The organism is Paenibacillus sp. JT31N11, assembly GCF_056269285.1.
Window position 1 is genome coordinate 1 of the sequence record NZ_JBWDNQ010000027.1, and the last position, 57,671, is coordinate 57,671.

At 53.0% G+C, this 57,671-nt stretch carries 49 protein-coding genes (1 of these 49 running past the window's edge); 12 read left to right on the plus strand and 37 right to left on the minus strand.

Annotated features, from left to right (window positions below; genetic code table 11):
* Positions 1–459 precede the first annotated feature (459 nt).
* The 14 genes from AC0YNV_RS38140 to leuC all read right to left on the minus strand — a co-directional run bounded on the left by AC0YNV_RS38140 (position 460) and on the right by leuC (position 21,144).
* Positions 460–1,446, minus strand: coding sequence for an ABC transporter permease (locus AC0YNV_RS38140; protein ID WP_210040390.1), 987 nt, complete (start codon positions 1,444–1,446; stop codon positions 460–462).
* Entirely contained in the window at positions 1,439–2,377 is a 939-nt protein-coding gene (locus AC0YNV_RS38145; protein ID WP_475772726.1) for an ABC transporter ATP-binding protein, read from the minus strand. The genes AC0YNV_RS38140 and AC0YNV_RS38145 overlap by 8 nt, the downstream gene beginning before the upstream one ends.
* Positions 2,378–2,477: 100 nt before the next feature.
* Positions 2,478–3,302 (minus strand): GDSL-type esterase/lipase family protein, encoded by an 825-nt coding sequence (locus AC0YNV_RS38150; protein ID WP_475772693.1) that lies wholly within the window; start codon positions 3,300–3,302, stop codon positions 2,478–2,480.
* Positions 3,303–3,531: 229 nt separating this feature from the next.
* Positions 3,532–4,713, minus strand: coding sequence for a formate-dependent phosphoribosylglycinamide formyltransferase (gene purT / locus AC0YNV_RS38155; protein ID WP_475772694.1), 1,182 nt, complete (start codon positions 4,711–4,713; stop codon positions 3,532–3,534).
* A 127-nt stretch (positions 4,714–4,840) separates the two neighbouring features.
* Complete coding sequence (locus AC0YNV_RS38160) at positions 4,841–6,670, minus strand: ABC transporter ATP-binding protein (RefSeq protein WP_475772695.1); 1,830 nt, start codon at positions 6,668–6,670, stop codon at positions 4,841–4,843.
* Positions 6,667–8,448, minus strand: coding sequence for an ABC transporter ATP-binding protein (locus tag AC0YNV_RS38165; protein ID WP_475772696.1), 1,782 nt, complete (start codon positions 8,446–8,448; stop codon positions 6,667–6,669). The genes AC0YNV_RS38160 and AC0YNV_RS38165 overlap by 4 nt, the downstream gene beginning before the upstream one ends.
* A gap of 306 nt (positions 8,449–8,754) precedes the next feature.
* Positions 8,755–12,693: a dynamin family protein gene (locus AC0YNV_RS38170; protein ID WP_475772697.1), complete on the minus strand. Its 3,939-nt coding sequence runs from the start codon at positions 12,691–12,693 to the stop codon at positions 8,755–8,757.
* Between the two features lie 56 nt (positions 12,694–12,749).
* A complete protein-coding gene (locus AC0YNV_RS38175) occupies positions 12,750–13,016 on the minus strand; it encodes an NAD/NADP transhydrogenase alpha subunit (protein ID WP_210040377.1) in 267 nt (88 codons plus the stop codon).
* 25 nt (positions 13,017–13,041) lie between these two features.
* Positions 13,042–13,695, minus strand: coding sequence for an endonuclease III (nth, locus tag AC0YNV_RS38180; RefSeq protein ID WP_210040982.1), 654 nt, complete (start codon positions 13,693–13,695; stop codon positions 13,042–13,044).
* 318 nt (positions 13,696–14,013) lie between these two features.
* On the minus strand, positions 14,014–16,713 hold the full coding sequence (locus AC0YNV_RS38185) for an S-layer homology domain-containing protein (protein WP_475772698.1): 2,700 nt from the start codon (positions 16,711–16,713) through the stop codon (positions 14,014–14,016).
* Positions 16,714–16,735: 22 nt separating this feature from the next.
* Positions 16,736–17,284 carry a GerMN domain-containing protein gene (locus tag AC0YNV_RS38190; protein WP_475772699.1) on the minus strand — a complete coding sequence of 183 codons (549 nt, stop codon included), beginning with the start codon at positions 17,282–17,284 and terminating at the stop codon, positions 16,736–16,738.
* Positions 17,285–17,294: 10 nt separating this feature from the next.
* On the minus strand, positions 17,295–18,821 hold the full coding sequence (locus AC0YNV_RS38195; RefSeq protein ID WP_475772700.1) for an N-acetylmuramoyl-L-alanine amidase: 1,527 nt from the start codon (positions 18,819–18,821) through the stop codon (positions 17,295–17,297).
* A 257-nt stretch (positions 18,822–19,078) separates the two neighbouring features.
* The gene (gene leuD, locus AC0YNV_RS38200) at positions 19,079–19,672 is read right to left on the minus strand and encodes a 3-isopropylmalate dehydratase small subunit (RefSeq protein ID WP_210040370.1); all 594 of its coding nucleotides are present in this window, start codon (positions 19,670–19,672) and stop codon (positions 19,079–19,081) included.
* A gap of 50 nt (positions 19,673–19,722) precedes the next feature.
* On the minus strand, positions 19,723–21,144 hold the full coding sequence (gene leuC, locus AC0YNV_RS38205) for a 3-isopropylmalate dehydratase large subunit (protein ID WP_475772701.1): 1,422 nt from the start codon (positions 21,142–21,144) through the stop codon (positions 19,723–19,725).
* Between the two features lie 162 nt (positions 21,145–21,306).
* On the opposite strand from leuC, the gene AC0YNV_RS38210 reads away from it, so the two are divergent.
* A complete protein-coding gene (locus AC0YNV_RS38210; protein ID WP_475772702.1) occupies positions 21,307–22,209 on the plus strand; it encodes a LysR family transcriptional regulator in 903 nt (300 codons plus the stop codon).
* Positions 22,210–22,215: 6 nt separating this feature from the next.
* Here the strand turns inward: AC0YNV_RS38210 and AC0YNV_RS38215 are convergent, their stop codons facing one another.
* Positions 22,216–23,016: a carbon-nitrogen family hydrolase gene (locus AC0YNV_RS38215; protein ID WP_475772703.1), complete on the minus strand. Its 801-nt coding sequence runs from the start codon at positions 23,014–23,016 to the stop codon at positions 22,216–22,218.
* A 128-nt stretch (positions 23,017–23,144) separates the two neighbouring features.
* Here AC0YNV_RS38215 and AC0YNV_RS38220 point away from each other — a divergent pair, with 128 nt between their 5' ends.
* From AC0YNV_RS38220 to AC0YNV_RS38260, 9 genes are all read left to right on the plus strand, one after another.
* On the plus strand, positions 23,145–23,588 hold the full coding sequence (locus AC0YNV_RS38220; RefSeq protein WP_379113887.1) for a hypothetical protein: 444 nt from the start codon (positions 23,145–23,147) through the stop codon (positions 23,586–23,588).
* A 123-nt stretch (positions 23,589–23,711) separates the two neighbouring features.
* Positions 23,712–24,902 carry an aminotransferase class I/II-fold pyridoxal phosphate-dependent enzyme gene (locus AC0YNV_RS38225; RefSeq protein WP_475772704.1) on the plus strand — a complete coding sequence of 397 codons (1,191 nt, stop codon included), beginning with the start codon at positions 23,712–23,714 and terminating at the stop codon, positions 24,900–24,902.
* A gap of 406 nt (positions 24,903–25,308) precedes the next feature.
* Positions 25,309–26,424, plus strand: coding sequence for a glutamate 5-kinase (proB, locus tag AC0YNV_RS38230; RefSeq protein ID WP_475772705.1), 1,116 nt, complete (start codon positions 25,309–25,311; stop codon positions 26,422–26,424).
* Positions 26,425–26,535: 111 nt separating this feature from the next.
* Entirely contained in the window at positions 26,536–27,783 is a 1,248-nt protein-coding gene (locus tag AC0YNV_RS38235) for a glutamate-5-semialdehyde dehydrogenase (RefSeq protein WP_475772706.1), read from the plus strand.
* A 19-nt stretch (positions 27,784–27,802) separates the two neighbouring features.
* Positions 27,803–28,687 carry a pyrroline-5-carboxylate reductase gene (gene proC / locus AC0YNV_RS38240; protein WP_475772707.1) on the plus strand — a complete coding sequence of 295 codons (885 nt, stop codon included), beginning with the start codon at positions 27,803–27,805 and terminating at the stop codon, positions 28,685–28,687.
* Positions 28,680–29,912, plus strand: coding sequence for a 2,3-diketo-5-methylthiopentyl-1-phosphate enolase (locus tag AC0YNV_RS38245; RefSeq protein WP_475772708.1), 1,233 nt, complete (start codon positions 28,680–28,682; stop codon positions 29,910–29,912). Before proC ends, AC0YNV_RS38245 begins: the two co-directional genes overlap by 8 nt.
* Entirely contained in the window at positions 29,909–30,607 is a 699-nt protein-coding gene (locus tag AC0YNV_RS38250; RefSeq protein ID WP_475772709.1) for a 2-hydroxy-3-keto-5-methylthiopentenyl-1-phosphate phosphatase, read from the plus strand. Before AC0YNV_RS38245 ends, AC0YNV_RS38250 begins: the two co-directional genes overlap by 4 nt.
* A gap of 1 nt (position 30,608) precedes the next feature.
* Positions 30,609–31,256, plus strand: a complete 648-nt coding sequence (gene mtnB, locus AC0YNV_RS38255; RefSeq protein ID WP_475772710.1) for a methylthioribulose 1-phosphate dehydratase — start codon at positions 30,609–30,611, stop codon at positions 31,254–31,256.
* A 108-nt stretch (positions 31,257–31,364) separates the two neighbouring features.
* Complete coding sequence (locus AC0YNV_RS38260; RefSeq protein WP_475772711.1) at positions 31,365–32,495, plus strand: MerR family transcriptional regulator; 1,131 nt, start codon at positions 31,365–31,367, stop codon at positions 32,493–32,495.
* A gap of 27 nt (positions 32,496–32,522) precedes the next feature.
* On the opposite strand, the gene AC0YNV_RS38265 is transcribed toward AC0YNV_RS38260, so the two are convergent.
* On the minus strand, positions 32,523–33,758 hold the full coding sequence (locus AC0YNV_RS38265; protein WP_475772712.1) for a DUF2515 family protein: 1,236 nt from the start codon (positions 33,756–33,758) through the stop codon (positions 32,523–32,525).
* A 244-nt stretch (positions 33,759–34,002) separates the two neighbouring features.
* Here AC0YNV_RS38265 and AC0YNV_RS38270 point away from each other — a divergent pair, with 244 nt between their 5' ends.
* Positions 34,003–34,689: an SOS response-associated peptidase gene (locus AC0YNV_RS38270; RefSeq protein ID WP_475772713.1), complete on the plus strand. Its 687-nt coding sequence runs from the start codon at positions 34,003–34,005 to the stop codon at positions 34,687–34,689.
* Positions 34,690–34,896: 207 nt separating this feature from the next.
* On the opposite strand, the gene AC0YNV_RS38275 is transcribed toward AC0YNV_RS38270, so the two are convergent.
* The 5 genes from AC0YNV_RS38275 to AC0YNV_RS38295 form a co-directional block, all read right to left on the minus strand.
* A complete protein-coding gene (locus AC0YNV_RS38275) occupies positions 34,897–35,184 on the minus strand; it encodes a stage VI sporulation protein F (RefSeq protein WP_475772714.1) in 288 nt (95 codons plus the stop codon).
* Between the two features lie 74 nt (positions 35,185–35,258).
* Positions 35,259–37,307, minus strand: coding sequence for an ATP-dependent DNA helicase RecG (gene recG / locus AC0YNV_RS38280; RefSeq protein WP_475772727.1), 2,049 nt, complete (start codon positions 37,305–37,307; stop codon positions 35,259–35,261).
* Between the two features lie 10 nt (positions 37,308–37,317).
* Positions 37,318–38,172, minus strand: a complete 855-nt coding sequence (locus AC0YNV_RS38285; RefSeq protein WP_210047082.1) for a DegV family protein — start codon at positions 38,170–38,172, stop codon at positions 37,318–37,320.
* A gap of 15 nt (positions 38,173–38,187) precedes the next feature.
* Entirely contained in the window at positions 38,188–39,960 is a 1,773-nt protein-coding gene (locus tag AC0YNV_RS38290) for a DAK2 domain-containing protein (protein WP_475772728.1), read from the minus strand.
* A 55-nt stretch (positions 39,961–40,015) separates the two neighbouring features.
* The gene (locus tag AC0YNV_RS38295) at positions 40,016–40,375 is read right to left on the minus strand and encodes an Asp23/Gls24 family envelope stress response protein (protein ID WP_475772715.1); all 360 of its coding nucleotides are present in this window, start codon (positions 40,373–40,375) and stop codon (positions 40,016–40,018) included.
* A gap of 291 nt (positions 40,376–40,666) precedes the next feature.
* Between AC0YNV_RS38295 and rpmB the strand changes: the two genes are divergently transcribed.
* Positions 40,667–40,855 (plus strand): 50S ribosomal protein L28, encoded by a 189-nt coding sequence (gene rpmB / locus AC0YNV_RS38300; RefSeq protein ID WP_210047080.1) that lies wholly within the window; start codon positions 40,667–40,669, stop codon positions 40,853–40,855.
* Positions 40,856–41,189: 334 nt separating this feature from the next.
* Here rpmB and spoVM read toward each other — a convergent pair whose 3' ends face one another.
* From spoVM to AC0YNV_RS38380, 16 genes are all read right to left on the minus strand, one after another.
* The gene (gene spoVM / locus AC0YNV_RS38305) at positions 41,190–41,270 is read right to left on the minus strand and encodes a stage V sporulation protein SpoVM (RefSeq protein WP_010345573.1); all 81 of its coding nucleotides are present in this window, start codon (positions 41,268–41,270) and stop codon (positions 41,190–41,192) included.
* 269 nt (positions 41,271–41,539) lie between these two features.
* Positions 41,540–41,806 (minus strand): hypothetical protein, encoded by a 267-nt coding sequence (locus AC0YNV_RS38310; protein WP_475772716.1) that lies wholly within the window; start codon positions 41,804–41,806, stop codon positions 41,540–41,542.
* A 14-nt stretch (positions 41,807–41,820) separates the two neighbouring features.
* Positions 41,821–42,465 (minus strand): ribulose-phosphate 3-epimerase, encoded by a 645-nt coding sequence (rpe, locus tag AC0YNV_RS38315; RefSeq protein ID WP_475772717.1) that lies wholly within the window; start codon positions 42,463–42,465, stop codon positions 41,821–41,823.
* 2 nt (positions 42,466–42,467) lie between these two features.
* Positions 42,468–43,427 (minus strand): ribosome small subunit-dependent GTPase A, encoded by a 960-nt coding sequence (gene rsgA / locus AC0YNV_RS38320; protein ID WP_210047077.1) that lies wholly within the window; start codon positions 43,425–43,427, stop codon positions 42,468–42,470.
* Positions 43,387–45,513 carry a Stk1 family PASTA domain-containing Ser/Thr kinase gene (gene pknB / locus AC0YNV_RS38325; RefSeq protein ID WP_475772718.1) on the minus strand — a complete coding sequence of 709 codons (2,127 nt, stop codon included), beginning with the start codon at positions 45,511–45,513 and terminating at the stop codon, positions 43,387–43,389. Before pknB ends, rsgA begins: the two co-directional genes overlap by 41 nt.
* Before the next feature lie 5 nt (positions 45,514–45,518).
* Positions 45,519–46,274: a Stp1/IreP family PP2C-type Ser/Thr phosphatase gene (locus AC0YNV_RS38330; RefSeq protein ID WP_475772719.1), complete on the minus strand. Its 756-nt coding sequence runs from the start codon at positions 46,272–46,274 to the stop codon at positions 45,519–45,521.
* A gap of 4 nt (positions 46,275–46,278) precedes the next feature.
* Positions 46,279–47,325 carry a dual-specificity RNA methyltransferase RlmN gene (gene rlmN, locus AC0YNV_RS38335; protein ID WP_210047093.1) on the minus strand — a complete coding sequence of 349 codons (1,047 nt, stop codon included), beginning with the start codon at positions 47,323–47,325 and terminating at the stop codon, positions 46,279–46,281.
* Positions 47,326–47,578: 253 nt separating this feature from the next.
* The gene (rsmB, locus tag AC0YNV_RS38340) at positions 47,579–49,030 is read right to left on the minus strand and encodes a 16S rRNA (cytosine(967)-C(5))-methyltransferase RsmB (RefSeq protein ID WP_475772729.1); all 1,452 of its coding nucleotides are present in this window, start codon (positions 49,028–49,030) and stop codon (positions 47,579–47,581) included.
* A gap of 80 nt (positions 49,031–49,110) precedes the next feature.
* On the minus strand, positions 49,111–50,058 hold the full coding sequence (gene fmt, locus AC0YNV_RS38345; RefSeq protein WP_475772720.1) for a methionyl-tRNA formyltransferase: 948 nt from the start codon (positions 50,056–50,058) through the stop codon (positions 49,111–49,113).
* A gap of 4 nt (positions 50,059–50,062) precedes the next feature.
* Complete coding sequence (gene def, locus AC0YNV_RS38350) at positions 50,063–50,551, minus strand: peptide deformylase (RefSeq protein WP_210047073.1); 489 nt, start codon at positions 50,549–50,551, stop codon at positions 50,063–50,065.
* A gap of 186 nt (positions 50,552–50,737) precedes the next feature.
* Complete coding sequence (gene priA / locus AC0YNV_RS38355) at positions 50,738–53,326, minus strand: primosomal protein N' (protein WP_475772721.1); 2,589 nt, start codon at positions 53,324–53,326, stop codon at positions 50,738–50,740.
* Positions 53,323–54,534 (minus strand): bifunctional phosphopantothenoylcysteine decarboxylase/phosphopantothenate--cysteine ligase CoaBC, encoded by a 1,212-nt coding sequence (gene coaBC / locus AC0YNV_RS38360; RefSeq protein WP_475772722.1) that lies wholly within the window; start codon positions 54,532–54,534, stop codon positions 53,323–53,325. The genes priA and coaBC overlap by 4 nt, the downstream gene beginning before the upstream one ends.
* A gap of 313 nt (positions 54,535–54,847) precedes the next feature.
* On the minus strand, positions 54,848–55,054 hold the full coding sequence (gene rpoZ, locus AC0YNV_RS38365) for a DNA-directed RNA polymerase subunit omega (RefSeq protein ID WP_210047070.1): 207 nt from the start codon (positions 55,052–55,054) through the stop codon (positions 54,848–54,850).
* A 19-nt stretch (positions 55,055–55,073) separates the two neighbouring features.
* The gene (gene gmk / locus AC0YNV_RS38370; protein WP_475772723.1) at positions 55,074–55,691 is read right to left on the minus strand and encodes a guanylate kinase; all 618 of its coding nucleotides are present in this window, start codon (positions 55,689–55,691) and stop codon (positions 55,074–55,076) included.
* A gap of 14 nt (positions 55,692–55,705) precedes the next feature.
* Complete coding sequence (gene remA / locus AC0YNV_RS38375; protein WP_020615370.1) at positions 55,706–55,966, minus strand: extracellular matrix/biofilm regulator RemA; 261 nt, start codon at positions 55,964–55,966, stop codon at positions 55,706–55,708.
* A gap of 370 nt (positions 55,967–56,336) precedes the next feature.
* Positions 56,337–57,671, minus strand: partial view of a bifunctional homocysteine S-methyltransferase/methylenetetrahydrofolate reductase gene (locus AC0YNV_RS38380; RefSeq protein WP_475772724.1) — the 3' portion only. The gene runs 546 nt beyond the window's last position; only the last 1,335 of its 1,881 coding nucleotides appear in the window; its start codon lies beyond the right edge, outside the window; the stop codon is at positions 56,337–56,339.

A 57,671-nucleotide genomic window follows, 5' to 3' on the forward strand; every position in this document is an offset into this window, starting at 1 on the left:
TCCCTTAAGCAAAAACTCGCTTCGTAAGCGTTACTTAAGTTTTGTGTGATACAACTTGATGTACTTCAGCGCGAGCACAAAACTCGCTTCGTAAGCATAATCCAAGTTTTTACGCGGCTCTGCCTAATGGAACCAGAACATGGTTCCCTTAAGCAAAAACTCGCTTCGTAAGCGTTACTTAAGTTTTGTGTGATACAACTTGATGTACTTCAGCGCGAGCACAAAACTCGCTTCGTAAGCATAATCCAAGTTTTTGCGCGGCTCTGCCTGATGGAAGCAGAACCTGGTTCCACCAGACGAAAGCTCGCTTCATAAGCATTTCTTGAAGTAATTGTGTGGTACCACTGGTGAATCCCAGTCTCGGCTCAAAACTTGCCTTGTAAGCATAAGCTAATATTTGACGAATATGCAAGACCCTTTATGTTCTTTCGCAAATAAGCACCGCTTACCCAAGCTATTTTAATTCAAGATGTCCTGTTTCGTAAAGACGGTGAATGACACAATTAGTCCTCCGACAGCCCACGCCGCCAAGGTGAGAAGCGAAAATGTAAGGGTCATCCCTTCAATCGGAGGCGGCGAGCCCGCCAGATAGTCGGTCAGCTGCAGATTGACGGCAAAGACATACTTGGCGCTCTCCCAGGAGGAGGACATGCTGGCCAGGATTGTTCCGGCGATAACAGCCGCCATCATCGTGACAATGCTTGCCGCTGTGCTGCGGACCAGGACTGAAACCATTAAGGCCAGTATCGCCACAGTCATCGATGAGAACCAGATCAGACCCGATTGCATCAGCAGGTACTGCCACTGCGGGAGCGCATGAACCAGGCTGTTGTCCACGTTTGCGCCATTCAGCACAAAGCCCGTAAATATCGGCATATTCCAGCCCTGATAGCCAAAGAAGAGTCCTGAAATGAGATAACATAGAATACCGCTCGTGATGACGATCAGAGAGACATAAAGCGTCAGCGCCACCAGCTTGCTGAACAATATTTTCCATCTTCGTACCGGTCTTGTCAGCAGCATTTTGATCGTTCCGCTTGAACGTTCACCCGACACCAGGTCGGAAGCAATGGCCAGCACCAGCAGCGGATAGAACAACGAGACGGAATTCTCCATAAATCCCCGTGTGAACGTTACCCCGTCAGGCGAATTCGGATTTACATCGTGATTCAAATAATACTGCAGCTGCTGCACGGCGATTTTTCGATACCGTTTCCACTCTTCCGGAATCCGTTCGCTGGAAAGCGTATTCTGATAATCATTGATTTGCTGGACGAGCTGGTTGCGCCAATCCTTGAAATTCTTTTTGTTGGTTTCGGCAATTTTCACCTGGGCATAAGTAAATACCGGAATAAGGACGAGCAGGACGAGAATGACCACGTAGAAGCGGTTTTTTTTCCAAATTTTCAGCGTCTCATTCTGTATCAGCGGCAGCAATCTATCCAATGCTCTCCCCCTCCGTCATTTTCAAAAATAGCTCCTCGAGCGTAGGTGCGACGCGCTGCACAGCCCGGACTCCGATGCCGGCCCGAACTGCTTGCTCAACGACGAACGGGATTCGTTCAAGCGGCATCGTTGTAATGACGGCCTGCTCCATTCCGGCCAATATCCCCTCATCGATCTGATGCTCGTGATCTCCGACAAAGACAATATCCGGCTCGCCTGCAAGCAGCCTTCTCCCCGCGTCAGACTGATCGAACTGCCAGACTACATAGCTGCCGGCCTGATTGACAAGCTCGTCAACCGTTCCGACGGCGAGTACGCGTCCATGGCTGATAATGGCGACGCGGTCGCACATCAATTGAATTTCACTGAGCAGATGACTGGAAATAAACAGGCTCATTCCCTGACCTGCAAGCATGCGGACAAATTCCCGCAGCTCCTTGATTCCTTTGGGATCCAGCCCGTTCGTCGGTTCATCCAGAATCAGCAGTTTGGGCCTCCCGAGCAGCGCTTGAGCAATGCCCAGCCTTTGGCGCATACCAAGCGAGTATGTTTTGACTTTATCGTGAATACGCTGGTCCAGCCCTACGACGCCGACAACCTCCTGAATGCGTTTTTCATCAATTCCGCGCTGCATCCTGGCAAAATGCTCGAGATTCTCCCACCCGCTCATATAAGTATAGACCTCGGGATTTTCAACGATACAGCCAATATGCTTAAGCGCATTCTCAGGGTCCTGGTGAACATTATGTCCACAAATGCTGATTTCACCTGAAGTCGGTTTGATCAAATCTACCAGCATCCGGATCGTCGTTGTTTTGCCGGAGCCGTTCGGCCCGAGAAAACCGAAAATTTCACCGGCACGGACATCAAAAGAAACGTCATGAATAATCATTTTACGTCCAATTCTCTTCTTCACATGTTTGACGGACATGATAATCTCGTGATTTTCCACTGGAACAGGCGGTTGGGGCGCTTGCAGCTTCTGATGGGGCGGTTGGGCAGCGGACATCGAACACATCGTATAAAGCCTCCTATTCCAAGGACTGGGCAATACGCGCGGCGATTTGCGCGTAGCCGTCATGATTCGGGTGAAAATGATCGGAAGAAATATAGGTTTGAATGGTATTCTCAAACAAATCGAAGGTTGGGATAAGCGTCATATTGGGATATTGATGAAGCAGCTCATAAGCCTGAGTGTTCCATTTCTGCACCTCGAGGCTGCCTTCACGCAAATCCTTCAGATCATAAAACGGGTTATAAATACCCGTATATACCACCTGTGCCGTCGGATTTATTTCATGCAGCTCCGCAACAACGGACTTCAGCCGCGCGATCCCTATAGGCAGCTCCTTCTGCAGCTTGTCGAGACTGAAATTTCCGGTTGCCTCGCTTGCCTCTTCACCGGTTGCAATCTGGAACAAATCGTTTCCTCCGATGGTAAATAAAATCAAATTTGCTTGTGATATGGAATATCGGTAGCCCTTATCCGTTTTCAGCTGTTCCACAAGCTGATCGGCTCGCAGACCATTGATGGCCAGATTATTATTCAGCTTAACAGGAATCCTGAATTTCTCCTGCAGGAGCCGGACAACCTGCTTCACGTATCCTTCGCCTGTCGCATCTCCGGTCCCCTTGGTCAACGAATCGCCAAAAGCCGTGATGCGAATTTCTTTACTTGCCGCGAGGCTCGCTGTTTTCTCCGGTTGAACGGCAGAGCTCTCGCCTTCGTATGCCTTGCCGGCCGGCCACAGCATATCTTTGACCGAGTAGCCGAATCCGAACAGGAGGAGAAGAGTGGAAGCAAGCGCGGTTATGCTTACGGCTCTCCAAAGCCCCGTCGACCGATTGCTCTTCATGTTATGTATTTCCCCCTATTACTCGAAAATGTAAAATGATGCCCGGAAAGGTACATCAGGCCTGTATACGTTTAAAATAAAGCTTTGCCCACGAATTTGCAAATTATGACGGATTTTGGAAAACAGGTAAAAACCCGAGCGGGCGTAAGTCCGAGCCGGATCAGATCATTTTCAGGACCTGACGATTCGTTTCACGCTGGCGCTCGGGCGAGATCATGATCACCACAAGTCAGCTGTATTCGATTGTTAGCGATTCCGCCGCCTGCCTTGCAAGCTCGCGCGCTTGCTCGGTATTATCCGCGGAACATAGCGCAACGGCCATACGTCGGCCCGGCTTGGTGACAGGCTTGCCGAACACACGGACTTGCGTATTCGGCAGCGACAGCGCTTCGCCAATGCCGTTGATCCGGAAGGAATCCGAATCCCGGTCCGCCTTCAGCGTATAGGAAGCGCCAGGCGTAAGCAGCCGGATCGTAGGTATCGGAAAGCCGAGAATCGCCCGGGCGTGCAGAGCAAATTCCGATAAATCCTGCGTCACCATCGTCACCATTCCGGTATCATGCGGTCTGGGTGAGACTTCGCTGAACAAGACGCCTTCGGAGGTCAAAAACAGCTCTACACCGTAGATGCCGTACCCGCCCAGCTCCTCCGTTACCGCTTTCGCTATCGCTTCGGCTTCGGCAATCTGCTTGTCCGCCATGGCGTGCGGCTGCCAGGATTCAATATAATCGCCGTCCTTCTGAACATGTCCAATAGGCGCGCAGAATGCCGTACCCGACACGGAACGGACCGTAAGCAGCGTGATCTCGGACTCGAAATGAATGAATCCTTCCACGATCACGCGCTGTTTCTTCGCACGTCCCCCGTCCATGGCAATCTGCCAGCAGCCTTCGATATCCGCTTCCGAGCGGCAGACGCTTTGGCCTTTGCCGGATGAGCTCATAATAGGCTTGACTACGCAGGGGGTACCCAGCTCAGCCACTGCCTGCTGCAGTTCTTCAAGCGTATCGGCAAAACGGTATGGAGCCGTGGGCAGGCCAAGCGTCTCGGCAGCAAGCCGTCTGATTCCTTCGCGGTCCATGGTCAGCAGAGCGGCGCGGGCTGTCGGAATCACATGAAATCCTTCCTGCTCCAGCTCCACAAGTGCGCTTGTGGCAATCGCTTCGATTTCGGGCACAATGAGATCGGGTTTTTCTTGCAGAATAAGCTCTCTAAGCGCCGATGCATCCAGCATGTCGATCACATGGGAGCGATGGGCGACCTGCATAGCGGGAGCGTTGGCATACCGGTCTACAGCAATAGTTTCGATGCCAAGACGCTGCGCTTCCATGACAACTTCCTTGCCCAGTTCACCTGAGCCAAGGAGCATGATTTTTCGGGCATGAGGAGTAAGCGGTGATCCGTAAGACATAAAAAAAGAACCTCCTGGAAGAAACCGATGAGAGCTAAGCTGCTGTCCTTACGTCATAATGGGACGCACAGCTCACATCGCTATCGTTTTCTTCCATTGTGGAGGTTCCTCGTCAAAAAATCAAGAATTATGCCGATAAAAAACGATATTGCGCTTCAATCAGGCCGTTATACGTGCCTCCATGCCGGATCAGCTCTTCATGACTGCCTTGTTCAACGATGACGCCATGATCCAGAACGACAATGCTGTCAGCATTGCGAATGGTCGACAGACGGTGGGCAACGATGAAGGAGGTGCGCCCCGTAAGAAGCGTCTTGAGCGCCTCCTGAATTTTGAGCTCTGTCTCCGTATCGATGCTCGCCGTAGCTTCGTCGAGAATGAGCACGCGGGGATCGGCAAGCAGCGCCCGGGCGAAGGACAGCAGTTGACGCTGCCCCATAGAGAGCGCATTCCCCCGCTCCTGCACCTGCGTGTCATAGCCATCAGGCAGATTCATAATAAAGTCGTGCGCGTCTACCGCCGTGGCTGCCTTCACCACTTCATCGTCCGTTGCATTCAGACGGCCATAACGGATGTTATCCCGGATGCTGCCCGAGAAAATAAACGTATCCTGAAGCACGATTCCGACCTGGGACCGCAGGCTTTCGATGCTTACATTGCGGATATCAATGCCATCGACGAGAACAGCGCCTTCAACGGGATCATAGAACCGGCACAGCAGGTTCATAATCGTACTTTTGCCTGAGCCTGTATGACCGACCAGCGCGATGGTCTGGCCTGCTTTTACGTCCAGCGTAATGCCCTTCAGAGCCGGTCTGCCCTTCTCGTATTCAAAGACGATGGAGTCGAATTTGACGTCGCCGCGGATAGCCGGGAGTTTATCGGCTTCATGCAGCTCCACGACCGTCGGTTTCTCGTCAATGAACTCGAATATGCGCTCGGACGAAGCCATGGCGACCAGCAGCTGCGCGTACATTTGGCCCAGACGGTTGATAGGGTCCCAGAAGTTCCCCACATAGTTGGCAAATCCGACCAGCACGCCTACTGTTATGACGTTGGCCTGGATGAGATGCGAGCCGTACCAGAACAGTATCAGCGTCCCGATTGCAGAGGTGATTTCGATAATCGGACCGAATGCCTGATTGAGCGCCGACGCCCGGTTCCAGGCTTTGATATTCGTATTATTGATATGATTGAAGAATGAGAAATTCGCTTTTTCCTGCGTATAGGCTTGGGTAATCTTCATCCCCTGGATCGCTTCATTCAAATGGGCGTTAATCCGCGACTGCTTCATCCGGACATCCTGCCAGGCAAAACGAATCCGTCTGCGCAGCGCTCCCGATACGATGAACATCAGCGGCACCGTGATCATAACGGCCGCGCCCAGCTTGAAATTCCACAGCAGGAGGATGATAACAATACCAATAAGCTGCACGCAGTCCATCAGCAGGTTGACGACGCCGTTCGTGAATAAATCCTGAAGGGCATTGACGTCATTGGTTACCCGGACAAGCACCGAGCCGGCAGGCCGTTTGTCGAAGAAGCGGAAAGAGAGCTTCTGGATATGGCGGAACAAATCCTGGCGCAGGTCATAAATAACCCTTTGTCCAATCAAACTCGTGTACTTGATCCGGTACGTGTTGGCTGCCCACTGAATAATATAGAGAAGCAGCATCAGCCCTGCGTACATATATAGCTTGGTCAGGCTGGTTTCGCCGCTCTTGGGCGCAATGGCTTCATCAATGGCTACAATGATGATGGCCGGAACGGCAAGTCTCGTCGCGGTTCCCAGAATCATCGTCACGATGACCAAAGGAAGCAGCTGCTTGCTGTACGGCTTCATATACTGGAACAGCCTGCTCAGCTGCGACCAGTTAAAGGGCTTTTCAATCAGTTCGTCATCCTTGTAAATAAACCGTTCGCGATTATCGCCGCGAGCCGTCTTCTGCTCACTCACTGGGCGACCCTTCTTTCTGCTGCTGCCGGCTCTGCTGCAGATACTTGCGGCCGGTCGGCATATTGAATGTTGTACGTATCCAGATAAGGGCCTGGAACCCGTATTAAATCCTGATGCTTGCCGCGCTGTACAATGTGTCCTTTGTCCATGACAAGAATCTCGTCCGCATGGCGCAAAGAAGAAATCCGGTGGGCGATTATGAAAGTCGTCCGACCTGCCATAACCTCTTTGAAGCCCGCTTGAATCTCATGCTCTGTCTCCATATCAACCGCACTGGTGGAATCGTCGAGAACAAGAACCTTGGGATTCTTGATCAGCGCTCTGGCGATGGCAATACGCTGCTTTTGCCCGCCGGACAGTCCCATCCCCCGCTCCCCGACAATGGTATCATAGCCCTCGGGCAGCTCCATAATGAAATCATGGGCCTTGGACAGCTTAGCCGCCTGGATAATTTGCTCCTCCGTCACTTGATTGATGCCGTAGGCGATATTGTCCCGGATCGAACAGGAGAACAGGAAGGTCTCCTGAAATACGATCGCAATATGTGAACGCAAGCTTTCGAGCGTAAGATCATTAATATTAAAGCCGTCTATCGTGATCGTGCCCTTCTTGATATTATAGGCGCGCATCAGCAGCTGAATGATGGTGGATTTGCCTGAGCCCGTTCCGCCCAGCAAGCCGATAACGGTTCCCGGAGGCGCCTCGATGTTCAGATTCGTAACAGCCGGGGCTTTATCCGGATAGTTAAACGTTACTCCGCTGAAGCGGACATGCCCTTCTACGATGTTGTCCTCCAGAACAACAGGCTCTTCGCTGGTTTTAACATGGACATATTGGTTTAATAACTCGATAAGACGCTCTCCGGAAGCCTTGGACTGCGTGTAGTTGTTGATCAGAAAACCGATATTCCACATCGGTCCGATAATGTACCATACCATACTGAAGAAGGCGACCAGCGAACCAAGGGTCAAAGACCCGTTAATCACCAGGGTACCGCCCGCAACGAGTAGGATGACGACACAACAGCTGGCCAGGAGCTCCATGACCGGGAAGAATTTGGACCATAACAGCGATGCGCCGATCTGATTTTCTTTATACAAATCGCTGCGTTTGGAGAACTTGTCGATTTCATGCGGCTCGCGGGCGAACGATTTCACCGTTCTCATGCCGGTGATATTCTCTTGAACCGTCGTCGTCAAATTGCTCATCGCCAGCCGCATTTCCCGGAAAGCCGGGTGGATCTGTTTCTCAAACCGGACTGCCGCGAATGCCAGAAACGGCATGGTCACCAAGGTGATCAATGTAAGCTGCCAGTGGATGTAAAACATCATAGTCGCCCCGAATACGATCATCAGAATCATGTTCAAAATTTGCGCAAACCCGAAAGCGATAAAGTTCCGCACCGCCTCCAGATCAGCTGTCAGACGAGACATCAGGTCTCCCGTCTTGGCCGTATCATAATATTGATACGATAATTTCTGCAGCTTCTCGTAACATGCGTTCCTCAGCCGGAATGCCACCCGGTTGCCGAGCTGGCCGGCAAAATAACCGTGTAAAAACTGCAGGCATCCTTTCAAACTAACAATGCCCACTACGGTTAGCGATAGCGCAGGCACCCACTTGAAATCACGAGGCTTGATGACATCGTCAATCAAGATTCGCAGCATGTTGGGGTACACAAGCCCTAGCGCTGTTGCACAGATCAGAAACGTGATCGATGCAATCATTTTCTTGCGTTCGACCCAATAATACTCTTTGAGTTGCCTAAAGACGTCCAATGGGTTTTCCTCTCCTTGTTCCTTGCTTTTTTTTATTGAATATGAATGAATATTAACAGCATCATTCCGACACGGCAAACAGAGCTTCGACGCATATAGATGGCAGAATCCGCTTTCTCTTCCATATTGACGATTTGTTAGGGGGTATTCTTCGATATCGTCGCAAATCATGACCAACATGCACACATTGCTCCGTTTTTGCATAATTAGTCTTTGTTTTTGCAAATTAATTTTTCACAGCAAAGAACCTTGCTTCATCCACAGGGATGATTGGCAAGGTTCTTCTTCTTATTTTCAGCTGGGTCTTTATAAAATCATCAATTGATTCTGGAGCTGTTTGAGCTTCTCCAGATCGGTATTTCCTCTGATCGAGGAAAGCTTGCCTGAAACAAACGACTCCATATCCGCCAAAAGAACCCTGATGATAGCCTGCGCCGCCATTTGCCAGAAGCCGTCATATCGCACTCCCCACTGAAGCTCTGCCTGGGCAATCCAGCTTTGCAGCGGCTGCGTCAATTCAGCCTCCAGGGCGCTGCGCAGCGCCCCCTTGCCCTCCCCTTCGAAGAAGTGGCGCGGCGATTTGAAGCGGCTCCACAGCCATTTGGAATCGATGGCATTCGCCTGCCAGGGAGGCTGCTCCTCCGGTGTAGGGATCTCCAGCGGTTTAAACGCAGAAGCGTGAAAGCCCTGGAGAGTCTCTGCCACCTCTCCGGTCAGATCAGCAAACTGCTTGGCAGCCAACCGGTTAAGCGTATTGTCCAGGCGAAGCGAAGTGGCCTGGAGCTCCTGGGCCAGCTCGATTTGCAGCAGCCGCTGGAGCTCCAGCCAGGCGGTCCATAGCGCTTTGCGCAGATCCCGGCCGTCATCCTGCAGAACAGCCGGATTAAAGGCAAAATTAAAGTGTTCGCCGAAGCGCAGCTGCACACGCTGCAGAACATAAAACAGCAGCTCTTTAAGCTCCTGCTCCAGCTGGGGATTGCCTCTGGATAAAGGCTGCTCCATCTCGCGGATCCTGCCGCGCGCAATATCGGCGCTTGCGAGCAGCTCTTCCCCCGCTTTCGCGCGTGAGGCCGCATCGCCCGAGGCCGCATCAATCCAGTCGGCCAGCGTGCGTCTGGCCCGCTCCAGCTCCAGTTCTGCCGAGGCAACAGCCAGGCGGCCCAGATCATCGCGGGTGAAGGAGAGAAACGCCTCTTCGAAGGCTGCGATGCCCGAACCGTTGATTAACGTCAGGTCGCTGCGCAGCTTGCCGTCCAATGCCTGCAGGCTGGATAACGGGAAAATCCGCGGAAAGCGGATGCCCTGCTGCTGCAAATTGCGCTGCACATGGGCGAGCACGCTCTCCAGCTCCTCGCTGTCGGCCGCGAGATCCGCGGCATTGACGATGAAGAACATTTTATCCAGCTCGAACTGGTCCTTCACACGGCCCAGCTGCAGCAGAAACTGGCGGTCCGCCTGCGAGAAGGCGTGATTATAATAGGTTACAAACAGAATGGCGTCGGCATTCTTAATATAATTGAAGGCGACGCCCGTATGCCTTGCGTTGACGGAATCGGCGCCCGGCGTATCTACAAGAACAATTCCCTGCGCTGTCAGCGGATTATGGTGGTAGAGCTCAATCTCACGGACAAAACAGGACTTCGCCTCTTCGGCCACATAGCGGCGATAGGCTGCGCTGTCCACATGCAGCTCGCTGCCAAGCAGAGACTCATGCTCCTGCCAGCCTTGGTAAGCGGCTTTGAGGAAGCTGTAATGCGGCCTGCCGCCGGCATGCACCCCGTCAGGAGACAGCTTGGCGATGCTTTGCATCAGTTGATCAGACGTCAGGCGCTCAGCCGCTTCTCCAAGCAGGGATAAGGAATAGCGAAGATCGTCGAGCATTTCTTCCCGCGTTTTCAATAATACGCTCGCAGTGCCGTGGACCTTCTCCCCTGCCGGAGCGACAATACGGTTGACAGCTGCCGTTGTCGGATTCGGCGACACCGGCAGGACGGAATCGCCCAAGAGCGCATTCGCCAGCGAGGATTTGCCCGCACTGAATGCTCCGAACAAGGCAATGGTGAAGCGGCTTCCCTGAAGACGGCCCGCTTTGTCGCGCATTGCCTGCACGGCGGATGAGAAATCCGGGTTGGGCGCAAGCAAATCCGCGGCGCGGTACAGCCGCTCGGCAGCCTGGCGCTGCGGGCCAAGCGCGCCGCTGTCCGGTTTGGATGGCGGCGCCACGCTCGGCCCCCCCTGTCGGCGGTCACTGTCGGCGGCGTGCGGCCGCGAATTGCTGCCGGAGTCCGACTTGTTATTCGGCGCCTCGTCCGGTTGCGACGTGCGGTCTTCAAGGTGCCCGACTCCGGCGATGCCATCCGGCGGTTCAGTCCTGTTGCCGGAGGCGAGAAGCGGAGCTGAATTGGGCTCTTCGGCAGCGTCGTTGTCCGCGACGGCGATGCCATCCGGACGCGGCTTGGATGTATTGCCGGCTGCGAGTGTTTGGTCCGCAGCCGTATTAGCGCCATGAGCATCGGCGTTTACCGTGCTGATGCTGCCGTTATTCGCGGGGGTATTCCCGCGAAGCATGCGCGCTGCGGAATCGCCCGGAGTCCCCGGCGATTCCGCGGCCTGCGGCACTGGCAGCGCCGGGCGCTCCGGCGCTGGCGGCAGCAGCGCCGCCAGGCGCGCCAGGTGCACGCTCGCGCGCTCCGCCAGCGCGGCATGCTGCGCCAGCGCCCCGGCCTGGGCGGCAAGCACGCCCAGCCGTTCGCGCACAGGAGCGGCTGCAGCTTCGCCGGCCGCCGCTGCCCGCTGCCCAAGCGTGTCGATCCACTCCATCGCCCGCTTGCGGTAAATCCCCTTCACATCCGCGGCAAGCTCGCGGCAGTAGTTCATCGTGTACTCGCTGCCGAAGACGGCGCCGGCTTTCACGTGATTCAAGAGCCACTGCGCTTCCATAGGTCCGGCAATCGCCGCGACCAGCTGCTGCTCCATCGCTTCCCCGCGCCATCCGATTTCATCGGCAGCCTTGCGGAGCAAGTCCAGCAAATGCCATTCAATCCCGGCTTTCACCAGGGATTCAAAATCCGCTTGAAAGGCCGCAAGGCGCCGCTCCTGCTCCGCGGCCGTTTTACCGCCGGAAAAGAGCAGCCCCATCTTAAAGCCGGGCTTACGGCTCTCCAGAAACGACTGCGCCAGATCACGCGTCGGAGCCGGCGTCACATTCGCATTGTCGAGCAGGCGCTGCATCTCGAGGCGCAGGCGGACGGGAAGACCGTCTGACTGCGCCTCCAGCTCTGCCAGCTGAGCTTTTAACCCGGACAGCTCCTCAGCAGCCTGCTGCGACCCTTCTTCTCCGCCGGCTGCCGCCAATAAAAGCTCCCGCTCGGGCTCTGCAAGCTCATCCAGCACTTTACCGTGGGAACGGATCAAGTGCCGCGCTGAAGCATCTACGCTGCAGAGAGCCAGAGGGCCGCGCAGCCCGGCGAGCTCCGTCAGCAGCCCCTCAAGCTTCGCCCACTCCGAATAGGGATGGCCGGGCTCCCGGAGCGACAAATAAACGATCCCGCTCGGCTCCAGATGCCAGTTGGCGAACGCTTCATCCACGCTTTGACGATAAGCTTCAAAACTTAGCTCGCTGTCGCGGTGCTTGTCGATTTGATTGACGATCAGATAGAGCGGCTTGCCCCAGTCCTTCAACTGCTTGGCGAAGGAAAAATTGATTTCCGACTGTACGTGGTTATAGTCCATAACGTAAAAAACGACGTCTGCCAAATGCAGCGCCGATTCGGTCGCCATCCGGTGAGCGTCATCAGTCGAGTCGATGCCGGGCGTATCCAGAAGTACAGTGTGACCGCCAAGCCGTGGAATCGGATAAGACAAGGAAATCGATTGAACCCCTTCCCCATCCTTACAGTAATCATCCAGCAGCTCCAGGGCAATGTCCAGCGTCTCTTCTCTGCCGCCCCGCATACGGGTGATGGTTGCTTTGGGCTCCCCGCTTTGGATTGTAACCACATTGGCGCTTGTCGGGATCGGACTTGAAGGCAGCAGCTCCGTTCCACAGAGCTTGTTGACCAGCGTCGATTTGCCTGCGGAGAAATGCCCGCAGAATGCGGCTGCAAGCTGCCCGGCATGTAATTTGCCGCGCAGCTCCAGCAGCCGATCCGCATTCCGCTTGTCGCCGGCCTCGGCCATGAGGGACCCTATTTGTTTCAGAGCGGCGTCAAGCGGATGAACAGCAGTTGCACTAAGTTGATTCATTTCTCTCTCTCCCATTATCCATAACCCTACCAATTCGCTATGTCAGTGGTTTATGATTAAGCTGTTTGCTCGGACGGCAAACAAATTTCAAATACTTCGCCATGCTGCAGGATCGTTACGCTGCGTTCCTTTTCTTTCATCACGACAACCTCGGGCTTTACGCGCATGCGTTCAATATATTGATCCGGAACATCCCCTGCTCCGCTGACTGTAACGCCTTCGATGATGACTTCTTCGTTTTCTTCGGGAGGTGCTTCCATGATTTGCTCGTAAATATCGGAAAACAAAGCAAAGTCCTTCGTGTACACAGAAATGCATTTCATTCTTAATCATCCTCTTCTCTAAAATTTAATTAGCTTTTGCCTTCCGGCTTGTGTTCATCTTCATGCGCTGCTGGCCTTCCTTGCACAGATCAAGCAGCGGGCATACAGGGCACTGCGGATTTTGAGCTTTACAATGATACCTTCCGAAAAAAATAAGCCGGTGATGTGTATCGGTCCACTGCTCTCGCGGAACAAGCTTCATCAGCTTCTTCTCCACCTCGAGCACGCTATCGTCCGCTTTGGCGATACCAAGCCGCTTGGACACCCGTTCAACATGCGTATCAACCGCAATCGCCGGAACGCCAAAAGCATTGGATACGACGACATTGGCCGTCTTGCGTCCGACACCGGGCAACCTGGTCAAATCCTCATGCCGCCGGGGCACTTCTCCACCGTATTCGTCCAGCAGCATGCGGCAAAGCTTCTGGATATGGGAGGCTTTGTTGCGATACAGCCCGATCCGGCGGATATCCTGCTCCAGCTCTTCAAGCGGAACTGCCAAATAATCGGCTGGTGTCTCATATTTCTTGAATAGGTCGGCTGTCACTTTATTAACCGTTTCATCCGTACACTGTGCCGAAAGAAGAACGGCTATGGTCAGTTCAAACGGATTTCGGTGGTTCAGCTCACAGTGAGCATCCGGAAACATCTCGCCAATGACCCGCAAGATATAAGCCATCTTATCCTTTGCTTTCAACTGTCTCTCTCCCCTATTTGGGCTATCGAATCAAAGTGTAGCGAAAAATGTCACAATAAGCAACCGTAAACAGGGGCTTCCTGCGACTTTTTCAAGAGATTTTCATAAAATTATTTAATTTAGCCGCAATTCCATAAGAATAACCTGTCCCTTCCAAAAATTAGCTCAATCCTCCCAAATGAAATTTTATAAAAAGATTTAAATGTTTTACGTCATGATCACCCTCTTCTGGAGGTGAAAATGGCCATAAGGTTTAAAAAAGCGCTGTGGGATGATCCCGCAGCGCTTGTTAAACCTGATTTAACTCTTTTTCACAACTTCCAGCAGCTCGCCTTGAACGATGTAAAGGGTAATGCTGTCTCCTTCTTTTAAATCCGACCACTGAATAGCCGCATCGCCTTGGGACAACTTGGTCCTCGACGTAACCTTGAAGGTGTAATTATTATCCGTAAGTCCTGTTCGCTTAACCGAAAGCAGGCTTGCCGAGCTGTCAAACTTCCAGAAGCTTCTCGCTGTACCGCTGTTTACAGTTATCAGAGTCTGCTCGGCGGCATCCTTGCGGACCTCGACCCGGTCACCTGCCTGCAGCACAGCTGCGGAGCTGCCGGACACTCCATTTTTGATAACCGTATAGGCTGCACCTAGCGGAACCTCAGTAGAAACACCGTTATAGTCGACGATGGTCACTTTATCGGCGGCAACCGCCGACACCCTGCCTGATTCAACAGCGACCTTCTTGAACGACGACGGCGTGGAACCTGTAAAGGTGATATTGCCTACTTGACCGGCTGTCAGGCCGGAAAGCGTAATAAGCTCTCCGCTCTCATTGTAGAAGCTCCAGCCGCTGACTGCCCATTCATTGGCAGTCTGATCGGCATTTTTAACCTTCAGCTTCTGGCTGTTCACGTCAACCGAGACCACTTCCACCTGTTTGGCGGAATGAATCTGAAGAGTGACGGCCTTATCCTGAGTGGTGTTCAATAGCAGGGTGACCACATCACCCGCCTTCACATCTGCGAGTGTAGCGTTCTTGCCAAACGCCTCCACTCCCAGTGCATCAAACCCGATTGTGAACGGAGAACCGCCGGTCAGCGTCAAATTCAACTGCCTGGAGGTTTGATTAATCGAAACAACCGTACCGGTGTACTTATAAACGAACTGAATGGATATCGCTTTGTCATCCGTATAGCCAATTGTAACCTTGCGGTCCTTGATCAGCATCGTTGCAGCACTTGTCAGCGGAATTGCTGTTCCGTTCATATCGATCTTCGTGCTGTCCGTCAAATAGATCGGAATTAATTTCGTGCCATTTTTGACGACCAGTGCTTTGAGCTCAGGCTCATAGCTAACGATTACCGCGCCATTGATTGTCTCAACCTTGCGGTTCAGCACTTTAATGGCGCTGACTTGATCCTTCTCGTTCAACGTCAGCTCGAGACGGTCACCTTTGACCAGATCAACGAGGTTGGTGGACGTTAGACCCTCGATCGTCACATTAATGGAATCCGCTACGAATTTGGCTTCCAGCTGAGTTCCGCCATCCCGAATATAATTGATGGTTTTATTGTCACTGCTTGCGGAATAGAACTCGCCCTGCACCGACTTCGCTGATGTTTGCTGAACGGTAATTTTCGTCACAATGCTGTTCTGAACCTCATAGGTCAGGGAGTCTCCGGCTCGAACCCCGGCAAGGCCGCCCTGCAAAATACTTCCCTGCCACAAGATGACCGCTTGCGGCGAGACGCTCAGCTGCTCCTCGGCATTTGATGCCGAATTGATGACGCTGATCGTCGAGGCTGCGGCATCTACAGCTTTTACGAGACCGCTGCCCGTTTTATTGATTGGCGCGGATTGCACAGCGATCGAAAGTACATGCGGCACTTCACGATAGGTATCGCGGGTGATCGAAAGCGTGCTGTCCTTGACCAGCGAAGCTACTGGAATCACAGAGCCGGCGGCATCCTTGACCGTTACAGAACTGTCGTAGGCCACTGCAACCGGAGTATCGTTGACCCATATCCACAGCTTGTTCTCAGCAGGAACTGCGCGGTCGAAGGTACCTGTAATTGTCTCCACCAGCTGCTTGTCATCGAGCTGTTCCACATATAATGCTTGATCCCCGTAGGTGATAACTGTCACATTCGTATTTGGCACAAGCTGATCCAGGCCTACAGCCTTCTCGGAGTCAAAGCGGTATACATTCGTATCCGGCGACAAGAGCAGCGTTTGATCGCCTTGCGGCTTGTACAATTGGATGGAAGTGTCCGACTTGGCGGATAAAATGCCTGTCTCCTGACCCGGAAAAGCAACGGGGAACTGGCTTTCCGCCCGGCTCAGCAGGGTTGCCATAGCTGCCCTTGTTATCGCGCCTTTCGGCTCGAATTTGTCGGCCGTCACACCATTGACCAGTTTCAGGGAAACGGCCGCATTCACATAGCCAGCAAACCCTTCGCTCACGCTGTTCCTGTCAGAGAAGGCCACAGGCGTGGAAGCCAGTTCAGCGGCTGCGGACTGTTTGCCGATCGCATTGACGACAAGCTTGGTGATCCATTCCCGTGTTGCTTTTTTGGCCCCCCACGTGACGGCCTCATTCTCTTCCGCCAGTTTGAATTCTTCATCCCGGTCAAGCAGGCCCTTCTGAAAAGCAAGTGCGACATAAGGCTTGAAATAATCGTTTACCTTGAATGCGCTGGAGAAGACGACAGCCTGATCTTCCTTGACTTCATTCTCAATGCCGATAAAACGGATAGCCATCGTGACCGCTTCCTGCTGGCTGACATTGTCATTTGGCTTGAAGACGCCATTGTCGCCCTTGACAATACCCTGAAGAGCCAGCTTGGTAATATGCTTCTGCGCCCAATGTGCGGCAGGAACGTCACTGAATTTCGTAATTGCAGAGGAATCCGCAAAAACAGCTCCACCAGTTATGGTGAAGCTTGAGAGTACGGAGAATATAACAAGCGATGAGACCCCTTTTAACCATTTGTTTGCTTTGAACATACCGGCGAACTCCCCCTAATGACTATTGTTGCTTAACGATTGGATGATCGAGCTCCACATGACCCATTAAACTTTCTTCTTTCTCGCCGTCGACAAGAATATCAAGAGAAGTCACATCTTCGAATTGAAACATGGTCTTCTGGACAGCATCAACCGCCATCTGTTCGCCCGGACCTCCTAAGCGCGCTTCATCGTTGATATGAATATCCAGCGTTACCGCACCGTTCTCCACCTTGGCGCTGAGCAGGTCGATATGCTTCCATAGCGACAAGCCTCCGTCTTTGCCATCCTGTTGAAGTGCTTTATAAGCATTTTCAATTTTTTCCCTGGTGTCCGCGTACTGAATATCTGCCTGCTGCTCCTGCAGCTCCGTCATTTGCTCATCGGTATAATAAACCTTGATCGTCTCGCTCTTCTTCTCTACTACCGGGACCGGCTCCGGAGGCGTCTGCACCTGATCGGAACTTCCCCCTTGCGTGTTATCCGGCCTGCTCCCGCATGCACTCATGGTCAGTATGGCTGCGGCAGCGATCAGGACAAGCAGTATGCGTGAAGCAGCTGGTTGTTTCATCGGCTTCCCCCTAGGTAATATTCAAGTATTCTTTAATTCCGGCTACAACCTGAGCTGCTATAGCATCCTGTCTTGCCGGATCGAAGAGTGCTGCGGCATCGCCTTTGTTGGAGAGATATCCCGCTTCCAGAAGAATAGCCGGCATCGTCGTTTTCTTGATAACTACAAAGCTGGCTTGATGGACCTTCCGGTCGGGGAGAGCGGTCCCTGCCACGAGATGCTTATGTATCACATTCGCAAGCGCGAGACTGCTGGCACGGTTATAATACGTTTCCGAACCTGATGCTGACGAGCTTGTAGCCGAGTTCGCATGGAAGGAAATGAATATATCCGCATTCATATCATTGGCGATTTTGGCTCTGTCATCCAGCTCGACGAAGGTATCGTCCGACCGGGTCAGGTAAGCTTTAATTTTCGGTTCATTATCCAGCAGCGCCTTCACTTTAAGCGTGATGGACAAATTGTATTCTTTTTCGTGCTTGCCGTTAACGGCAGGCGCACCTGGATCTTTGCCTCCGTGGCCGGCATCCAGAACGATTTTGTATACGCCAGGATCTGCCGGATCAACATTACCTGGAATGCCTGGATCAACATTGATAGGATCGGTCGGGGCTACAACATCAGTAGGCTCCAGAACGTCAATGCGGATCACCTTGTCCTCCCGGGCAATATTAATAGGCGTCGGCGCTGTCAAATCCAGCACGACTCTTACCGTTGAAGGCTTGTCCTTAAACAAGGAATAACGCACACTTACGAGCGACGGATGATTATCCATCGAAAATTGTCCGGAATAGCCATTTGATAGATTTGCCATAAACGTAGACGAGAAGGCCGTGTATGGAAAATCTATAGCGATTTTCTGCTGAATTTCTCCGCTTCCCGCAATCGTTTCTTGTACCAGATCGCCTATTTCGCCGTCATACCTTACATAGATGCTTCCTATACCGTCATATTCAATGGTATTGATCGTTCCGGTAGTTTCCGCGGACGGCGAACCATCGCTTCCGGTTTCCGTTCCGTCCTGTCCGGGGATTGTCCCGTCTCCAGTACCAGCGTTGCCATCCTCTTCACCTGGAAGCACTACTGGCGGTTTCTCGACTTCTTGTCTGGAATTGTCAAACATCTGGACCGTTCTTGTGGCGGTGTCCCAGGATACCTCGAGCCCAAACTGCTCTCCGACAAATCGAAGCGGTACAAGGGTAGTATTCTTCGATATGTATGCAGGCACGTCCAGAGAAACTTTCTGCCCATTCACCAATGCAGTTTTACTGCTGATCGTCAGGACCATAATCGTTTCCCCATTGGATATATTGACGTTCGGGGAAGACCATGCCACATCAAAACCCAGTTCTTCCGTTACTGTTCGCAGCGGCACCATCGTCGTTTGTTTGACTATTTGCGGCGCTGCAGGCGATTGTAGTAGTTTGCCGTTCAAATAAAGCTTGGGAACAGGCACAGCGGCGGCAGCTCCCACCAGACCAGGGAACATAGAGACGAACAACGTTAATAACATTATAGCGGTTACAAACTTCTTCATCTTTCACCTCGATGACTTGATTTTCGCCTCCGAGCAGAGCGAACAGGCCGATGCTTACAGACATTTATTAGACGCAGCTTGTCAGAAAAAGTTGCGTATTAAGGAAAATTGTAACTCTATCGCCAATGAAAAAAGAAACGGCTTGACGCGCACCAAAATAAACTGAATCTGTAGTTTATGATATTTGAAATGCAAAAGGCCTCCGGCAAGACCGGAGGCCTGTATCAAAACCTATTGTTTTGTAAATTAATCAAAAATTAATAAGCAACCCGGCTCGCTTCATAGGCTGAAATCGCCTCTTCATGCTGAAGAGTAAGGCCTATATCATCCAGCCCTTGCAGCAGGAATTGCCGGCGGTGCTCATCCAGATCGAAGGAAATTTCAAGCCCTGCGCCGTCAGTGAGTTTCTTGCTCACCAGATCCACTGTCAGCTTGTAGCCTTCTTCAGCCGCAGTGCGTTGGAACAGACCATCCACCTGCTCTTCGCTCAAGCGAATCGGCAGAATACCATTCTTGAAGCAGTTATTGTAGAAAATATCTGCAAAAGAAGGTGCGATAATAACTTTAAAGCCATAATCAAGAATGGCCCAGGGCGCATGCTCACGCGAAGATCCGCAGCCGAAGTTGGCACGGGAGATCAACACCGAAGCGCCTTGATAACGCGGCTGGTTCAGACTGAAATCAGGAATAACGTCACCCTTCTCATCCCAGCGCCACTCAAAAAAGAGGAATTGGCCAAAGCCGCTCCGTTCAATACGTTTAAGAAATTGTTTTGGAATAATGGCGTCCGTATCCACATTGACGCGGTCCACAGGGGCAACTAGCCCCGTCAGCTCTTTAAACTCTTCCATCTATGGTAACCCCTTTCGAATCTTGTTTCATGAAGTCAGGTCCGTCAAAACTAGCTCAGTACTTCGGATTTGATTTTCCAGTCGCGAACATCGGTGAATTTGCCCATAATGGCGGCAGCTGCTGCCATAGCCGGGGATACGAGATGCGTGCGTCCTCCGCGTCCTTGACGGCCTTCGAAGTTCCTGTTGGATGTCGATGCGCAGCGCTGTCCAGGCTGCAGAACATCGGGATTCATAGCCAGACACATGGAGCAGCCCGCATCGCGCCATTCGAATCCGGCGTCCGTGAAGATTTGATCCAGACCCTCCTGCTCGGCTTGAATTTTGACACGGCCCGATCCTGGAACCACAATGGCCGTAACACGGTCGCTGACTTTGTAGCCCTTGGCAATTTCAGCCGCAGCGCGCAGATCCTCAATCCGTCCATTCGTACAGGAGCCGATGAAAACATAATCTATCGGGATTTCATTCATAGGAGTTCCTGGTGTCAGACCCATATACTCCAAAGCCTTCTCTGCCGCTTTGCGCTCATTCTCCGTAGGAAGCTCAGCCGGTACTGGCACTTTCGACGTAATGTCTGTTCCCATACCAGGGCTTGTGCCCCAGGTCACTTGAGGAATCAGGGAATCTACATCAAATTCCAGCACGTTATCATAAGAGGCGCCGTCGTCCGTTGCCAGATCCGTCCAAATCCGGACAGCGCGGTCAAAGGCTTCTCCCTGCGGCGAATACTCACGGCCGCGCAGGTAATTGAACGTTGTTTCGTCAGGAGCGATCAAGCCAGCGCGCGCGCCTGCTTCAATCGACATATTGCAAACGGTCATACGCTCTTCCATAGACAGGGAACGAATAGCCTCGCCTGTAAATTCCATGACATAACCGGTACCGAAATCGGTTCCGTATTTGGCGATGACGCCAAGAATCATATCCTTCGCGGTCACACCAGGCTTGCGGCTGCCGACAAAGCGGATTTCCATCGTTTTGGGCTTCGATTGCTGCAGACATTGTGTGGCCAGAACATGCTCCACTTCGGAGGTGCCGATACCGAATGCCAATGCGCCAAAAGCGCCATGAGTCGAAGTGTGGCTATCGCCGCAGACAATGGTTTTACCCGGATGAGTCAGTCCCAGCTCGGGGCCCATAACGTGAACGACCCCTTGATCAAGACTGTCCAGATCAAACAGCTTTACGCCAAAATCCTCGCAGTTTTGAGTCAGTGTGTCAATTTGCTGCTTGGAGATCGGGTCCGTGATATTGAAGCGGTCCTTCGTCGGTACATTGTGGTCCATCGTTGCAAAAGTCAAATCCGGGCGGCGTACCTTGCGGCTCGTCAAACGGAGTCCTTCAAAGGCCTGCGGGGATGTAACCTCATGCACCAGCTGCAAATCGATATACAAAACACTTGGTTTGCCCTCTTCGGCATGAATGACATGATTGTCCCAAATCTTCTCTACCATTGTTCTTTTTGCCATTGTTTTCACCTCATAAGTTCAATAATTCGTTCTCTTTTTTATCGATGATAGTATCATAGCATTTCTTTCTTCATTGATCCAAGATATAATATCTATAACATCAATAGTTTTGGCCTATGGCATCCGTGTAACGAAAATATCGCTGAAGGAGCGTCACGCATCTTGGAATTCCGCCAACTGCAATATGTCATTCAAATCGCCAAAGAAAAAAACTTTTCCCGCGCCGCGGAAAAGCTTCATATCGCCCAGCCTTCCCTCAGTCAGCAGCTGTCGAAGCTGGAGAAGGAAATCGGTGTTCTGCTGTTTCGCCGGACCACTAATTCTGTCGAGATGACGCATGCCGGCTCCGTATTTGTGGACAAGGCGCAGAATATTCTCGACAGCATCGAACAGCTGAAGCAGGAGCTGGACGATATCGCCCATATGCGCAAAGGCAAGCTGGTTGTCGGCAGCCTGCCCATTACCGGCTCTCATGTTCTGCCGCTCGTGCTTCCGGTATTCGGCAGACGGTATCCGGAAATCGAGGTCGCGCTTGTCGAGGACAGCTCGTTCCGGCTGGAGCAGCTAACTGCAAGCGGACAAACGGACTTGAGTCTGCTGTCGCTGCCGCTTCACGAACCCTCTCTGGCCTGGGAGCCCTTGATCAAGGAGGAAATCTGTCTGGCCGTGCCTCCCGAGCATCCGCTTGCCCTTAAGAACGAGGCTGTAAACATCCATGACCTCGCTCAAGAGCCCTTCGTACTGCTCAAGAAAGGACAAGGCTTCAGGCAAATCGCTATCGAGCTTTGCGAGAAAGCCGGGTTTCAGCCCCGAATTGTATTCGAGAGCGGAAATATTGAAACCGTGCAATCGCTCGTCGCCGCCGGAATGGGCATCGCTTTTGTTCCCAAGATGGTGGCAAGGGCCAAATGGTACGAATTCGCGCCTGCCTATTTGCCTTTTGCCGAGCCTGCGCCTTCGCGTACGCTTGTCATTGCAAGCCGCAAAGGACGGTATCTTTCGAAAGCGGCGGAGGCGTTCATCGAGACGATGAAATCAACAATCGAAAGCCATTTTCATTCTTGAACTTCCTTAGTAAAGCGATGGACGGCGATCCTCAAAAACGGGAATTCTTCCGCGTATTTGATCGACCAGCTCCAGATCGATTTCTGCCCGCAGAATGGTTTCTTCCTCCCCGGCTTCAGCGATGATTTCTCCCCATGGATCAATGATCAGCGAGTGGCCGAAAAAGGAGCTTGTGCCGCTGGTGCCGCAGCGGTTGCAGGCGATCACGAACATCTGGTTCTCAATTGCGCGCGCCATAAGAAGCGTACGCCAGTGGTGCATTCGGGGATTCGGCCACTGTGCGGGAACAAACAACAGCTTCGCCCCATCCAGCGCCAGCTTCCGGGCCAGCTCCGGAAACCGGATGTCATAGCAGATCATCATACCGGCATCCGTTCCGGACACGCGCAAGCTGCCCACTTTATCCCCCGGCTGCAGATGCTTCTCTTCATTCATCAGACGGAACAAATGAATTTTCGAATACTGCGCCTCCACTACGCCCTGAGCATTAAACACATAAGTGGTATTATAAACGCCCTCGTCCCTGCTCTCGGCAATGGAGCCTCCCACTATTTGTATACCATGCCCGCGGCTGAATGCAGACAGCAGCGCCTTCGTCCGCTCACCCCCGCGGTCCGCAATTTCACTGATTTCTTCAAGCGCATACCCGGTATTCCACATTTCAGGCAGCATGATCAAATGCGGCTTGTCATTGCCTGCGGCCGCCTTCTCAAGCATGACTTCCAATTTCTTGAAATTCTCATCCGGATGCCCGGCCTCCACATCCATCTGAACCAGAGCAATTCGCAGTTTATTTTTCGTTGCCATAGCTTGCATCCACCTTCCTGTTCGGGCAGCATTATCTTTTCCCTAATGATACCGCCTCATGGTTCTCTGTCAAGATGGGCATCGTAACAAGGTAACCATCTAACATGAATCGTAAAGGAGAACTGAAAATGAAAGTAAGTGCCAAGCTGATTTCTCTTCTGATGCTTGTTTTCTGTTTAATGATGCCGGCTGTTGCCAGCGCCCGGTTGGCTGACGACGGAACCGCTTCTCAGAGGCCGGTTCAGGCCTTTGATATCGCAGCCGGAAAAGTCGTCAAATCCGTTCCAAACAGCAAGGAGTTCCAAACTTATGCGATCAATTGGCTCGGCTCGGTTACAGGTCTGGCCCCCCAGACCAAGCCGGATGACAAATGCGGCTACGTCTTCCGTATTCCGCTGAACGAGCCGGCAGTGGTCCAAGCCGGTTCGGTCACAGTGCGTACGGCAGACGTGTTTCTTTTTTATTGTCCCGGCAAGCCTCAGATTCTGCTCATCTTCGACGAGAACAGAAAGCCATATTTGCTGCAGTTTAAAGCGGACACCAAGCCTTTCCTGGCTCAAATGGGGCTTTAATGTGATTGTTGGCCAGCAGCAGCCCCGGCCTTTCGTCAGCCACTTTGCTCGACACCTCTTCCTATAATATGCTAAATTAGGCTTAGGTATTTGGTACGCAGCAAATTAGTGGAGTGATCAACGATGAAGGATATCAAATCTTTTCCAATAAGTCCGGCAGACCGGATGTCCGGCTTGCCGGCGCAATTTTTTGCAGCGCTGGTAGGCAAGGCGGGAGCCCAGGCAGCCAAAGGGCGAGACGTTATCAATCTGGGGCAGGGCAATCCGGATCAACCCACCCCTGCGCATATTGTTGCGGCTTTGCAGGAAGCGGCACCCAATCCGGAATTTCACCGCTACCCGCCCTTCAAGGGCTTTCCTTTCCTCAAGGAAGCCGTTGCCCAGCGTTATAAGGAGGACTATGGTGTTACCTTGGATCCTGAGAAGGAAGTCGCCATCTTGTTCGGCGGCAAGACCGGTCTGATCGAAATCAGCCAATGCCTGCTCAATCCAGGTGATATCTGTCTGGTTCCGGACCCGGGTTATCCCGATTACTGGTCGGGTGTCGCGCTTGCAGGCGGACGGATGGAATATATGCCGCTAACGGCAGACAATCAATTTCTCCCTGACTATGACGCCATACATAAAGACATCGCAGACCAGGCCAAGCTGATGTTCATCAATTACCCGAACAATCCCACAGGAGCTGTGGCCGGACCTGAATTTTACGCGCAAACGGTTGAATTTGCCGCGCGCCACGGCATTGTGGTGGCAAGTGATTTTGCATACGGAGCGATTGGCTTTGACGGCAACCAGCCGGTCAGCTTTCTGCAGACCCCCGGAGCCAAGGAAGTCGGGATCGAGTTCTACACCTTATCCAAAACCTATAATATGGCAGGCTGGCGGGTTGGTTTTGCGCTTGGAAATCCGGAAATTATTTCGCTTATTAATTTGATTCAGGATCATTATTACTGCAGTCTTTTCGGGGGCATACAAGCCGCATCGGCTGTTGCGCTAACCGGTCCCCAGGATTGCGTGGCCGAGCTTCGCACAACGTACGAAAGCCGCAGGAACGCTCTCTACAATGCTATGGGCAGGATCGGCTGGGAAGCTCCCAAACCCGGGGGCTCCTTCTTCTGCTGGCTGCCGGTGCCTAAAGGATATACCTCGGCCTCATTTGCCGATCTGGTCCTCGAGCGGGCTGATGTTGTCATCGCCCCGGGGATCGGCTTCGGGAGCTATGGCGAGAATTATGTCAGGCTGGGGCTGCTTGCTCCGGAAGCGCGCCTCGAAGAAGCGGTGGCACGGATTGGCAGGCTCGGTCTCTTCGGGTAGTTTGCCCCATATTCTTGGTTCTTCATCAGGTGCAGGATGAGGTTCAGGAATGACCCCTGTCCACCGCCTTTACAGGTCGTGTCAGATCATGATATGCTTGATTTAATTGAACACGAACGTTGTGATGGGGAACAGTACGCAGGTTTGAGTCGTGCACAGAGAGTAAATTCGTCAGCTGCGAGAATTTACCCGACCAATGCAGAAATCCCGCCCCGGAACGGCCGGCGATGAGCCGGACAGCACCTGCTGTTATCAGGCTTGATGAAGCGAATGCGGCTTGTTTTCCTTTTAGGAGTACAAGACCGTTTTAATTAAGGTGGTACCGCGGAGGTTATACTTTCGTCCTTTCTATTTATGTAGAGGGCGGAAGTTTTTTTATTTTATTCAGGGGAAAGGATTTGCGATAATGACGGAACGAATCGTGGTCAAAATCGGCAGCAGCTCGCTGACATCGGATGAAGGCGGCTTGAACCGGGAACGGATTGCTTTCTTCTCCCGTGAACTGGCTTCGCTGTATGATGCCGGATATCAGGTGCTGCTCGTCACCTCCGGCGCAGTGGCTGCGGGTTTCCGCAAAATTGGGTACCGGTCGCGTCCAAAGCTTGTTCATGAAAAGCAGGCAGCTGCGGCTGTAGGCCAGGCTCTGCTGATGCAGGCCTATCAGGAGGCCTTCTCAGCCTACGGTACAAACGGCGGAATCGGTGTTGCGCAAATCCTGCTCACCCGTGCCGACTTTTCCAACCGCAGGCGAATCCAGAATGCATTAATGACCATTGAGGAGCTTCTGGAACAGCGGACCGTACCGGTCGTCAACGAGAATGACACGGTTGCAACGGACGAATTGAAATTCGGGGATAATGACACCCTCTCCGCATTGGTCGCCAATCTCGTAAAAGCCAAGCGGCTGCTCATCTTAACCGATACGGACGGCCTGTACACAGAGGATCCCAGAATCAACCCCGAGGCAATCCGGATTGACCGGGTAGAGGTTATTTCCGAAGATCTCGTCAAGCTTGCCGGCGGCTCAGGATCTTCCGTTGGCACAGGCGGCATGCGCTCGAAAATTGAAGCCGCCCGGATTGCCATGCGCGGAGGCGTGCCTGCCTTTATCGGCCGGGTTCTTGAGCCCGGAGATATGCAGCTTGCGGTTGAAGGGGGCGGAAAAGGCACTTATTTTGATACAAATCTGCATAATCTGCCTATGAAAAAGCAATGGGTAGGCTTCCACTCGCATACCCAGGGACGGATTATCGTGGATGAAGGCGCCGAGAAAGCCCTTCTGCAGGGCGGAAAAAGCTTGCTTCCTGCGGGGATCCGGGAGATCGAAGGCGAGTTTCATCCCGGCGACGTCGTGGAAGTCGTTAATCTGCAGCAGCAGACCATCGGCCGCGGTGTCGTGAACTATGCCGCATGGCAAATCCAGGCCGTCGCCGGGCTCAGCACGCAGGAGGTCCGGCGGCGGGTTGAAGTCAACCGGATTGAAGTCATACACCGTGATGAATGGGTATCGTTCAGCGGATAGAGAAGTCACAGCAAAACTCTAAAGCCTATGCTTCCGAAGTGAGTTTTCCTGTTCAACGAAGAAGTATATTCCATGATGGATCACAGCAAAACTCTTAGGAGGGAACTATAAATGAGCGAAGTACGCGAGAAGGCGGCCCTTGCCAAGCAAGCGGCTGCCATAATGAACCGGATGACAACAGAGCAAAAAAATGCTGCCCTGCTGGCCATGGCCGATGCGCTCGTTCGCGAGCATGCCTCGATCACTGCGGCCAACGGGCTTGATATCAAACGCGGCCGTGAGAACGGAACGAGTGAATCATTGCTGGACCGGCTTAAACTGAATGAGCAGCGGGTTGCGGCAATAGCAGACGCGCTGCGTCTCGTTGCCGGGCTGCCGGATCCGGCAGGTCAGGTTCTGGAATCCTTCGACCGTCCCAACGGCCTGCAGATTACCAAAATCTCCGTTCCGCTTGGTGTAATCGGCATGATTTACGAAGCGCGTCCGAACGTCACGGTAGACGCCGCAGGCCTTTGCCTCAAAACAGGCAATACCGTTGTCCTGCGCGGCGGATCGGCTGCCATCGAATCGAATCGGAGGATCATTGAAGTACTGCGCGGCGCACTGGAGGAGACGGCGCTGCCCCCTGATGCGATTCAGCTGATAGAGGATCCCAACCGCTCATCTGTGGATGAAATGCTTAAACTCAATGGCCTGCTCGACGTGGTTATTCCCCGCGGCGGTGCTTCCCTGATTCGCAATGTCGTGGACAATGCGACTGTGCCGGTTATAGAAACGGGCGCCGGAATCTGTCATACTTTCGTCGATGAGAGCGCCGATCCGCAAATGGCCTCCGATATTGCCTTCAATGCGAAGGTACAGCGCCCATCCGTATGCAATTCGATGGAAACCTTGCTCGTGCATGAAGCGTTCGCCCCAGATTATCTGCGATTGATTGCTGACCGGCTATTAGCCGCCAATGTTGAAATTCGCGGATGCGAACGGGCCTGCGCACTTATTCCTGAGGCCAAAGCGGTAACCGAAGAGGATTATGCCACTGAATACAATGATTACATTCTAAACATCAGAATAGTAAATAATCTGGACGAAGCGCTTGCTCATATCGGAAAATATGGAACCATGCACTCGGAGTGCATCGTCACCGGGAATCAAGCGAATGCCGCGCGTTTTCTCCAGGAGATCGACGCTGCAGCTGTCTACCATAATGCATCCACGCGCTTCACAGATGGCTTTGAATTCGGCTATGGCGCCGAGATCGGCATCAGTACGCAGAAGCTGCATGCGCGTGGTCCTATGGGCCTTCCGGCTCTGACGACAACAAAATTCCTAATTTCCGGCAGCGGGCAAATCAGAGGTTGATGAGGAGGTTATCTTTAAAATGTCACAATTATTCTCTGCCGGTGTTTCTCCGCAGATCAGTTCGCTCCGGTTGTGCTTTTACGGTGCGGGATCGATGGCGGAAGCGATTGTTCGCGGCCTGCTGGACCAGGGGCTGACCGCACCCGGACAGATCGGAATGATCAATCGCCAGAATGCAGCCCGGCTTGACGAGCTTGCCGCGCGTTACGGCGTTCAGGCCGCGTTTGATAATGAAGCCAAAACAACCATGATCGGCGGAGCCGATATCGTATTTCTGGCAATAAAGCCGAAGGATGCCGCTGAGGCTTTGAAGCAGCTCCGCCATGTGCTTCGCCCCGATCAATTGATCGTCTCGGTTATCGCCGGCCTGTCGATCCATACGATGGAAACACTGCTGGGCCAGCCGATGAACATTGTCCGCACGATGCCCAATACGTCAAGCACGATTGGTCTTGGCGCAACCGGCATCAGCTTCTCCTCCACGGTATCCGAGGGGCAGCGCAGCCTCGCAGAGGCCATGTTCAAATCCGTCGGCATGACGGCAGTCGTCGAGGAGCATCTTCTGGATGTCGTGACAGGTCTCTCGGGCAGCGGTCCGGCTTATATTTATTATGTCATGGAAGCGATGATCGAAGCCGGCCGGGGCCGCGGTCTCAGCGAGGAGGCTTCCCGCGAATTGACAATCCAGACCGTTCTGGGCGCCGCCCATATGGTCAAGGCGACCCATGAGCATCCGGCGGAGCTGAGAAGAAAAGTGACTTCTCCCAACGGAACGACACAAGCCGCAATAGAGACGCTTGACGCGCACGGCTTCACCCAAGCCCTCGTCCATGCGATAGGGCGGGCCACCGACCGCGCCGCCGAGATGGGCAAAGACATCGAGAGGAGTGCCACTCATGAGTGATCAGGTATGCATCGCGACTTACCGCTGTTATGACGATAAAGCTGATTTTCACAAGAAAGCCCAGGGCATTGCTGTCGGGCTGACCGTTGGCAGCTGGACCGATTTGCCCGAAGCCCGCAAGGCGGAGATGGAAAAGCATCTTGGGCGTGTCATAGCCGTCACCGTTCATGAGCCGGAAGGTGCGGTGCCCGGCGAGCGGTTTGCCGACCTCCAGATCGCATATCCAGACATTAATTACAGCCGCGATCTCCCTGCCCTGCTCGTCACCGTATTCGGCAAGCTGTCGATGGATGGCAAAATCAAGCTGCTGGATCTTCAATTTTCCTCAGCCTTCACTTCGGCATTCCCCGGCCCCAAATTCGGTATTGCCGGGGTAAGGAAGCTGCTTGGCGTCCACGACCGCCCTCTGCTGATGAGCATATTCAAATCCGTCATCGGCCATGACCTGACCAATTTGCGGGAGCAATTTTATCAGCAGGCCCTGGGCGGAGTCGATTTGATCAAGGATGACGAAATTCTCTTCGAGAACCCGTTGACTCCATTGGAGAAACGGGTAGAGGTTTGTATGGATGCCGCGCGTCAGGCGGAACGTGAAACCGGACAGAAGCTGCTGTATGCAGTCAATCTGACGGGGCCGACCTCACAGCTTGCCGCTAATGCCAAACGGGCAATCCGTGCAGGCGCTAATGCGCTCCTGTTCAATGTATTGGCGTATGGCTACGATGCCCTGCATGAATTGAGCTGCGACCCGGACATCGCCGTCCCGATCGCCGCCCATCCCGCCATGGCAGGCGCTTTCTATCCGTCGCCGCATTATGGGATCTCCGCCCCGCTGCTGCTGGGCAAGCTGATGCGTCTTGCCGGGGCCGATCTGGTGCTTTTCCCTTCGCCTTACGGCTCTGTTGTTATGCCTAGAGAAGAAAATCTTGCTGTCCAGGCAGCTCTCGTCGATCCCGGCCTCCCCGTTCCGTCCAGCTTTCCCGTCCCTTCTGCGGGTATCCATCCCGGACTCGTTCCGCTTATTTTGCGCGACTTTGGACAGGAAGTCGTTGTCAACGCGGGCGGCGGCATTCATGGCCATCCCATGGGGACAGCGGCGGGCGGACAAGCTTTCCGTCAGGCCATAGCGGCAACGCTTGCCGGAATTTCACTGCCAACGGCAGCGGAGCAGCCGGGACAAGAAGCTTTGAAAGCGGCCATCGCCAGCTGGGGGTATAAGGAATGAGCCTGGAAATAACGAATCCGGTATCGTCCAGAGGGAAAAAGCGCATCATTTTTTGCGATTTTGACGGGACTATTACCGAGAACGACAATATCGTGGCCATCGTGCGGCATTTCAATCCGCCGGGCTGGGAGCAGATCGTCGATGATGTCGTGTCACAGCGCAAATCCATCCGCGAGGGTGTCGGCGAGATGTTCCGCCTGCTTCCGGCAGCGCGAAAAAAAGAGGTTGTGGAATACGCAATCAGCAATGCGCGCATTCGTGCGGGCTTCAGCGATCTGCTGGCATACAGCGAAGCCCATGATATCGAATTTTATGTAACGAGCGGCGGGATTGATTTTTTTGTATATCCCCTGCTTGCTCCCTTTGGCATTGCCGAGGACCATATATACTGCAACGGCAGCGATTTTACAGGAGAGCAGATCGAAATCACCTGGCCTCATGCCTGCGACGGAAACTGCAGCAACGACTGCGGCATGTGCAAAACGACCATCATCAGGCGCTTTCCTTCTGAGGCGTACACGCGGATATTGATTGGCGACAGCGTAACGGATTTTGAAGGGGCTAAGCTGGCTGATGTCGTATTTGCCCGTTCCCACCTGATCAGCAAATGCAAGGAGCTTGGACTGCCTTATAATGAATTTGAGACGTTTCATGATGTGATTGCCGTTCTTAAACATGAGGAGGATTCCCATTAATATGATTTTTGCAGACATTGCTACTGAAGAGAAACAACGGGTTCTGGCCGAGCTTGGCGAGGTCAAGCGTTTATTCGCTTCCCGCGGCTGGTTCGCCGGAACAAGCGGCAATCTGTCCATCCGGGCAGGAGAGTTTGCACCCGATTCGTTCAACTTTGCCATAACGGCAAGCGGGAAAGACAAGTCGCTCTCAACGCCGGAGGATTTTCTGTTCGTCGATCAGAATGGGTCGCCCAGCGAAACCACCAGGTTAAAGCCATCCGCAGAAACCTTGATTCACTGCGAGATTTATAAGCTAACCGGATGCGGAGCCATCTTCCATGTCCACACTGTTATGAATAATGTGATATCAGAGCTGTTCTGGGACCGCAAATCGATCCCCGTTGACGGCGTGGAGCTGATCAAGGCTTTTAATATCTGGGAGGAAGAAGCCCATATTGAAATTCCCATTGTCTCGAATTTCGCTCACATTCCAAGCATCGTTCCGGAGATCACTGACCGGTTGGATCCGCGAATTCCCGGTATCATGCTGCGCAAGCACGGCATCTATGCCTGGGGCGCCAATGCTTTTGAAGCCAAACGGCATTTGGAGGCATTCGAGTTTCTGTTCGAATATGTTTACCGCTGGGAGCTGCTGCAGCGAAAATAAGGAATCATTTCAGCTGCATACTTCAACCGGCGGATTGGGCGGCATAGATGGCTCTTGACCTTCACGCAGGGTCAACGTTTACAATCGGACATGAAGGAGATGGTTCATATGCCGCTGTACATCCATGAAACCGCAAAATGGCTCGGGACTACGCCCCGGGCCATTCGTTTATATGAAGAAAAAGGATTGATCACGCCGGACAAATCCCCCGTGAACGGATATCGCATCTATAGGAAGCAGGACCTTGAGCGTCTGCGGTGGATTATTGCGCTGCGGGAGCTGGGCTTATCCCTGGCTGCGATCAGCGACATGATTCCCGCCGCCCGGCCATTCCTCCGGGCAGATGAAGATTCGGATTCCATGGATTCCACAGACATCCCGGATCGTGCTCCCGGCATATCCTCGCATACCCGGAAAGATGCCTCTCTCGCGCTTCTTGGAAAGCTGGATGAAGCCAGAAAAGCGATCTACGAGGAATGGTCCCGTCGCTCGCAAGCGCTGCAGGCTCTGGACAGTATGCTTGCATCAGGATTTGTCCGGCAGGATCTGACTTTAACGGAGCTTGAATCAACCGCTGCCGAAATCAGGCAATTATCAGCCGTAAGAAGCTCCTGGCATGATCAATGGGATTATGACCGTCTGGCCGCGAGCCATCGCGAGCTGGCCGTTCTTCAGGCGCTTCACCCGCTGGTGAATGAACAAAACTATCAGCTTGCACATGATGCTATTGCGCAGTGGATCGATCCTGTCTCTGGCGATCGCGGGATTGACCTCGCCGCGGGAACCGGCAGTCTGACCGCCCGTCTGGCCCGGTCGGGAGCTGTATTAACGGCAGTAGAGCAATCCGTGGAAATGCTCGCCCTTCTGCGCAAAAGCCTGCCTGAAATCGAAGCAAAGCAGGGAAATCTGCTCGCGCTGCCCTTCCAGGGAGCGGCATTTGATTTTGCCTCCTGCGCATTTGCCATGCACTATCTGGATGAGCGTCAGCAGCAGCTGGCTCTGGCCGAAATGGATCGTATACTGCTGCCTGACGGCCGTCTCTGTCTGGCGGGAGTTGTGATTGAATCATCCCCCGCGGATCCTCCAGCGAAATCGCCAGCACAATATCCAACCGACCCCCAGCAGGTGGCTGCATGGCTCGGTCAGCTTGGCTATGAAACCATTATGCCGACACTCACGCCCTCGCTGTGGATCATTTTTGCCCACAAGCAAAGACGGAAACCCAACATGAATGGTTAAACTGCCATTTTAAGCAGCCTCGAATTATCACGGCATCCCGGATTGGAGACGCTCCGCCCCTATCACCGCCAATTCAACTTTGTTAATGCCCAGGCAATGTTCATTCGTAATTTCAAAAATCGGCGGCAAAGGCAGGCTTTCAAAATATTGCTCGATCCCCACTGCCCACTGCATCCAATCCTCACCGCCCGCCCGTTCGAAGGGCTCGTCGGCCCAGGCTGCCTCGAGCACCGGGCTGTAAAGCGGCTTGGCCCCGTTAATGAGTCCGCATCCATTCAGACGCTCGGAATATCGCTTGGGCTGCCGGCCGCCGCTTCTCCTGGAAGCAAACAAATGCTGAGCGTAATCGGCCCTGGAGCCCGTATGGGGAACTGCCCTCACAAAAGCGAGCACGCCTTCGAATACCTCCGGCACTCCGAATAGAATCGCATACAGCCGTTTACCGAATTCAATCCGCTCCTGCAGGCTGCTGAAGTCTTCAAGCACAAGCCCGGCGAGCTTCATCTGCCCAGCCACCGGCGAACCGTAGGGCATAAATACCGCATTTGTCTGAAGCGGGGATTGCAGCTGAAAAACAAGCTTGCTCAGCACATGCTCCTTGTAGAAAGGCTGCTCCACCACACGCTTTTCGATGTAATGCTGTTCGTTCACGATGAGCGCCGTCGTCAGCAGCGCTGTCTCTTTACGCTGCCAGAATTGAGCCCATACACAGCTCATGAAGCTGGATACTCCGAGCTCCGGGAGGAGATGCGAGTAATTCATGCCGTTCCTTTTCCCCGCCTCATACAGCAGCAGCTGGGGATAGGCATCCGAGAAAATCAGCGCATTCGCCCGCTCCAACAGAAGAAAATCTGACCGACGCTGCTCTTCAGGAAGCAGTCTTGGCAGCAAATCCCCCTGCAGGTCTGTCATGTTCCAGCCGCCATTGCGGGAAACCATATGAGCAAGCAGTGCCCAATGAAGCTCCGGACAGCGAAAATAAATGGCTCGGTAAGCCTCTGTGCGCGTCATATTGTTGCGGTTGGCCCGCTCGGCATCAAGCTGTATCCGATAAAGCAAAGTGCGCTCCGCCTTGTTGATTTCCTTGTGTTTGCCGGAATGCTCCGCCCGATCCGATTCAGCAGCTTTATTCATCTCCGTCCAGGCTGTATGAAGCCTGCGTACCGAATCCTCGTGCAGACGGGGAAGCTTGGCCGTATCAGCCAGGCGCCGCGACAGCTTCCGGGCATTTCTCTTCTCCTCCAACAATCGGATAGCTTTCATAGGGAGCTTTATTATGTTTTTGATTATTTGGTATACTCGTTTTAGTAATGAATGCTGATTCGCCAAATTCCCAGTCCCCATCCTGCCGCCCCTTTACACTGCTATTATTTATCAGTATGGGCAAGCCGGGGCGCTGTTAGCCATTCAGGAGGCCCCCTTCTTGAAGGACTGCGGCTTGCAGCCAACGGAGCAGGCTCATTTGTCATCTAAACTGATTTTATTAAATAAGGAGGCGCATTGGCTTATGTGCGGACGCTATACCATAACGGTATCCATCGAGGAGTTAATGCTGCGCTACTGGAATCTTGATACGGCCATTCCCTTTCATCATCCGAAGTACAACGTCGCTCCGGGACAGATGGTGACCGCCATCATTCACGACGGCAAGAAGAACCGGCTGGGCGAGCTGAAATGGGGGCTGGTCCCTTCATGGGCGGATGATCCGAAGATGGGCGGCAAGCTGCTGAATGCACGTTCCGAGACCGTATGGGACAAGCCGGCCTTCAAAAAACTCATTCAGCGGAAACGGTGCATCCTGCCTGCCGACGGCTTCTATGAATGGCGCAAGGATGCGGCCGGCAAGCAGCCGATGCGGATTGTTCTCCGCAATTCCAGCCTGTTCAGCATGGCTGGCCTGTACGATACATGGCTTTATCCCGATGGGCAGAAGCTCAGCACCTGTACAATTCTGACGACGGATGCCAACGAGCTGATGCAGCCTATCCACCACCGGATGCCAGTCATCCTGAAACAGGAGGATGAGCAGGCTTGGCTGGATCGTACGTTTCAGGACCGTGAACGGCTGAGCCAAATGTTGATGCCTTTTCCAGCGGACGAACTCCGCGCTTATCCTGTTACTAGTGACGTAGGCCGGGTATCCTTCGATGAGCCGGCCTGTATTGAACCGCTGGCCGACGACAGTACGCCCTGATACCTGAAATAGATGGATAAGCTCCATTGCTGCTGCGCAGGGCGGTCCACTGATTCGGTAATTCCATGAACAGCAAGAAGCCGCTCCCTCGTGATGGGAGCGGTTTTTTGCTTCTGATGCATTTTTTTGTGTACTTCTTGGCAGTGGTTAGAACATACATGATCGCATTCCAGGTTACGCACTGATCCGGTCGCCAGGCTTGCCGGGCTAACGGAACATCGCCCATAATTTAATCAGATGAATCGTATTCTTAGGATCTATGCGCTGTCCCAGGACAAATGAAATCATCTGATCCTCCTGTACCTGCGTGAGCGGCTCCTGTAAAATTCCCGCCGTGGTGCGAACCAGCTTCCGCACCTTCGTCCGGTCCTGCAAATCCGATTTGCTCAAACCATCCAGCGCTTTCTTGACACGATCCTTGGTAGCTTGGTTTTTCATTTTCACTTTGACGCGCTCGACCAATTCGGGCTTAATCCCGTATTTTGTGTAGCTCATCAGCAGCTTAGCACCTCCGTCCGGCTTTGAAAAGCCAATCGTTGTACTATATGCCACAGCTGGGCTGAAAAAAACTAGTCCAACAATTCGCCCTGAAAAAGTTGATCCTGCCTGAGCACCGCGCGCAGCCTTTCGTATGCCGCCGCCGTCCAGAAATCCGCCTGCCCCGTCAAGTCAGCGGCATCGTCGCGGGCCATCTCCAGCACCTCGAAATCCGCCGCCATATCGGCCAGCTTGAAGTCGGGAACGCCGCTTTGCTTGGTTCCAAAAAAATCGCCGGGTCCGCGCAAATCCAAATCTCGCCGGGCCACTTCAAATCCGTCGTCCGTCTCCGTCATGACCTTCATCCGTTCACGACCTGTCTCCGATTTGGGATCGGCAATGAGGACGCAGTACGATTGATGGCCGCCACGGCCCACACGGCCGCGGAGCTGATGGAGCTGGGACAGTCCGAAGCGCTCGGCATCCATGATGATCATGAGCGTCGCATTCGGCACATCCACACCGACCTCGACAACCGTCGTAGCCACGAGCACATGGATGCGGTTATCGCTGAATGAGCGCATAACCTCGTCTTTCTCCGCGGCCGGCAGTCTGCCATGGAGCAGACCGATTGCCAAATCGGGAAATGCCTGCTGCAGCTGGACATGCAGATCGATGGCGTTTTGCACGTCAAGCTTCTCCGACTCCTCGATGAGCGGACATATAAAATAAGACTGCCGCCCTGCATCCACCTCACGCCTGATAAAACCGAACACACGCTCCAGCATCCCGTGCTTCACCCAGTAGGTCTGTATCGATTTCCTGCCATGAGGCCGCTCGCGCAGCGTGGAGACATCCAGATCGCCAAAGGCCGTAATCGCCAGCGTCCGCGGAATCGGCGTAGCCGTCATCGTCAGCACATCAGGGTTCAAGCCCTTCCTGCGGAGAATGCTCCGCTGGTTGACGCCGAACCGGTGCTGCTCATCCGTTACCACAAGACCCAGACTGCGGAAATTGACGCCTTCCTGAATGATGGCGTGGGTCCCGACGACAATATCGGTTAAGCCCATTTGCAGGCTGGCGACGGCATCCTTTTTCTTGCGGTCGGTCAAACTGCCGGTTAATAAACCCACTTCCATCCCCACCGGTTCAAATAAACGCTGCAGCGAACGAAGATGCTGCTCGGCCAATATCTCGGTCGGCACCATAAGCGCCCCCTGATGGCCGGCTTTGACTGCAGCGAAGAGCGCAATGGCGGCGACCACCGTTTTGCCGGAGCCAACATCGCCCTGCAGCAAACGGTTCATGCAGGAGGGCTGCCGCATATCGGTCAGGATCTCATTGACGACCTTCTTCTGTGAGTCCGTCAGCTCAAAGGGCAGCGTCTGGGCGAACATCCGGATGGATTCCGCGTCGACGACATGCGCGATTCCATCCATCCGCTTCCGGTTTAATGAGCGGTAGGCCTGCAGCTTCAATTGAAAGAGGAATAACTCTTCATATACCAGTCTGCGCCTGGCCGCCTGTCCTTCCGATGTATCATCCGGATGGTGGATGCGCTGCACCGCCTCCCGCCGCGGCATCAGACGATGCTTGTCCACCAGCACATGCGGCAGCACCTCTTCAATCATCGACCCATACTGCTCCAGCGCCTGTTTAATGGTTTTCCTGATCCAGGGCTGGGTAATGCTGCCCCCGACGGAATAGACCGGCTGGAGCGTCCCTGAGCGCGCTGTGCCCTTATCCGGGAATTCCGAGTCGGAGACCGTAAGCTGCAGTCTGCGCTGCTCCCATTTGCCCGTCAAGATGATTTCCCGGCCGGGAGTCAGCTGATCCTGCAGAAACTGCCGGTTAAACCACACCGCCGTCACCAGCAGGCCGTCCACCATCACCTTGCAGGTCAAGCGCGATTTGGCACGCCCGTAACGCTGCAGCGAGGGAACGCTCATAATTTTCCCTTGAACGGTTCCTTTTTCCCCGTCCTTCGTTTCCGCCAGCCCTTTGATCCGGTAGTCCTCATACCGGAAAGGGAAATAATCCAACAAGTCGGCAATCGTATGGACGCCAAAGGCGTGAAGCTCCTGTTCCTTTTGAGCGCTCACGCCTTTGGCCTGCCGAACCGCTATCTGATCAAGCCTCATCATACTATTTTCACACCCGATTTATGAATAATGCGGCGGTACCAGGACCGACATGCGTTCCAATGACGGCGCCGATCTCCGTTTGCTTGATATTGCGCACATTCAATTGTGCCTGGGCAAGCGCTGCAAGCTCCAGTGCGTTATCGCTTTTGTAGGCCCAGGCGACCATGATTTCAATGGGATCATTACCGAAATCCTGTTTGAACAGATCGATGACCCGCTGCATCGCTTTTTTTTGTCCCCGGACCTTATCGATCGCAGTCACCTCGCCGCTATCATCCAGAGACAGGATCGGCTTCACATTCAAGATCGATCCGAACAGCGCCGCCGCTTTACCGATTCTGCCGCCTCTTTTGAGATATTCCAGCGTATCCACCAGAAAATACAATCTCCGGTCCTTGGCCAGACGGTCAATTTCCGCAAGAATTTCTTCCTTGGAGCTCCCCGCCGCCGCCATTTCCGCCGCTTTTACGACAAGCATTCCAAATCCGTAGGAGGCCGACTTGGAGTCGATTACTGTGATATCGCCTTCCTCTTCGAGCAGGGAGGCCCCCAAAGAAGCGGATTGATAAGTGCCGCTGACCGCGGATGACAAATGAATGGAAATAACCGATACGCCAGGCGTCTGCTTGGTCAAGCGGCTGTAAACCTCCATAAACTCAACAGGCGAAGGCTGTGAAGTTGTGGGCAAGGACTGTGAAGCCGCCATTTTCTCATAAAATTCATTATTTCCGATCGAGACGGCATCCTGATAGGTCTGCTCTCCGAACATGACCTTCAGCGGCACCATATCGATGCCAAGCTGCTCCCGAACCCGCCTGGGAATATCCGACGTGCTATCTGTCACAATTTTGACCGTGCCCATATCCAGTTCTACCCCCTACTCAACTGCAAATAGATAAGGATAAAGCGGTTGTCCGCCCTCATGCACCTCAAGCTCGGCATCCGGATAGGTTTCCCGCACCCAGGTTTCCAGTTCCGAAGTCTCTGCTTTGTCAGCCGGCTCTCCCGTCAATACCGTGATCAGCTCACCGCCGTTCTCCAGCATCAGCGTGAGAAGCTCCCTGCAGGTCAACTGCAGGCTGGGTGTGGCGCTGACGATCGCTTTTTCGAAAATACCCAAATAGTCTCCTTCGCGTATTTCGATGCCGTCAATGGTCGTGTCCCTGATGGAATGCGTGACTTGTCCCGAGCGCACCTGAAGGGCGGCCTCCGCCATCGCTTCCCCGTTCACAGCGGCAGAATGCTCATCACGGAAAGCCAGCATAGCTGCAAGACCCTGCAGAATCGTTCTCGTCGGCACGACCGTCACATTTCTTCCGGATAGCTCCGCCGCCTGCTCCGCTGCCAGAATGACATTCCCGTTATTGGGCAGCAGATAAATTTGGTCTGCGGACAGCGACTCGATCGCTTTTACAAAATCCTCCGTCGAAGGATTCATGGTTTGTCCGCCTGACAACACGATATCGACATTGTTTTCGAGGAAAATCGAATTGATCCCTTCACCCATGGCAACGGCGATAATTCCGTACGGAGCCCATTCATGAGCCTGCTCAACAGGTACGGAATCAGCAGGCGCGCCGGTCAAGACCTCGGGAACGGCAAGTCCAAGCGCTGCATCCTCTACGCTTATGGACTTGCTCACCCCCGCTCTCTGCCAGGCCTCTTCATGAATCTCTGCGGTTTCACCGGCCTTCATCAGCTCCCGGTGCTGTTCGCGCATATTGAGAATATGAATATCCGTAAGCTCGCCGTAGGGCAGAGCATAATTGAGCACATCTCCGGGCCTGCGTGTGTGCACGTGGACCTTGATCACCTCGTCATCGGTGATGACCAGGAGAGAGTCGCCATCCCTGGAAAGCAGACGCTTGAACGCGGTCTCGTCGAAGCGCCGCACACCAGGTCCGGCAAGCTTGCGGTTGATGAAAAATTCCATATCGTATAAGAATTCAATGGTTTCCGTTGATAGACGCGACTGGGCGCTTGCCGGCTGCTGCTTCTGCAATACAGGCGCCGCGGGCCGCTGTACTTCGTAATAATCAGACCGGATTCTTTGAAAATCGTTATCCTTCGATTGTTCAGCCAGTGCATCCAAAAATCCTTCATAAATATAAACAAGTCCCTGTCCGCCCGAATCCACGACGCCTACCTGCTTCAGCACAGGCAGCTGATCCGGCGTACGCGACAGCGCCTCGTCAGCTTTGCTATGAAGCTCGCGGATAAGATCAATCATATCGTTTGAACGCCTGGCGTAGGCAACCGCATGCTTCGCCGCTTCTTTCGCAACGGTCAGGATCGTTCCTTCTACCGGCTTTGCCACAGCGCGATAGGCCATATCTACACCGCTTTGCAAAGCGGCGGCGAACTGCACGGTATTCACCTCTTCCAGAGCCGATACGCTCTTAGCAAAACCACGAAACAACTGCGATAAAATAACGCCGGAATTGCCCCTGGCGCCCATAAGCAGCCCTTTGGAAAGCGCTTCCGCAACTTTGCCCACAGCCGGAGAAGGTTTATTTTGTAGTTCATTCGTTCCGGAGGTCATCGTTAAATTCATATTCGTGCCGGTATCTCCATCGGGTACCGGAAACACATTTAACGCGTTTACACGTTCCACGTTCCGCTGAAGAAATGCTGCTCCGCTGAGTACCATTCCCGAAAAGTCAGACCCGTTAATCAAGCGTTTATTCAAGTGCCCTAGCCCCTTCCTACCGAGATACACGTACGCCCTGGACAAAAATATGTACGTAGTCCACTTCCAGACCAACCACTTCGTTGAGCACATATTTTACTTTTGACTGGATATTGTGTGCGACTTCCGAAATTTTTGTTCCGTAGCTCACGATGATGTATAAGTCGATATGTACGCGTTCGTTCTCCCGGCGGACTTCGACGCCGCGGGACAGATTATCCCTACCGAGCAATTCGGTGATCCCATCCTTAAGCTGTTTGCGCGAAGCCATGCCAACCAGTCCATAACACTCCAACGCCGCCGAGCCGGCAAGCACAGAGATTACATGATCGGTTATTAAAACTTTCCCTACTTCCGAGTTCAGCTCAAGTGGCATGGAAAATCACTCCTTCTTTAACTATTATGGACTAAACAACATTGTACTATAAATAACGACGTTTTAGAAGTATAGACCCCATTTTACGTCAATTTTCTGCTAATTGCTCCATCTCCCGAAAGAAAATCCCCTGGGTAGGTGCTTGATGGATACTGGAGGATATGCTATTATATTTAAGTGTGTTTATTTGCAAGGAGCTAATTAATTCTTCTTGTGAACAAAAGCTTTAATTGTATTCTTTGAATTGTAATTCAAACAGGATCGCAAAAAATCCTGAGGAGGTGTATTTTCATGTCACGCAAATGTTTTATTACGGGCAAAAGCCCAGGAACGGGTAATCACGTTTCTCACGCCAATAATAAAAACCGCCGCACTTGGGGCGTCAACGTTCAAAAGGTTCGCATTCTTGTTGACGGCAAGCCAAAACGCGTTTATGTCAGCACTCGCGCTCTGAAAGCCGGTAAAGTAACCCGCGTATAATCGCCAAGAAGAAATAGGTGACGCCGTCCTCTGGCGGCGGAATCAGCTTTCTTCCCTCTGAAATATAAGCAAAGCGTGGAGTACGTTAACCTTTCTCATATTTCATGGAAAAGCACCCGAATCCGTTCAGGTGCTTTTTTTGTATTCCGACAGCTATGAACTTACGGTTGCTTCCAGAAGCTGCGCGAAGCACAGCAAGTGAGCCCCGGTATTCAATTCAATCCTGGTATCTCTACACAGAAAACAGCCGTCCGTGGCACGGCCGGCCTCTGCTTCCTGCGCGCTACCCGCGCACGCAAGTCCTTGCAGCGCGCTCTGCATAAGACCAGCGGGGCTAGTTTTTCTGGAACGTATTTAAGATCGCTTTGACGAATCCACCTAAAAATTTCGGCAGCTTGATTGTGTAAAATTTCATGCTCCACCCCTCCTCCAAAGCTTACAACAACAATTGCGAGTTCCTGCTGCTGTGGAAACCTGACGCACATCGTGAACCGTCCTTATCCTAGAGAAAGCCGCAGTTAACTTGTTCTCGAAAAACAGCTCTCTTCGCCTTCCCATACGCTGGGACATTACGACATAAAAAAAAGGCTACAAGAACGTTCGTTCATGTAACCATCCTATGCAATTCCGGATTGTCCTATTCCAACTTGGGGCTCCTCATGTTGTGAGCTACCCCTTCACCTGTTAAGGTTGAATAGGATTAGCTTTCATGTAGCTTACCATGGCAATGATGATGACAAACAAGAAGAAAAAGAACACCGCAAGCAGGATAAAAATAATGCGTGACCCGATTTTTGGGAATTTGCGAAAAAATAATACTCCGATCACCAGCGCAAGCAGAGAGAACACGATATTGATTCCCGTCTTGAAGGTGGAAAATAAACCAAGCATCAGGCCTGCTCCCAGGCTGTATATAAAGATCAGCAGGCCGTTTTTTATCCGCTCTCCCATGGATCCTGGCCCTCCTAACGCAATGCGGCTATGGCAGCCGCACGGTCTTTCTGTGAGAACACGCTGCTTCCGGCTACCAGCACGTTGGCACCGGCTTCCTGGACGAGCGGCGAAGTCTGGGCGTTTATTCCTCCGTCAACCTGCACATGAACGTCATGCAGGCCCCGGGCCAGCAGCATCGCTTGCAGCGCTCTGAGCTTGGCTACAGATTGCGGGATAAATGCCTGTCCGCCAAAACCGGGATTAACGGTCATAATCAGCACCAAATCCAGGTCGTCGAGCAGGTTCTCCAGCACATTAACGGGGGTAGAGGGGTTAAGTGCGACCCCGGCAGGCAAGCCCGCTTCTTTAATCATATGCACAACTCTGTGCAAATGAACACACGCCTCCGCATGAATCGTAATTCGATCAGCCCCTGCCTGTACAAAGTCGGAAATATATCTCTCCGGCTGTTCAATCATCAGATGGACATCAAACGGCAGCTTTGTAAATGGACGCACAGCGCTTATGACAACCGGCCCGAATGTGAGATTCGGGACAAAATGTCCGTCCATCACATCAATATGGATCCAATCCGCGCCGGCCTGCTCCAGTTCTTTGATATCTTCTCCCAATGTCGCAAAGTTTGCCGACAGAATCGATGGTGCAATAAGCGACATGTTTAATACCTCCGCTTTCTCTCTTTCATTTCATTCATGAAATGCTCGTAATTTTTATGTCTGGAAGGGGCAATTTCGCCGGCCTCCAGCGCCTCCAGAACGGCGCAGTCAGGCTCATGAAGATGCGTGCAGCCGCGGAATTTGCAGGAAGGCGCAAGCTTGCGCATTTCCCGAAAGCAATCTCCCAGCTCATCAATGCCAAGCTCCGTAAAATCCAGCTGGCTAAACCCCGGTGTATCTGCCACATAACCTCTTCCTGTATGGATCAGCTCGACCTGGCGGGTTGTGTGCTTGCCTCTTCCCAGCCTGGCGCTGATTGCATTGGTTTCAAGCGATAGGCCTGGAACCAGCGCGTTCAGTAAAGAGGATTTGCCGACACCGGATTGACCGGCGAATACGGCGATATGACCGTGCAGCCGTTCCATCATTTCAGAGGTTCCTTCGCCAAGCCTCGAACTTGTGGTGATTACATCATATCCGATCGGTTTGTATATTCGAAGCACCTCATCCATGGATTGACGCGCCTGCTCCGTTTCCTCGCCTTCCACGGTCAAATCCTGTTTGCTGAGGCAGAGCATGGCCTCAATTCCGGCATGCTCAATGTGGACAAGAAATTTATCGAGCAGCTGCAGATTAAGAGCTGGCTCTGTAACGGAAAAAACCAGGACAGCAAGATCGACATTTGCCACCGGAGGACGCGCAAGCTCCGAACTCCGGGGCAGGATCGTATCGACCGTTCCTTCGCCATTCTCCGTCCGCTCATAGAGCACCATGTCGCCGACAAGCGGTGATTCACCGCGCTTCTTGAAGATGCCGCGGGCACGGCATTGAATCGGTTTTGTCCCCGCGGCATCCTCTTCAGGAAGTACATAATAATAGCCGCTAAGCGCTTTTACAATCCGACCGACATGTTCTTCCCGCTTACTGGGGCTGGTCTGTTGTGTTCGTGCTTTGGTTGCCATTTATGTCAGTCTCCTCGTTTTGGTCCGGTTGATCCACAGGCGGATCTTCCGGTGGCGGTGCCATTCCAGGTATGGTATCCGGCGTAGAATCCGCCCCCGCCTTCACTTCTTCATAGGTGCGGGCAAAAGTATCGGCAAACTGCCCGTCCCGGAATACCGAAACCATCGCTTCCGTATTCGGATCCAGTACAACTTTTACATTGAAGGTCTCAGTATCATTAATGGTTTTCTTGCCCCACTCGATATTCTCCCCGCGCGCATCGGTAAATGTAATGCGCACTTCACTAGGCTGTCCTGCAATTGCTGGCGAAACCGTAATATTGAATGTGTATTCAAGTGCATCCTCAGGGTATCCGGAGCTGATCGTCAGCGTGATTTCATCACCTTTGGATACAGGCGCATCCGGTTCAAACGGATACTGGGTGAGAACCGTTCCTTCTTCTTTATAGCTGCCTTCGCGGACGATATCCTTGGCTTTGACTACCAGACCTTTTGCTTCCAGCGCTGCTATTGCGTCTTTCTCGCTTTTGCCCACTACATCAATCATGGGGAAGGTCTCCTTGCCCTTGCTGACCTTGAAGGCGAAGGTTGCTTTCTTCGGATCGAACTGCTGGCCGGCTGCCGGCGTCTGTTCGGTGACCGTGCCAGTTGCCTGATCACTGAATACATCTTCTTTGCTGATCCGCTCCTCGGAAACACCCAGTGCGATGAGCGAATCCACCACCTCTGTATAAGTCTTTCCTGAGTAATCCTCTACGCCTTCAAGCTTAGGTCCCTTGCTTACATACAGCTTGATGAAGGAGCCTACCTTAACCCTCTGGTTGACTTTGGACTGCTCATAGACCGTACCTTCCGGGATATCCGCCTTTTCCATGTATACGGTGGGCTCTTCGACCTTCAGGCCAGCCTGCTCGAGATTCTGGCGCGCTTCCGCCTCTGTCTTGCTGATCACGTAAGGCACGTCCACTTCATCGATATCGAACCAGCTCAGCACCGTTCTCGCGCCCCAGAAAACAAGCGCAATGACAATCAACGTTACAAATACTGTAATGACAGGCTTGACCCATCTGCGCCTGCGTTTGCTTTCAACGAGTCCTGTGGAATCCCAGCGGTTCTCCTCCGTATCGGTCGATACCGCCTTGTCGCCACGCCCATTCCCTCCAGTCGACGCCAGCGTATCGATAATGCTGCCGCGAATAGCCGGCATCACGCGCGTCTCTTCAAAATCCGAACCGCTGACAAAAGTGATCTTCGGCTCCTTCAGACGCTCGGGCTGCAGACAGGTTTCCAGATCGCGCAGCATCTCGTCTGCCGAATTATAGCGTTCACTCGGATTTTTACGCATCGCCCGTAAAATCACATTCTCAACACTTTGCGGGATATACGGATTGACCACCCTTGGCTCTTCGAATGTCTCCTGCAGATGCTTGAGCGCGACGCTGATCGGGCTCTCGCCAAGAAATGGCAGCTTGCCGGTCAGCATCTGATACAGCACAATACCCAGTGAATACAGATCCGACTTTTCTCCGGTGCTTATGCCTTTGGCATGCTCGGGGGAGAAATAATGCACCGAGCCCAGCACCGAGCCCGTTTGTGTAATCGTGGAGGAAGTAACAGCACGGGCGATGCCGAAATCGGTAACTTTCACACGTCCGTTCTTGCCTATTAATATATTATGAGGCTTGATGTCCCGATGAATAATTTGGTTATGATGGGCATGCTCCAGCGCATCGCATATCTGAATGGCTATGCGAACCGCTTCTTCGGGCTGCAGCGGCGCCCGCTCCTGAATAATTTCGTTCAGGTTGTGACCTTCAACATATTCCATGACAATATAATGGGTTTCGTCCTCTTGCCCTACATCGTAAATGCTTACTACATTGGGATGAGACAAGGCTCCTGCGGATTGGGCTTCCCGGCGGAACCGGCGGATAAACTCCTCATCGTGCACAAACTGCTGCCTTAAAATTTTGACAGCAACTTTGCGGTTAAGCAAAATATCATGGGCTTTATATACGAGAGCCATTCCCCCGCCGCCAATGCGGGTAATGATCTCGTATCGACCGCCTAATTCATGTCCAATCATGTCGGTCACTCCTCTTGCTCTGTGTCTTCGGCATGATGCAGCAGGACGACCGTGATATTATCGTCCCCACCGGCCAGCAGCGCCAGCTCAACGAGCTTGTCCGCTTTCCCTTCCAAGTCGAGCTCCTCCTGGAGAATCGTCTCGGTTATTTCCTGTTCGGTGACCATATTGGTAAGACCGTCGCTGCAAAGCAGAAGCAGATCGCCGGGCAGCCATGACAAGCCCTTTACATCAACCTCCACATCAGCGTCGGTGCCAAGCGCCCTGGTAAGCACATTGCGTCTTGGATGCCGGGCTGCTTCCTCCACGCTGATTTGTCCCGATTTAACAAGCTCATTGACCAGCGTATGATCTACGGTCAGTTGGGTTAATACCCCGTCTCGCCATTTGTACGCCCGGCTATCCCCGATATGACCAATTACGCCGTTATCCGGCTGCAGCAGCGCCGCCACCACTGTCGTTCCCATATTATGGTATTGATCATTGCGGGAAGCCATATCAAATACAACCTCATTTGCCTGCAAAATCGCTTGGCGGATCAGCATCTTCCTCTCGTCCATCGACAGCTCCGCAGATGTTCCCTGCATGGCTTCGCGGAACGTCTCGACTGCAAGCTGGCTTGCTACATCGCCAGCCTGGTGACCGCCCATGCCGTCAGCTACAATGGCTACGGCAATGCCGGTTTCCGTCATTTCCGCATATCCCCGGTCCTCGTTCACGAGTCTTATCCGTCCGATATCACTGCGAAAAGCTATCTTCATATATTCACCCCACCGCTCCGTCCATATGTTTGGCGCGTAGTTGTCCGCAGGCTGCCGCAATATCATGACCTTGTTCTCTGCGGATCGTCACATTAATATTATTACGTTCCAGTACCCGGTGAAATTCAAAAATCTGCTCGCGCGGGGTTCTGACATAATCACGCTCTGGCACGTGATTGACCGGGATCAGGTTGACATGACAGAGCATGCCTTTGAGCACATCTGCCAATTCCTGGGCATGCTCACTCTGATCGTTCACACCGCCGATAAGGGCATATTCAAACGTAATGCGCCTTCCGGTTTTGGCGATGTAATTGCGGCAGGCCTCGATGACATCCTCAAACGGAAAACGGCGGTTGACCGGCATCAGCTTGGAGCGCAGCTTGTCATTGGGGGCATGGATGGAGATGGCCAAGTTGATCTGGGTGTTCTCTTCGGCAAACTTGTACATGCTTGGCACAATACCGCTGGTTGACACCGTAATATGTCGCTGACCGATATTGAGGCCTTTCTCATGGATCATGACCCGCAGAAATGCCATGGTCGCATCATAATTCTCGAAAGGCTCTCCGGAGCCCATAATGACGATGCTGGACACGCGCTCGTTAGTTGCATCAAGCATCTGCTGCGCTTTCACCACTTGAGCCGTGATTTCACCGGCCGTCAGGTTCCGCTTCAGTCCCCCAAGCGTGGAGGCGCAGAAGGTACAGCCGATGCGGCAGCCTACCTGGGTCGTCACGCAAATACTGTTGCCGTAGCTGTGGCGCATAATAACCGTTTCTATCGCATGGTTGTCATGCAGGCCAAACAGGAACTTCACGGTTCCATCCTTGGATTCGAAACGCGTAATTTCGGAAAGCGTCACGAATTGAAACTGATCGTCAAGCTTCTGGCGCAGCCCCTTGGAGAGATTCGTCATATCCTCGAAGCTCATCACACGTTTGACATAAAGCCACTCAAAGAGCTGTGTGCCGCGAAAAGCGGGTTCTCCATTTTCTTTCATCCAATCTTGCAATTGGTCAATCGTATAGTCGTAGATGAACGGTTTCATCATTTCACACCTGTTTCTTATATTATGGAATAGGCAGTCTTCTTGAATCATCAGAAAGGAAATTAACCAACCTGATATTATAGAGTGAAGAAACTTGACTTTGCCTCCAGAAGACGGTGGGAAGTGTTTCTTCTTACCTGCCATCGCTTATTTTACCACAAACGCCCATGACAGACCACAGAGGCCGCCTTGGGCGTCATTTTCGCGCGTTTATGCACGATTTCACAGCTGTTCTGCCGGTTTGGATACGGCTTTAATTCGCCCGTTTGAACCGGGCTATAAAAAAGCCGTCACTGCCAAAATGCTGCGGCAGCAATTGAACCGCACCACTAAAATCTACACCGATCACGCCTGCCTCACGAAGAGGCGCAAGGACCTGCTGCGGCCAGTCGGCATCGGGAGCAAAGGAAGGGTGCCTCTGCACAAATGAAGCCATTTGCGCCTCATTTTCCTCTCTTTCGATTGTGCAGGTGCTGTATACGAATGTGCCTCCGGGCTTTACAAGCTTGACCGCCTCATCCAGAAGACGCTGCTGCAGCCGGGCAATCGATTCAATATCCTCAGGCGACTTCGTCCATTTGATTTCCGGCTTGCGTCGAATGACACCAAAACCCGAACATGGAGCATCAAGCAGTACAACATCAAAGTCAGCCCCGGGATATCGGCTCGCCAGATCAGACGCATCCCCGCTGACAGCCTCGACCACAGTGAGGCCAAGCCGCTCTGCCTGGTCTTCAATCAGCTTGCGCTTGTGAGGATGCAGGTCATTGGCGATGAGCCGCCCCGAGTTGTCCATAAGCTCAGCCAGATGAGTCGTCTTGCCGCCAGGAGCGGAGCAGCAATCCAGAACGGTCATACCCGGCTTTGGCGCGCACACCTGGGCAACAAGCATCGAGCTCTCATCCTGCAGGGACCAGAGACCCTCTCCATAAGCCGCAAGCTGTGTCAAATTGCCGCCATGGCCGCTCACAACCAGTCCGCCTGCCGCAAGCTTGGACGGTGACGCCTGAATTCCCGCGTCAGCAAGAAGCTCTGCTGCTTTCTCCTCAGAAAGCCGGAGCGGGTTCACACGCAAGCTGGCATGGGGAGATTCATTGCCTGCCCTGCATATCTCTTCCGCGACCGCTTCTCCATAGGACTCAATCCATCTTCTGACCAGCCAGTCGGGATAGGAGTAGGTGAGGCCGATGCGCCTGACGGGATCAATCTCGTCGATCGGGAGCTTCATCTCGGCAAGCCTGCGCAGTAGATTGCGCAGAACTCCGTTGACCATTCCGGAAATGCCGGAGTGACCCCGCTGCTTTGCGATCTGCACCGCCTCATTAACTGCTGCATGCGCGGGAATGCGGTCCAGATACAGAAGCTGATACGCACTCATGCGAAGCAGCTGATGAACCCATGGGGCCAGCTTGTCCAGCCCTTTGGCAACCAGCTTCGCCAGACGGTAATCAAGCGTACGCTGCTGCTGAATGCTCCCGTAGACCAGCTCAGTCGCAAGCGCCGCATCCTGGCGCGTCAGCTGTGCGTCCTGCAGAGCGCGATTCAGCTGCAGATTGCTGTAGGCTCCGGCCTCGGCAACTTTGACAAGAGTTTGAAGCGCTATCTCCCGGGCGGTATGCTGCCTGGGCCTGGGCTTGCGCTGGTCCCCTCGGCTGGGGTGAGGTGATCCCGTCTTCTTTGACCCTGAAGCTTTAACAGCATTCACTGGGCCGCGGGATGATTTTTTTCCCTGCTGTGTTTTCCCGGCTTGTTGAACCTTTGCGGAATCGTTCTGATCCGGTTTATTCACAATTGCACGCCTCCAAAAACTGTACCTGCTTCAAGTCGCGCACCCTTCAGCCATTCGGATGCAGGCATGGCTTTCTTGCCTGCCGGTTGAATGACAGTAAGCAGCAGCATGCCCTCACCCGTCTGCACCAATATGCCTTTTTCATCCGCCTTCATCACCGTTCCCGGCTGCCCGCCGGATGCTGCGGTCGGTGGAAGCGGCCGGCAGCCCCACACTTTGAAGGTTTCCCCATTTAGAAGCGTGAAAGTGCCAGCCATCGGCGATAGTCCGCGCACCTGATCATATAGACTTCCGGCTGACCGGGTCCAGTCAATCCGTTCATCTTCTCTGGTCAGATTCGGGGCATAGGTGGCGTCGTCGTGATTCTGCGGCACCGCCACTGCCGTGCCGTCGGCAATCGATGGCAGCGTGCGCATAAGCAGCTCCGCACCGGCCTTGCTGAGCTCTTCGAACAGCTCGCCGGACGTAATTACATCGTTAATTGGCACCTCTATACGGCTGATCATATCACCGGTATCGAGTCCTTCAGCCATATACATGATGGTGACTCCCGTAGTTTTCTCACCGTTCATGACGGCACGCTGTATCGGCGCACCTCCCCGGTACTTGGGCAGCAGGGAGCCATGCACGTTAATACAACCCAGACGCGGCGCATCAAGCACAGCCTTAGGCAAGATCTGTCCATAAGCTGCCGTCACAATGAGATCCGGTTTCAGTCCCGCAATGCGGGCAACCGTTTCAGACGTTCTCAGCCGTTCAGGCTGCTCAACAGGCAGACCGCGCAGAAGCGCCGCATCCTTGACCGGAGGCGGCGTCAATGTTTTTTTGCGTCCTTTGGGACGGTCTGGTTGGGTGACAACGAGTACAATTTCATACCCGGCGCCGATCAGCGCCTCTAGTGAAGGAACGGCAAATTCCGGCGTTCCCATAAATACAATACGCATAGCGTCACTCCTCGCGTGGTGGTCGCGGACGTGATGCCGCGTCATAAATCTCATCGGCAATGTCCGTAAACAGCACTCCATTCAGATGATCAATCTCGTGCAGAAACGCCCGTGCCAGAAAATCCGCCGCTTCCATTTCGAACGGTTCTCCGTTTCGGTCAAAGCCTTTTACCCGAATACGCTGGGCACGGCGGACATCTCCATTGAGATTCGGAATACTGAGGCAGCCCTCAGGACCGAACTGCTCCCCTTCGGCCTCCACAATCTCCGGATTGACCATTTCAATAAGCCCATGATCATCACCGATATCAACCACGATAACCCGCTTGGATATGCCGACCTGCGGAGCGGCAAGCCCCACTCCATCCGCATCATACATCGTTTCCGCCATATCTCTCAGCAATTTATGCAAATTCGAATTAAATTTGGTAACAACAATCGCCTTCTCCCTCAAAACAGGATCCGGATCCTTCACAATAAGACGTATTGCCACAACCGTTCCTCCTAAAAGTTATTGCGTGGTTACACCTGAATGCTCGAGGGGAACCCGAGCGATTCAAGCCATAACTCACTTCGTAAGCGATACTTAAGTTATTGCGTGGTTATACCTGAATGCTCGAGGGAACCCGAGCGATTCAAGCCATAACTCACTTCGTAAGCGATACTATTTTGCAAATCGCTATAGGATCATTTGTGGATCAACATCCACACTGATGAGTACAGGCGGTTGACCCAGCTTCCCCGAGAGTCCGTGGATGGCCTGCTTCAGCATGCCGACTGCGTCAACGTTTCCCCGATATTTTATCATACATTGAAAACGATAGCGATCTTTCATTCTGGGAATAGGAGACGCTACGGGACCCAGAATATCAATAAAACTGCGGCTTTCACCGGCGGTTCCGGATACCCCGCTGTCATTCGTCATCTCTCTGAGCCGGGTGGACAGCTTCTCTCCGACCGATATAAGCAGAGGCAGCTGCTCATGCGAGAGAGTTACGAGAATAAGCCGGCAAAAAGGAGGATAGGACATAAAACGCCTGTGCTCCAGCTCATGAGCAATAAATGCGGAATAATCATGCTGCTGTGCCGTAATAATCGCATAATGCTCAGGGTTATAGGTCTGGACAATAACTTCACCCGGCAGTTCATGTCTTCCCGCCCTGCCCGCAACCTGCGTAAGAAGCTGAAATGTTTTCTCCGCTGCGCGAAAATCAGGAAGATGCAGCGATGTATCCGCAGCGATAACACCCACTAAAGTAACATATGGAAAATCAAGGCCTTTGGCTACCATTTGCGTACCAAGCAAAACATCCGCTTTACGCTCGCCGAAAAGCGTCAGCCATTTCTCATGCGAGCCTTTCTCTGTCGTCGTATCGACATCCATTCGAATAACGCGAATGCCAGGAAAAAGCTTGGAGAGCTCTTCTTCAACTTTCTGGGTGCCGGTTCCAAAAAAACGGATATGCTCGCTTTCGCAGGTCGGGCATTTCGAGGGGGCAGCTTCAGCATGACCGCAGTAATGACACCGCAGCGCCCGTGATTTTTGATGATAGGTAAGCGAGATGTCGCAATGCGGGCAAAGTGCCGTATACCCGCAGGAGCGGCACATGACAAAGGTTGAGTAGCCCCGCCGGTTCAGCAGCAGCACCGATTGCTCGCCGCGATCCAGACGATTCTGCAGCTGCTCATGCAATTGACGGCTGAACATGGAGCGGTTGCCTTCGCGCAGCTCCTCCCTCATATCCACCAGCCGGACAGGCGGCATCGGTCTGCCCCCTACCCGGTCCGGCATCGGCAGGAGTCCCGAGATCCGCCCTGTGTCACGCTTATCCCGAAATGATTCAGAAGCATCTGATGCTTCGCGGTGATTTTCTTTGGCTGCGGCAGCGCTGAAATCCGCTGAGCTTGCGCTCGCCGTTCCAGGATGAGTGGCCGCGGCATAGCTTTCAAGTGAAGGTGTGGCTGACCCGAGGACAACCGTGGCATGATGCTGTCTTGCTCTTCGCACGGCAACATCGCGCGCATGATATTTCGGACTCTCTTCCTGCTTATAGGAGGATTCATGTTCCTCATCAATAATAATAAGTCCGATCCGCTCGAACGGAGCAAATATAGCCGAGCGGGCGCCAACTGCAACCTGTGCCCGCCGCTCGCGGATTTTACGCCATTCATCATAGCGCTCCCCGTTCGATAACCGGCTGTGAAGCACCGCCACGGCATTGCCGAAGCGGCCTTTAAAACGCTCCACCATCTGTGGAGTCAGGGAGATTTCCGGTACGAGCACAATCGCCTGCCGCCCCAGTTCCAAACAATGCTGGATCGCCTGCAGATATACCTCTGTCTTGCCGCTTCCAGTTACTCCATGGAGCAAAAACACGCGGGGGTCGCCAGCGTCGACTGACGCTTCGATTTTTTGATAAACAGCCCGCTGTCCCTCCGTGAGGGGCAGCGGGGATGTCCTTGTAAAGTCGCGCCCCGCATAAGGATCGCGGTCATGCTCTACCTCGCCAAGCGTAATAAAGCCTTTGTCTGCCAGTGTCCGCACGGTACTTGCCGTCGTTGGAACTTCCTCCACCACGACCTGCATGGCAGCCGGTTCTCCCCGCTTCATCATATACTGGAGCACTTCCCTCTGCTTGACAGCACGGGGCGGAATCAGGTTCAACGCTTCAAGAGCAGCCTCTCTGTCCACAGGCGGGAAGACGGTCAGAACCTTCCGTACAGCCATCCTGTCACGAATGGATACACGCGCAAGAAGCAGGCCGTCACGGATAGCAGCCTTTACGGAAGCCGCATCGGCGGGATACCGCTCCTGCAGACTCGTCATACGGACAGTTCCGCCGTTATGACGGATATAATCGACCCATCCTCCCGCAAGAGATAACAATGTATGCTCGGCTTTGACAGCATCCTCGGACAAAGTAACCGTCGTTTCCGCTTTCCCCTTGAGGGCGGCAGGAATCATCGCCTGCAGCGCGATCGTCAGCGGACAGCAATATTTATCGCTGATCCACTGGGCCAGCTCAATCAAGTCCGGAGATAATGGAGGTGTATGGTCAAGCAGCTCGGCTACCGCTTTAAGCTTGGACCGGTCTACATCCGCCCATTCCGCAAGGGAAATAACGAAGCCCTGAACAACCCTTCCTCCGAAGGGAACCCCGACTCTGCTGCCGACTTCGACCCAACCCGTCCACTCCTGGGGTACTTCATAATCAAAAGGCCGATCGGTCTGTCTGCTGGGGACGTCAACGATCACTTTAGCGATCATTCCCCGGCCCTCCGGGCTGACATCCGTTGAACAATAATTTCCAGGAGGCGGTCGGCAACCTGCCTTTTCTGCATCAGAGGAACCGTTTCGATAAGTCCCTCCTCACCGTAAATCGATACAATATTGGTATCGTGATTAAATCCGGCCCCCGCTTCGGCGACATTGTTGGCTACGACCAGATCGCAATGCTTGCGGTGCAGCTTGTCCATTGCATATTGCTCCATCTGCTCCGTCTCCGCAGCAAAGCCGACAAGATATTGCCCCTGCTTGCGTTCGCCGAGCGTCTGCAATATATCCGTTGTACGCTCGAGCTCAATCACCAGCCGCTCATCCGATTTCTTGATCTTCTTATCGGCTACTGCAACGGGGCGGTAATCGGCCACTGCCGCTGCTTTCACAACGATGTCCGCATCCTCATAGCGTTCCAGTACCGCCTGGAGCATTTGCTCTGCCGACTCGACTTTGACAAGCGTTACGCCGCCGATAGCTTCCGCCGTCGTTCTTGCTGCAATCAGGGTTACTTCAGCGCCGCGATTAGCCGCCGCTTCTGCAATGGCGAATCCCATTTTACCCGAGGAATCATTGGTCAAATAGCGGACTGGATCGAGCCGTTCCACTGTTCCTCCGGCGGTAACCAGAACCTTCTTTCCTCTTAGCGATTGGCTTTGTGCAAACCAGAGTCCAGCCGCATGAACAATATCTTCAGGCTCCGCGAGCCTGCCTTTGCCGACGTAACCGCAGGCCAGCTGGCCCGTACCGGGTTCAATAAACCGGACGCCGCGATCCGCAAGCAGCTGCATATTGCGCTCAACCGCAGGATGCGCGTACATATGGACATTCATCGCAGGAGCCACCAGGACCTGTGCGGTTGTAGCCAGCAGCGTCGTACTGAGCATGTCATCCGCCAGCCCCCCCGCCATCTTCGCCAGAATATTGGCCGTAGCCGGAGCGACAATGAACAAATCCGCACTGTCTGCAATATCGATATGGGATACAACAGACGGGTCATATTCATGGAAGGTATCGATATGAACAGGATGACGCGATAAAGTTTGCAGGGTCAAGGGCGTTATGAACTTGGTTGCGGATTCCGTCATAATGACCCGCACTACTGCACCTGCCTGAACCAGCTTGCTGCACAGCGCTGCCGCTTTATAAGCGGCAATCCCCCCCGATATGCCAAGTACAATCGTCTTTCCTTTCAGCATGCTTCTCCTCCTTTCTTTCCATTCCATTCAAGTAACAGCAGCCTTTATGAGTGATAGCGGCCATGAAAAACGGTCCTTGGGCATCCTCTGACGCCAAACACGTTTATTCCCATGGACCTCGTAGAAATCTATAAAATTGAAACTGATAAATGCTATAAGGCTAGAAGAAACGGCTGTCGCCGTCCATTGGTGGCGCACCAAGTTTCTTCCTTCAGACCTTATAGAAATGGATAAATGTGAAACTTATACATGATATAAGGTTAAAAAAATAACAACCACAAGGGTTGTTATTTCGGGCATGAAATCATCTTGCTTAATCCTGCCTGTTTGTACTTTCTACAACCAGTATATCGTGATAAATTTCCTCCAGCGCAACACCCACATACTTATGTGATCTCGGATTGCGAAGTTCGGATTTGGCGCCGTCCCGGATCATTCTTGCCCGTCGTGATGCAGCAACAACTAATGAATACTTGCTGTCCACTTTCTTCATCATCTCATCGATCGATGGATACAACATATTTCTTCACCTCGCTCGCTTAGGCTTTCTCGGAAGCTTCCTGCATCGTTGCAAGCTCGGCAATGAACCGGTCCTTGCGGCAATGCTCGGCCGTGATGATGCTTTGTATTCGATGGCAAGCCGCATCTATTTGGTCGTTCACGACTGCGTAATCGTAATAGCTGATCAGATTCATTTCCTCCACGGCTACTGACATCCGATGGTCGATCACATCCGCATTCTCCGTACCGCGGCACGTAATACGATGCTTCAATTCGTCCAGGGAAGGAGGAACCAGGAAGATAAAAACGCCTTCAGAGAATTTCTCTTTCACTTTCAATGCGCCTTGAACTTCAATTTCCAGAATGATGTCTTTGCCCATAGCAAGCGTACGCTCCACAAAATCCCGCGGCGTGCCGTAATAATTTCCGACATACTCGGCATATTCCAGAAGCGCATCATGCGCAATCATATCCTGAAATTGTTCTCTTGTTTTAAAAAAATAATTAATACCGTCTACTTCACCCTGCCTGGGCAGCCGAGTCGTTGCCGACACGGAATATACAAGGTCGCTCTGCCTTCGCCGCAGCTCAGAGCATACCGTTCCTTTGCCGACGCCTGAGGGGCCGGATAAAACAATCAATAATCCTCTGCTCATAATACTCCCCGTCACTATTCGTCGTGATCGTCATCCTTGGTTGAAAGCCGATGAGCCACCGTTTCCGGTTGGACCGCCGATAAAATGACGTGATCGCTGTCCGTTATAATAACAGCGCGAGTCCTTCTGCCATAGGTCGCATCGATCAGCATATGCCGGTCGCGCGCTTCCTGAATAATTCGTTTAATAGGTGCTGATTCCGGACTTACAATGGAAATAATCCGATTGGCGGAAACGATATTGCCGAATCCAATATTTATTAATTTGATAGCCACGCCAGGTTCCTCCTCCGACTCTCTCCTGTATGCAACAGCAATATATACATGATGTATAGATGAACGCAAGAACGAAAATGTATAATTTATCTGCCAAATGAAGGAAAAAGCAGAGCCATTGCACTATTCTTGACGAAAAAAGCCCGGAGCATACGTTTGCCCTCCTGGTTTAAAAGCTGCACAGATTCGGCCGGCATTGGCTTGTCTGTCTTTAAGTGAGCGCAATCAAACCGGCATGGCAAGTGCATCCATTGCTCTATTCTAATTCATTTTCTTACAACGAACAAGTGTTAAGAGAGCTCGCAATAAAAAATAACTGCAGACTGTCAAACCGTCATCTGGAGCAAAGATGAAACAGACGGAAAAATATTTATCGGGCGACGGTCGTTTTTTGCCATACATACCGGGTCAGCTTGACCGTCATATCGTAAGACAGGAACGGGGTAATGAGATAGATCCCTTTAAAATGCGGAAGGGCCGCTTCCAGCAATTCCTTGGCAATCCGGACGCCCTCTTCCCGCCCCGCTTCGCCTTCCAGACCCGCCATCCGTTTGCGTACTTCATCCGAAAGCTGGATGCCGGGCACTTCATTGTGTAAATATTCAGCATTACGGCCGCTCGCAAGCGGCATTATACCGATGAAGATCGGAACGGATAAATGGCGGGTTGCCTCGGCGATCTGGATGATTAAATCCGGATTATAGACGGGCTGAGTCATAATATAATCAGCGCCATATTCAATTTTGCGCTCCAGTCGCTGCACGGCTTTGTCCAAATATTTTACATTGGGGTTAAAAGCGGCTCCTGTGATAAAATTCGCTTTTTGCTTGAGCGCCTTCCCCGAAAAGGATACTCCCTCATTCAGCTGTTTGATCATTCGGATCATTTCGAAGGAAGTCAAATCATAGACGGAGCTTGAATCCGGCAAATCCCCGAATCGCGCAGGATCTCCCGTAACCGCAAGCACATGGTCGATCCCCAGCGCATCCAGCCCCATCATATGCGACTGCGTGCCAATCAGATTGCGGTCACGGCAGGCAATATGCACTAGAGGCCGAAGGCCCACCTGCTGCTGCACGATGGAAGCCAGCGCCAGATTGCTCATGCGCGTGACAGCCAGTGAATTGTCCGCCATCGTTACCGCGTCGGCACCGGCTTCTTTCAGCGCGGCTGCGCCGGCCATGAATTTGCGGATGTCCAGATCGCGCGGCGGATCCAGCTCAACAATAACCGTATGGCGCTCCTTCACCAGATCAACAATGGAAGGCTCTGCGGCATTCACGCCCCCGCTGCCCGTGACCATGATTTCCGCTTGAGGAGCAATGACTACGGGACGCTCGGCGGTCATGACCGCTGCCCGCATTTCCGCGCTCACTGGCCTCGGCACATAACCGTCCAACGATGCGGATATTGCGGCTATATGCTCAGGTGTTGTCCCGCAGCAGCCGCCGATAATCCGTGCGCCGCGGTCAGCGAATTTGCGTGCGGATTCTGCGAAATATTCAGGCGTAGCGGTGTAGAGATATTTGCCGTCCACATAATCCGGAATACCCGCGTTGGGAAAAATGGACATCGGCAGAGAAACCTCTGCGCCAATGGCGTCTATTGCACGAAGAATTCCATTCGGGCCGCTGCGGCAATTAAAGCCGACAACGTCCGCTCCTTCTTCTTTCAACCTCTCAAATGCAAAGGCCAGCGTATGACC

What these genes read in the sequence shown, in the direction of transcription:
- AC0YNV_RS38145 (WP_475772726.1), bottom strand. Translation starts at nt 2,377, where the DNA reads ATGTCCGTCAAACATGTGAAGAAGAGAATTGGACGTAAAATGATTATT.
- AC0YNV_RS38150 (WP_475772693.1), bottom strand. Translation starts at nt 3,302, where the DNA reads ATGAAGAGCAATCGGTCGACGGGGCTTTGGAGAGCCGTAAGCATAACC.
- purT (WP_475772694.1), bottom strand. Translation starts at nt 4,713, where the DNA reads ATGTCTTACGGATCACCGCTTACTCCTCATGCCCGAAAAATCATGCTC.
- AC0YNV_RS38170 (WP_475772697.1), bottom strand. Translation starts at nt 12,693, where the DNA reads ATGAATCAACTTAGTGCAACTGCTGTTCATCCGCTTGACGCCGCTCTG.
- AC0YNV_RS38175 (WP_210040377.1), bottom strand. Translation starts at nt 13,016, where the DNA reads ATGAAATGCATTTCTGTGTACACGAAGGACTTTGCTTTGTTTTCCGAT.
- nth (WP_210040982.1), bottom strand. Translation starts at nt 13,695, where the DNA reads ATGGCTTATATCTTGCGGGTCATTGGCGAGATGTTTCCGGATGCTCAC.
- AC0YNV_RS38185 (WP_475772698.1), bottom strand. Translation starts at nt 16,713, where the DNA reads ATGTTCAAAGCAAACAAATGGTTAAAAGGGGTCTCATCGCTTGTTATA.
- AC0YNV_RS38190 (WP_475772699.1), bottom strand. Translation starts at nt 17,284, where the DNA reads ATGAAACAACCAGCTGCTTCACGCATACTGCTTGTCCTGATCGCTGCC.
- AC0YNV_RS38195 (WP_475772700.1), bottom strand. Translation starts at nt 18,821, where the DNA reads ATGAAGAAGTTTGTAACCGCTATAATGTTATTAACGTTGTTCGTCTCT.
- leuD (WP_210040370.1), bottom strand. Translation starts at nt 19,672, where the DNA reads ATGGAAGAGTTTAAAGAGCTGACGGGGCTAGTTGCCCCTGTGGACCGC.
- leuC (WP_475772701.1), bottom strand. Translation starts at nt 21,144, where the DNA reads ATGGCAAAAAGAACAATGGTAGAGAAGATTTGGGACAATCATGTCATT.
- AC0YNV_RS38215 (WP_475772703.1), bottom strand. Translation starts at nt 23,016, where the DNA reads ATGGCAACGAAAAATAAACTGCGAATTGCTCTGGTTCAGATGGATGTG.
- AC0YNV_RS38220 (WP_379113887.1), top strand. Translation starts at nt 23,145, where the DNA reads ATGAAAGTAAGTGCCAAGCTGATTTCTCTTCTGATGCTTGTTTTCTGT.
- AC0YNV_RS38225 (WP_475772704.1), top strand. Translation starts at nt 23,712, where the DNA reads ATGAAGGATATCAAATCTTTTCCAATAAGTCCGGCAGACCGGATGTCC.
- proB (WP_475772705.1), top strand. Translation starts at nt 25,309, where the DNA reads ATGACGGAACGAATCGTGGTCAAAATCGGCAGCAGCTCGCTGACATCG.
- AC0YNV_RS38235 (WP_475772706.1), top strand. Translation starts at nt 26,536, where the DNA reads ATGAGCGAAGTACGCGAGAAGGCGGCCCTTGCCAAGCAAGCGGCTGCC.
- proC (WP_475772707.1), top strand. Translation starts at nt 27,803, where the DNA reads ATGTCACAATTATTCTCTGCCGGTGTTTCTCCGCAGATCAGTTCGCTC.
- AC0YNV_RS38245 (WP_475772708.1), top strand. Translation starts at nt 28,680, where the DNA reads ATGAGTGATCAGGTATGCATCGCGACTTACCGCTGTTATGACGATAAA.
- AC0YNV_RS38250 (WP_475772709.1), top strand. Translation starts at nt 29,909, where the DNA reads ATGAGCCTGGAAATAACGAATCCGGTATCGTCCAGAGGGAAAAAGCGC.
- mtnB (WP_475772710.1), top strand. Translation starts at nt 30,609, where the DNA reads ATGATTTTTGCAGACATTGCTACTGAAGAGAAACAACGGGTTCTGGCC.
- AC0YNV_RS38260 (WP_475772711.1), top strand. Translation starts at nt 31,365, where the DNA reads ATGCCGCTGTACATCCATGAAACCGCAAAATGGCTCGGGACTACGCCC.
- AC0YNV_RS38265 (WP_475772712.1), bottom strand. Translation starts at nt 33,758, where the DNA reads ATGAAAGCTATCCGATTGTTGGAGGAGAAGAGAAATGCCCGGAAGCTG.
- AC0YNV_RS38270 (WP_475772713.1), top strand. Translation starts at nt 34,003, where the DNA reads ATGTGCGGACGCTATACCATAACGGTATCCATCGAGGAGTTAATGCTG.
- AC0YNV_RS38275 (WP_475772714.1), bottom strand. Translation starts at nt 35,184, where the DNA reads ATGAGCTACACAAAATACGGGATTAAGCCCGAATTGGTCGAGCGCGTC.
- recG (WP_475772727.1), bottom strand. Translation starts at nt 37,307, where the DNA reads ATGAGGCTTGATCAGATAGCGGTTCGGCAGGCCAAAGGCGTGAGCGCT.
- AC0YNV_RS38285 (WP_210047082.1), bottom strand. Translation starts at nt 38,172, where the DNA reads ATGGGCACGGTCAAAATTGTGACAGATAGCACGTCGGATATTCCCAGG.
- AC0YNV_RS38290 (WP_475772728.1), bottom strand. Translation starts at nt 39,960, where the DNA reads ATGGTACTCAGCGGAGCAGCATTTCTTCAGCGGAACGTGGAACGTGTA.
- AC0YNV_RS38295 (WP_475772715.1), bottom strand. Translation starts at nt 40,375, where the DNA reads ATGCCACTTGAGCTGAACTCGGAAGTAGGGAAAGTTTTAATAACCGAT.
- rpmB (WP_210047080.1), top strand. Translation starts at nt 40,667, where the DNA reads ATGTCACGCAAATGTTTTATTACGGGCAAAAGCCCAGGAACGGGTAAT.
- spoVM (WP_010345573.1), bottom strand. Translation starts at nt 41,270, where the DNA reads ATGAAATTTTACACAATCAAGCTGCCGAAATTTTTAGGTGGATTCGTC.
- AC0YNV_RS38310 (WP_475772716.1), bottom strand. Translation starts at nt 41,806, where the DNA reads ATGGGAGAGCGGATAAAAAACGGCCTGCTGATCTTTATATACAGCCTG.
- rpe (WP_475772717.1), bottom strand. Translation starts at nt 42,465, where the DNA reads ATGTCGCTTATTGCACCATCGATTCTGTCGGCAAACTTTGCGACATTG.
- rsgA (WP_210047077.1), bottom strand. Translation starts at nt 43,427, where the DNA reads ATGGCAACCAAAGCACGAACACAACAGACCAGCCCCAGTAAGCGGGAA.
- pknB (WP_475772718.1), bottom strand. Translation starts at nt 45,513, where the DNA reads ATGATTGGACATGAATTAGGCGGTCGATACGAGATCATTACCCGCATT.
- AC0YNV_RS38330 (WP_475772719.1), bottom strand. Translation starts at nt 46,274, where the DNA reads ATGAAGATAGCTTTTCGCAGTGATATCGGACGGATAAGACTCGTGAAC.
- rlmN (WP_210047093.1), bottom strand. Translation starts at nt 47,325, where the DNA reads ATGAAACCGTTCATCTACGACTATACGATTGACCAATTGCAAGATTGG.
- fmt (WP_475772720.1), bottom strand. Translation starts at nt 50,058, where the DNA reads ATGCGTATTGTATTTATGGGAACGCCGGAATTTGCCGTTCCTTCACTA.
- priA (WP_475772721.1), bottom strand. Translation starts at nt 53,326, where the DNA reads ATGATCGCTAAAGTGATCGTTGACGTCCCCAGCAGACAGACCGATCGG.
- coaBC (WP_475772722.1), bottom strand. Translation starts at nt 54,534, where the DNA reads ATGCTGAAAGGAAAGACGATTGTACTTGGCATATCGGGGGGGATTGCC.
- rpoZ (WP_210047070.1), bottom strand. Translation starts at nt 55,054, where the DNA reads ATGTTGTATCCATCGATCGATGAGATGATGAAGAAAGTGGACAGCAAG.
- gmk (WP_475772723.1), bottom strand. Translation starts at nt 55,691, where the DNA reads ATGAGCAGAGGATTATTGATTGTTTTATCCGGCCCCTCAGGCGTCGGC.